The 52262-nt window shown below is 40.9% G+C and carries 55 protein-coding genes, 2 pseudogenes and 1 riboswitch (1 of these 58 only partly in view); of the genes and pseudogenes, 34 read left to right on the top strand and 23 right to left on the bottom strand.

The window, feature by feature from the left end; genetic code table 11:
- Positions 1 to 210: 210 nt before the first annotated feature.
- The 4 genes from BFU02S_RS01045 to BFU02S_RS01030 all read left to right on the top strand — a co-directional run bounded on the left by BFU02S_RS01045 (position 211) and on the right by BFU02S_RS01030 (position 4114).
- Entirely contained in the window at positions 211 to 987 is a 777-nt protein-coding gene (locus BFU02S_RS01045; protein WP_066365361.1) for an IclR family transcriptional regulator, read from the top strand.
- 23 nt (positions 988 to 1010) lie between these two features.
- Positions 1011 to 1898 carry an acetaldehyde dehydrogenase (acetylating) gene (locus BFU02S_RS01040; RefSeq protein ID WP_066365358.1) on the top strand — a complete coding sequence of 296 codons (888 nt, stop codon included), beginning with the start codon at positions 1011 to 1013 and terminating at the stop codon, positions 1896 to 1898.
- Between the two features lie 17 nt (positions 1899 to 1915).
- Positions 1916 to 2929: a 4-hydroxy-2-oxovalerate aldolase gene (dmpG, locus tag BFU02S_RS01035; RefSeq protein WP_066365356.1), complete on the top strand. Its 1014-nt coding sequence runs from the start codon at positions 1916 to 1918 to the stop codon at positions 2927 to 2929.
- Between the two features lie 180 nt (positions 2930 to 3109).
- Positions 3110 to 4114 carry a DUF3231 family protein gene (locus BFU02S_RS01030; RefSeq protein WP_066365355.1) on the top strand — a complete coding sequence of 335 codons (1005 nt, stop codon included), beginning with the start codon at positions 3110 to 3112 and terminating at the stop codon, positions 4112 to 4114.
- A gap of 238 nt (positions 4115 to 4352) precedes the next feature.
- Here BFU02S_RS01030 and BFU02S_RS01025 read toward each other — a convergent pair whose 3' ends face one another.
- Positions 4353 to 5171 (bottom strand): GDSL-type esterase/lipase family protein, encoded by an 819-nt coding sequence (locus tag BFU02S_RS01025; RefSeq protein WP_066365350.1) that lies wholly within the window; start codon positions 5169 to 5171, stop codon positions 4353 to 4355.
- A 192-nt stretch (positions 5172 to 5363) separates the two neighbouring features.
- On the opposite strand from BFU02S_RS01025, the gene BFU02S_RS01020 reads away from it, so the two are divergent.
- Positions 5364 to 6071 (top strand): MOSC domain-containing protein, encoded by a 708-nt coding sequence (locus BFU02S_RS01020; RefSeq protein WP_066365348.1) that lies wholly within the window; start codon positions 5364 to 5366, stop codon positions 6069 to 6071.
- 21 nt (positions 6072 to 6092) lie between these two features.
- Here BFU02S_RS01020 and BFU02S_RS17470 read toward each other — a convergent pair whose 3' ends face one another.
- Both BFU02S_RS17470 and BFU02S_RS01015 read right to left on the bottom strand, forming a co-directional pair.
- Entirely contained in the window at positions 6093 to 6227 is a 135-nt protein-coding gene (locus BFU02S_RS17470; RefSeq protein WP_268872882.1) for a hypothetical protein, read from the bottom strand.
- A 2-nt stretch (positions 6228 to 6229) separates the two neighbouring features.
- Complete coding sequence (locus BFU02S_RS01015) at positions 6230 to 6481, bottom strand: hypothetical protein (protein WP_066365345.1); 252 nt, start codon at positions 6479 to 6481, stop codon at positions 6230 to 6232.
- 414 nt (positions 6482 to 6895) lie between these two features.
- Here BFU02S_RS01015 and BFU02S_RS01010 point away from each other — a divergent pair, with 414 nt between their 5' ends.
- The 5 genes from BFU02S_RS01010 to BFU02S_RS00990 all read left to right on the top strand — a co-directional run bounded on the left by BFU02S_RS01010 (position 6896) and on the right by BFU02S_RS00990 (position 11163).
- Positions 6896 to 8140 (top strand): MFS transporter, encoded by a 1245-nt coding sequence (locus BFU02S_RS01010; protein WP_066365342.1) that lies wholly within the window; start codon positions 6896 to 6898, stop codon positions 8138 to 8140.
- Between the two features lie 126 nt (positions 8141 to 8266).
- On the top strand, positions 8267 to 8719 hold the full coding sequence (locus BFU02S_RS01005; protein ID WP_066365341.1) for a DUF2269 family protein: 453 nt from the start codon (positions 8267 to 8269) through the stop codon (positions 8717 to 8719).
- Between the two features lie 167 nt (positions 8720 to 8886).
- Entirely contained in the window at positions 8887 to 10134 is a 1248-nt protein-coding gene (locus BFU02S_RS01000; protein ID WP_066365340.1) for a cation:dicarboxylate symporter family transporter, read from the top strand.
- A 181-nt stretch (positions 10135 to 10315) separates the two neighbouring features.
- The gene (locus BFU02S_RS00995) at positions 10316 to 10726 is read left to right on the top strand and encodes a VWA-like domain-containing protein (RefSeq protein WP_066365337.1); all 411 of its coding nucleotides are present in this window, start codon (positions 10316 to 10318) and stop codon (positions 10724 to 10726) included.
- Between the two features lie 110 nt (positions 10727 to 10836).
- The gene (locus BFU02S_RS00990) at positions 10837 to 11163 is read left to right on the top strand and encodes a hypothetical protein (protein WP_066365333.1); all 327 of its coding nucleotides are present in this window, start codon (positions 10837 to 10839) and stop codon (positions 11161 to 11163) included.
- Positions 11164 to 11249: 86 nt separating this feature from the next.
- Here the strand turns inward: BFU02S_RS00990 and BFU02S_RS17605 are convergent, their stop codons facing one another.
- The 4 genes from BFU02S_RS17605 to BFU02S_RS17590 are packed head-to-tail and all read right to left on the bottom strand — an operon-like array spanning position 11250 to position 12244.
- Positions 11250 to 11516, bottom strand: a complete 267-nt coding sequence (locus BFU02S_RS17605) for a DinB family protein (RefSeq protein ID WP_369690635.1) — start codon at positions 11514 to 11516, stop codon at positions 11250 to 11252.
- A complete protein-coding gene (locus tag BFU02S_RS17600; RefSeq protein ID WP_369690634.1) occupies positions 11503 to 11763 on the bottom strand; it encodes a DinB family protein in 261 nt (86 codons plus the stop codon). Before BFU02S_RS17600 ends, BFU02S_RS17605 begins: the two co-directional genes overlap by 14 nt.
- Before the next feature lie 19 nt (positions 11764 to 11782).
- A complete protein-coding gene (locus BFU02S_RS17595; protein WP_235841960.1) occupies positions 11783 to 12022 on the bottom strand; it encodes a DinB family protein in 240 nt (79 codons plus the stop codon).
- A gap of 3 nt (positions 12023 to 12025) precedes the next feature.
- A complete protein-coding gene (locus BFU02S_RS17590; protein ID WP_235841959.1) occupies positions 12026 to 12244 on the bottom strand; it encodes a DinB family protein in 219 nt (72 codons plus the stop codon).
- Between the two features lie 244 nt (positions 12245 to 12488).
- Between BFU02S_RS17590 and BFU02S_RS00975 the strand changes: the two genes are divergently transcribed.
- Positions 12489 to 13103, top strand: a complete 615-nt coding sequence (locus BFU02S_RS00975; RefSeq protein ID WP_066365331.1) for an exonuclease domain-containing protein — start codon at positions 12489 to 12491, stop codon at positions 13101 to 13103.
- 76 nt (positions 13104 to 13179) lie between these two features.
- Here the strand turns inward: BFU02S_RS00975 and BFU02S_RS00970 are convergent, their stop codons facing one another.
- Positions 13180 to 14277: a citrate synthase/methylcitrate synthase gene (locus BFU02S_RS00970; RefSeq protein ID WP_066365328.1), complete on the bottom strand. Its 1098-nt coding sequence runs from the start codon at positions 14275 to 14277 to the stop codon at positions 13180 to 13182.
- Positions 14278 to 14385: 108 nt separating this feature from the next.
- Between BFU02S_RS00970 and BFU02S_RS00965 the strand changes: the two genes are divergently transcribed.
- Positions 14386 to 15264 carry a LysR family transcriptional regulator gene (locus BFU02S_RS00965; RefSeq protein WP_066365326.1) on the top strand — a complete coding sequence of 293 codons (879 nt, stop codon included), beginning with the start codon at positions 14386 to 14388 and terminating at the stop codon, positions 15262 to 15264.
- 146 nt (positions 15265 to 15410) lie between these two features.
- On the opposite strand, the gene kynB is transcribed toward BFU02S_RS00965, so the two are convergent.
- The 4 genes from kynB to kynU all read right to left on the bottom strand — a co-directional run bounded on the left by kynB (position 15411) and on the right by kynU (position 19672).
- Positions 15411 to 16034: an arylformamidase gene (gene kynB / locus BFU02S_RS00960; RefSeq protein ID WP_066365324.1), complete on the bottom strand. Its 624-nt coding sequence runs from the start codon at positions 16032 to 16034 to the stop codon at positions 15411 to 15413.
- 20 nt (positions 16035 to 16054) lie between these two features.
- Positions 16055 to 16897: a tryptophan 2,3-dioxygenase gene (kynA, locus tag BFU02S_RS00955; RefSeq protein ID WP_066365322.1), complete on the bottom strand. Its 843-nt coding sequence runs from the start codon at positions 16895 to 16897 to the stop codon at positions 16055 to 16057.
- A gap of 11 nt (positions 16898 to 16908) precedes the next feature.
- Entirely contained in the window at positions 16909 to 18321 is a 1413-nt protein-coding gene (locus tag BFU02S_RS00950) for an amino acid permease (RefSeq protein WP_066365320.1), read from the bottom strand.
- Between the two features lie 64 nt (positions 18322 to 18385).
- The gene (gene kynU / locus BFU02S_RS00945) at positions 18386 to 19672 is read right to left on the bottom strand and encodes a kynureninase (protein ID WP_066365319.1); all 1287 of its coding nucleotides are present in this window, start codon (positions 19670 to 19672) and stop codon (positions 18386 to 18388) included.
- A gap of 232 nt (positions 19673 to 19904) precedes the next feature.
- Here kynU and BFU02S_RS00940 point away from each other — a divergent pair, with 232 nt between their 5' ends.
- Complete coding sequence (locus BFU02S_RS00940) at positions 19905 to 20519, top strand: Crp/Fnr family transcriptional regulator (protein WP_066365385.1); 615 nt, start codon at positions 19905 to 19907, stop codon at positions 20517 to 20519.
- 22 nt (positions 20520 to 20541) lie between these two features.
- Here BFU02S_RS00940 and BFU02S_RS00935 read toward each other — a convergent pair whose 3' ends face one another.
- Positions 20542 to 21165, bottom strand: a complete 624-nt coding sequence (locus tag BFU02S_RS00935) for a Crp/Fnr family transcriptional regulator (protein ID WP_066365316.1) — start codon at positions 21163 to 21165, stop codon at positions 20542 to 20544.
- A gap of 205 nt (positions 21166 to 21370) precedes the next feature.
- Between BFU02S_RS00935 and BFU02S_RS00930 the strand changes: the two genes are divergently transcribed.
- From BFU02S_RS00930 to BFU02S_RS00890, 9 genes are read left to right on the top strand one after another with little or no spacing between them, the layout of a single operon-like run.
- Positions 21371 to 22849, top strand: a complete 1479-nt coding sequence (locus BFU02S_RS00930; RefSeq protein ID WP_066365314.1) for a 4-hydroxyphenylacetate 3-hydroxylase family protein — start codon at positions 21371 to 21373, stop codon at positions 22847 to 22849.
- Between the two features lie 27 nt (positions 22850 to 22876).
- Positions 22877 to 23434: an NADPH-dependent FMN reductase gene (locus tag BFU02S_RS00925; RefSeq protein WP_066365311.1), complete on the top strand. Its 558-nt coding sequence runs from the start codon at positions 22877 to 22879 to the stop codon at positions 23432 to 23434.
- A 20-nt stretch (positions 23435 to 23454) separates the two neighbouring features.
- Positions 23455 to 24003 carry a 3-hydroxyanthranilate 3,4-dioxygenase gene (locus BFU02S_RS00920; RefSeq protein ID WP_066365309.1) on the top strand — a complete coding sequence of 183 codons (549 nt, stop codon included), beginning with the start codon at positions 23455 to 23457 and terminating at the stop codon, positions 24001 to 24003.
- Positions 23988 to 25007 carry an amidohydrolase family protein gene (locus BFU02S_RS00915; protein WP_066365308.1) on the top strand — a complete coding sequence of 340 codons (1020 nt, stop codon included), beginning with the start codon at positions 23988 to 23990 and terminating at the stop codon, positions 25005 to 25007. The genes BFU02S_RS00920 and BFU02S_RS00915 overlap by 16 nt, the downstream gene beginning before the upstream one ends.
- The gene (locus BFU02S_RS00910; protein ID WP_066365306.1) at positions 25004 to 25465 is read left to right on the top strand and encodes a RidA family protein; all 462 of its coding nucleotides are present in this window, start codon (positions 25004 to 25006) and stop codon (positions 25463 to 25465) included. Before BFU02S_RS00915 ends, BFU02S_RS00910 begins: the two co-directional genes overlap by 4 nt.
- A gap of 12 nt (positions 25466 to 25477) precedes the next feature.
- Positions 25478 to 26938, top strand: coding sequence for an aldehyde dehydrogenase (locus BFU02S_RS00905; RefSeq protein WP_066365304.1), 1461 nt, complete (start codon positions 25478 to 25480; stop codon positions 26936 to 26938).
- Between the two features lie 55 nt (positions 26939 to 26993).
- Positions 26994 to 27773: a 2-keto-4-pentenoate hydratase gene (locus BFU02S_RS00900; RefSeq protein ID WP_066365303.1), complete on the top strand. Its 780-nt coding sequence runs from the start codon at positions 26994 to 26996 to the stop codon at positions 27771 to 27773.
- A 27-nt stretch (positions 27774 to 27800) separates the two neighbouring features.
- Entirely contained in the window at positions 27801 to 28601 is an 801-nt protein-coding gene (locus BFU02S_RS00895) for a 2-keto-4-pentenoate hydratase (protein ID WP_439950981.1), read from the top strand.
- 51 nt (positions 28602 to 28652) lie between these two features.
- Positions 28653 to 28832 carry a 2-hydroxymuconate tautomerase family protein gene (locus BFU02S_RS00890; protein ID WP_066365302.1) on the top strand — a complete coding sequence of 60 codons (180 nt, stop codon included), beginning with the start codon at positions 28653 to 28655 and terminating at the stop codon, positions 28830 to 28832.
- A 117-nt stretch (positions 28833 to 28949) separates the two neighbouring features.
- Here BFU02S_RS00890 and BFU02S_RS00885 read toward each other — a convergent pair whose 3' ends face one another.
- Together BFU02S_RS00885 and BFU02S_RS00880 are read right to left on the bottom strand one after the other, a co-directional pair.
- Positions 28950 to 29462, bottom strand: a complete 513-nt coding sequence (locus tag BFU02S_RS00885) for a DinB family protein (protein WP_066365300.1) — start codon at positions 29460 to 29462, stop codon at positions 28950 to 28952.
- 131 nt (positions 29463 to 29593) lie between these two features.
- On the bottom strand, positions 29594 to 30136 hold the full coding sequence (locus BFU02S_RS00880) for a QueT transporter family protein (protein WP_439950980.1): 543 nt from the start codon (positions 30134 to 30136) through the stop codon (positions 29594 to 29596).
- Positions 30137 to 30142: 6 nt separating this feature from the next.
- Positions 30143 to 30187, bottom strand: a riboswitch (PreQ1 riboswitch).
- A 340-nt stretch (positions 30188 to 30527) separates the two neighbouring features.
- Between BFU02S_RS00880 and BFU02S_RS00875 the strand changes: the two genes are divergently transcribed.
- Entirely contained in the window at positions 30528 to 30920 is a 393-nt protein-coding gene (locus BFU02S_RS00875; RefSeq protein WP_066365298.1) for a globin domain-containing protein, read from the top strand.
- Between the two features lie 54 nt (positions 30921 to 30974).
- On the opposite strand, the gene BFU02S_RS00870 is transcribed toward BFU02S_RS00875, so the two are convergent.
- Genes BFU02S_RS00870 through BFU02S_RS00860 form a run of 3 tightly spaced genes read right to left on the bottom strand, consistent with a single transcriptional unit; the run spans position 30975 to position 34886 of the window.
- Entirely contained in the window at positions 30975 to 32270 is a 1296-nt protein-coding gene (locus BFU02S_RS00870) for an ABC transporter substrate-binding protein (protein ID WP_066365296.1), read from the bottom strand.
- A 4-nt stretch (positions 32271 to 32274) separates the two neighbouring features.
- Positions 32275 to 33063 carry a response regulator transcription factor gene (locus tag BFU02S_RS00865; protein WP_066365295.1) on the bottom strand — a complete coding sequence of 263 codons (789 nt, stop codon included), beginning with the start codon at positions 33061 to 33063 and terminating at the stop codon, positions 32275 to 32277.
- A complete protein-coding gene (locus tag BFU02S_RS00860; protein ID WP_066365293.1) occupies positions 33060 to 34886 on the bottom strand; it encodes a sensor histidine kinase in 1827 nt (608 codons plus the stop codon). Before BFU02S_RS00860 ends, BFU02S_RS00865 begins: the two co-directional genes overlap by 4 nt.
- Positions 34887 to 35259: 373 nt before the next feature.
- On the opposite strand from BFU02S_RS00860, the gene BFU02S_RS00855 reads away from it, so the two are divergent.
- The 3 genes from BFU02S_RS00855 (at position 35260) to BFU02S_RS00845 (ending at position 38422) form a co-directional block, all read left to right on the top strand.
- The gene (locus BFU02S_RS00855) at positions 35260 to 36567 is read left to right on the top strand and encodes an ABC transporter substrate-binding protein (RefSeq protein WP_066365291.1); all 1308 of its coding nucleotides are present in this window, start codon (positions 35260 to 35262) and stop codon (positions 36565 to 36567) included.
- 80 nt (positions 36568 to 36647) lie between these two features.
- Complete coding sequence (locus BFU02S_RS00850) at positions 36648 to 37586, top strand: carbohydrate ABC transporter permease (protein ID WP_084360946.1); 939 nt, start codon at positions 36648 to 36650, stop codon at positions 37584 to 37586.
- Positions 37586 to 38422, top strand: a complete 837-nt coding sequence (locus BFU02S_RS00845) for a carbohydrate ABC transporter permease (RefSeq protein ID WP_066365288.1) — start codon at positions 37586 to 37588, stop codon at positions 38420 to 38422. The genes BFU02S_RS00850 and BFU02S_RS00845 overlap by 1 nt, the downstream gene beginning before the upstream one ends.
- 120 nt (positions 38423 to 38542) lie before the next feature.
- On the opposite strand, the gene argH is transcribed toward BFU02S_RS00845, so the two are convergent.
- Positions 38543 to 40063 (bottom strand): argininosuccinate lyase, encoded by a 1521-nt coding sequence (gene argH, locus BFU02S_RS00840; protein ID WP_066365375.1) that lies wholly within the window; start codon positions 40061 to 40063, stop codon positions 38543 to 38545.
- Between the two features lie 380 nt (positions 40064 to 40443).
- On the opposite strand from argH, the gene BFU02S_RS00835 reads away from it, so the two are divergent.
- The 5 genes from BFU02S_RS00835 to BFU02S_RS00815 all read left to right on the top strand — a co-directional run bounded on the left by BFU02S_RS00835 (position 40444) and on the right by BFU02S_RS00815 (position 46016).
- Positions 40444 to 41169 carry a ThuA domain-containing protein gene (locus BFU02S_RS00835; protein WP_066365284.1) on the top strand — a complete coding sequence of 242 codons (726 nt, stop codon included), beginning with the start codon at positions 40444 to 40446 and terminating at the stop codon, positions 41167 to 41169.
- Between the two features lie 2 nt (positions 41170 to 41171).
- Positions 41172 to 42203, top strand: a complete 1032-nt coding sequence (locus BFU02S_RS00830; RefSeq protein WP_066365282.1) for a Gfo/Idh/MocA family protein — start codon at positions 41172 to 41174, stop codon at positions 42201 to 42203.
- The gene (locus BFU02S_RS00825; RefSeq protein WP_066365279.1) at positions 42203 to 43222 is read left to right on the top strand and encodes a Gfo/Idh/MocA family protein; all 1020 of its coding nucleotides are present in this window, start codon (positions 42203 to 42205) and stop codon (positions 43220 to 43222) included. Before BFU02S_RS00830 ends, BFU02S_RS00825 begins: the two co-directional genes overlap by 1 nt.
- On the top strand, positions 43219 to 44187 hold the full coding sequence (locus BFU02S_RS00820) for a sugar phosphate isomerase/epimerase family protein (RefSeq protein ID WP_066365269.1): 969 nt from the start codon (positions 43219 to 43221) through the stop codon (positions 44185 to 44187). Before BFU02S_RS00825 ends, BFU02S_RS00820 begins: the two co-directional genes overlap by 4 nt.
- Before the next feature lie 161 nt (positions 44188 to 44348).
- Positions 44349 to 46016 (top strand): glycoside hydrolase family 13 protein, encoded by a 1668-nt coding sequence (locus tag BFU02S_RS00815; protein WP_066365267.1) that lies wholly within the window; start codon positions 44349 to 44351, stop codon positions 46014 to 46016.
- Positions 46017 to 46041: 25 nt separating this feature from the next.
- On the opposite strand, the gene BFU02S_RS00810 is transcribed toward BFU02S_RS00815, so the two are convergent.
- Positions 46042 to 47064, bottom strand: coding sequence for a LacI family DNA-binding transcriptional regulator (locus BFU02S_RS00810; RefSeq protein ID WP_066365266.1), 1023 nt, complete (start codon positions 47062 to 47064; stop codon positions 46042 to 46044).
- A gap of 208 nt (positions 47065 to 47272) precedes the next feature.
- On the opposite strand from BFU02S_RS00810, the pseudogene BFU02S_RS00805 reads away from it, so the two are divergent.
- A pseudogene (locus tag BFU02S_RS00805) lies at positions 47273 to 49054 on the top strand (alpha-glycosidase).
- Positions 49055 to 49210: 156 nt separating this feature from the next.
- Here the strand turns inward: BFU02S_RS00805 and BFU02S_RS00800 are convergent.
- Entirely contained in the window at positions 49211 to 49993 is a 783-nt protein-coding gene (locus BFU02S_RS00800; RefSeq protein WP_066365265.1) for a helix-turn-helix domain-containing protein, read from the bottom strand.
- A 186-nt stretch (positions 49994 to 50179) separates the two neighbouring features.
- Between BFU02S_RS00800 and BFU02S_RS00795 the strand changes: the two genes are divergently transcribed.
- Positions 50180 to 51541, top strand: a complete 1362-nt coding sequence (locus BFU02S_RS00795; RefSeq protein ID WP_066365373.1) for an MATE family efflux transporter — start codon at positions 50180 to 50182, stop codon at positions 51539 to 51541.
- Between the two features lie 65 nt (positions 51542 to 51606).
- On the opposite strand, the pseudogene BFU02S_RS17785 reads toward BFU02S_RS00795, so the two are convergent.
- A pseudogene (locus BFU02S_RS17785) lies at positions 51607 to 51681 on the bottom strand (YjcZ family sporulation protein); the annotation flags it as partial.
- 96 nt (positions 51682 to 51777) lie between these two features.
- Complete coding sequence (locus BFU02S_RS16195; RefSeq protein ID WP_084360945.1) at positions 51778 to 51885, bottom strand: YjcZ family sporulation protein; 108 nt, start codon at positions 51883 to 51885, stop codon at positions 51778 to 51780.
- 196 nt (positions 51886 to 52081) lie between these two features.
- On the opposite strand from BFU02S_RS16195, the gene BFU02S_RS00785 reads away from it, so the two are divergent.
- Positions 52082 to 52262, top strand: the beginning of a protein-coding gene (locus tag BFU02S_RS00785) for a purine/pyrimidine permease (RefSeq protein ID WP_066365262.1). Its footprint extends 1133 nt past the window's final position; only the first 181 of its 1314 coding nucleotides appear in the window; it begins with the start codon at positions 52082 to 52084; its stop codon lies beyond the right edge, outside the window.

Here is a 52262-nt window from a genome sequence, read left to right as displayed (position 1 = left end):
TTTATCTGGATATTCGTTTAAACAATCCATATATTCAAGAGGGAATAGGGATTTTAGTGTTATATAAAGCTTTTCCATTCAAGGAAGGATTTTATTTTTTAAAGATTCAGAAACTTATTGACAAATAAAGATGAAAGTGATTACATAAAATTATATTTTTATATTTTCGAATAACATTCGATAATATCGAACATCGAAAGGAACCCAAAAATGACGGAGCGTTTCATTCAATCTATTGTACGAGCTGCAGATGTTTTAGAGTTATTTTTATCAGCGCATCAGGAACTAAGTGTGAAAGAGATCAGTGAAAAGCTAGGTTTGTCTAAAAGCACGGTTCATGGCATTATCAAGACCCTTGAGTTTCGAGGATATTTGCAGCAAAATCCGGATGATTTGAAGTATAGGCTGGGAATGAAGCTATTTGAACTGGGAAATCGGGTCAGCCAGCAATTTGATATTGGGAAAATTGCCCGCCCTGTTATAAAAGAACTGGTTGAGAAACTGAAGGAAACTGTACACCTAGTGATGTTTGAACGAGGGGAAGTCATCTACATTGAAAAACTAGATGGGCCGCATGCTTTAAGAATTTATTCACAGGTTGGTAAAAGGGCTCCGATTCATTGTACCGGGGTGGGAAAAGCGATTCTTGCCTTTCAAGCAGAGAAAGAACAAGAACAGCTTTTAGCAGGGGAAATGGAAACGTTTACGGAGTACACCATGACCAATAAAGAGGAAATTAAAAAACAGCTAGAGTCGATTCGAAAACAAGGATATGCCATAGATGATGAGGAAATTGAGCTCGGGCTAAAATGTGTGGCTGCGCCGATTTTTGATCACAAAGGCAAGGTAATTGGTGCAATTAGCTGCGCAGCGCCGAAAATGAGAATCAACGAGCAAAGACTTAAGACAGTAATTAAAGGGGTCAAACAGGCTGCTAATCAGATATCCCAAAGCATGGGCTATAAAGATGTGCTTGTCCATATATAGGAAACAAGGAGGAGGAGAACACTGTGTCAAAAGTAAAAGTAGCCATTCTTGGTTCAGGAAATATCGGCACCGATCTAATGATGAAATTGGAACGGTCGGAAACTTTGGAACTTACCGCTGTCATAGGGATCGATCCGGAATCGGATGGTCTGAGGCGTGCCAGAGAGTTAGGATATTTAGCCATTGATACAGGGCTTCAGGGATTTCTTGAACATCACGCAGACAAGGCAGATATTGTCTTTGATGCCACATCCGCTAAGGCGCATATCCGCCATGCCAAAATGCTGAAGGAAGCTGGAATCAAAGCCATCGATATGACTCCTGCCGCAAGAGGGCCGTTTGTGGTACCTTCTGTTAATATGGGGGCAAATATCGAAGCGGACAATATCAACCTTATTACTTGCGGCGGACAGGCGACCATTCCGATGGTTCATGCAGTGAATCGGGTAAGTCCTGTCGAATATGCTGAAATAGTGGCTACGATCTCCAGTCGGAGTGCCGGACCGGGAACACGGGCAAATATCGATGAGTTTACCGAAACCACTTCGCTCGGAATTGTCGAAGTCGGGGGAGCGAAGAAAGGGAAAGCCATCATTATTCTAAATCCGGCAGAACCGCCGATTTTAATGCGTGATACCGTCTATTGCCTGGTTGAAGAAGGGGCGATGAATGAAGCAAAAATACTCGCATCCATTCGGGAAATGGAGAAAAACGTTCAATCGTATGTACCCGGCTATCGCCTTCGTACTGAGCCCATCTTCGACGGAAATAAAGTGACGATTTTTCTTGAAGTAGAAGGGGCCGGCGATTACTTGCCAACATACTCCGGCAACTTGGATATTATGACAGCAGCAGGGGTTAAGGTGGCCGAAGAGTTTGCAAAAAATCAATTAGCGAAACAGCTAGTTTAATAGAAAGGAGATTTAAAATGACGAATGTTCGGGATATTTTCATTACTGAGGTTGCATTGCGTGATGAAAGCCATGCCATTAGTCATCAATACACAGTTGAACAGGTCTTAAATGTAGCAAAAGCTCTAAATGACGCAGGTGTCCCATACATTGAGGTTTCACATGGTGACGGTCTTTCGGGGTCTTCCTTGCAATACGGCCTTTCTCGTACAAATGAAATGGAGTTAATTGAAGCGGCTGTTTCGGTTGCCAATCAATCAAAAATCGCCGTTCTTCTGCTACCGGGAATCGGCACTGTAAAGGAATTAAAAGAAGCGGCGAAACTGGGCGCGAAAATGGCTCGTATTGCGACCCATGTGACAGAAGCGGATGTTTCAGCACAGCATATTCAAGTAGCGAAAGAATTAGGGATGGAAACGGTTGGATTTTTGATGATGTCCCATATGGCACCCGCTGAAAAACTTGTGGAGCAGGCGAAACTAATGGAAAGCTATGGAGCGGATACGGTTTATGTGGTTGATTCCGCTGATGCTTTGCTTCCAAATGATGTGCGTGAACGGATCCGTGCTTTAAAACAAAGTGTTAGCATCAACATTGGCTTTCATGCGCACAACAATCTGTCCCTTGCGATGGCTAACTCTTTAGCAGCTATTGAAGAAGGGGCAACCCGTATTGATGGCAGCGTCCGCTGTCTAGGTGCCGGAGCAGGTAACACACAGACCGAAGTACTTGTGGCTGTTTTGGAGCGGATGGGTATTAAAACAGGAATCGACTTATATAAAATGATGGATTTAGCGGAGGAGATCGTCGCATCGATTTTGCAAACTCCGCAAGAAATTACAAGAGACAGCCTTGTACTCGGATATGCTGGCGTTTACTCCAGCTTTGCCCTTCATGCAAAACGAGCTGCCGCCAAATTTGGCATCGATTCACGAGATATTTTAGTCGAATTAGGCAAACGCAAAGTAGTTGGCGGCCAGGAGGATATGATTGTCGATGTGGCGGCGGAAATTGCTAGGGCAAAGGCATAGCGGTTTTGGGTTAATTAGGAAAATGTTTATCACCATTGAAGACACCTTATTTATTAATAGGTGTCTTTTTATATCCATACATAAAAGCACAGCACAAGGAAAAAATATTCTGAAGAATGGCAGGAAAAAACTCCCTCCATTACTTTATTTCTAAAGAAATTATAAAAAGGGTGGGTTGACATGAATCAAATCAGTGCATCAGACCGGCTGACATCTCCAGAGATTTCAAACTTATGGACACATTACAATCGTGAGACATTGGCTGTTTGTGTCACAAAATATATGATGAAGATCGTAAATGATCCTGAAATACATAAAATTTTACAAACTGCTCTGGAAATGTCTGAAAATCATATAAATATATTAAGGGATTTATTTAACAAAGAAAGTTTCCCGATTCCTAAAGCTTTTACAGATGAGGATCTGAACTTGGACGCCCCGCCGCTATTTACAGAAAATTTTTGCTTAAGCTATATGCACACGATGACAATGCATGGGGCACAGTCCTACAATATTGCATTCAATGTCTCGATTCGGCAAGATATTCGCAATTTTTATTACCAATGTAATATTGACACCATGAATTTATATAATCAGTCCCTTGATGTGCTTATGGCGAAAAACCTTTTGAATCGTCCCCCAGAATACAAAATGCCGGAAAAAGTTTATTTTCTAAGTGATCTTAGTTATCTAACAGATGTTTTTGGAAAACGAAGGCCTATGAACACAATTGAAAGTGGGAATATTTTTTTTAATTTAGAAAAAAGTATCCTTTCTAAAGCACTCTTCGTTGCTTTTAGGCAGGTCAGTAAGGATAAAGATGTTATAAAGTTTTTGGACAAAAGTATTGAAAAAAAGAATAAACATATTGGACTTTTTTCTAATTTGTTATTGAAAGAAGATTTGCATACAGTCCGTACATTAGACACAGAAATTACCACTTCTGTTATTTCGCCTTTTTCCGATAAGCTGATCATGTTCCATGCTGGTTTTTTAATTGCGGCTGCTATTTCGTATTACGGAACTGCGGCAGTGGCTAGCATGAGAGCTGATATTGCTGCCTATTGTGAAAGAGCAGTTATGGAAGATTTATTGGTATACTCAGCTTTTGGAAATTTAATCATTCAAAAAGGCTGGATGGAACAGCCGCCATTTGCCTGTGACCGTAAAATATTGCCTATATAATCTAAAAACCGTATGCATTATTCTATGCAAACGGTTTTATTGGTTTTTTTAAAGTAAAGAAAGAAAAATTTCTTCGAGAATTGTCCAGCTCCACAAGGAAAGCTTCGACAGCATAAGCATCGCCCGTCTAAAAGCGATAGCTTTTAGGCGGAGGCGCCAGTGGCTCGGGGTCACAAGGCGGACCGTCAAGAAGGCAAAGGTGCGCCATCTCGCCGGCTCGTCTTGTGCTTTTCTTATTTTACACGGATTGTTTCCGATATTGGTGCTTAAATTGATACATCATTTGCTCGGATATCGCTGTATAACCGGCTGAATTGGGATGAACGCCATCAGGGGCAAGATTTTGCCGCTGCTCTCCATTTATTACCTTTGTTGTTTCAATCACCATGGATAATGGATATTGATTGGCAACTTCATATATTTTTACATTCCATTTCGGCAGTAACTGATCAGCTAATTGATAAACTTGATCCTTAGGCGATAATGGATTATATAGTTCCAAAAAGACGATCGTGGCATTCGGGTTGATCTTTTTAATTCTCGCGGCAATATCCGACAAATTATCCGAAAATGTCGACTGCAATTGATGAAAGGCTTGGAAAACATTTTGGAAGCTTTGTTTTTTCGCCATTCGGAGAATATCATTGCCGCCTACATTAATCGTAACGATATCCGCCTTTTTAATTTCGTTATCGAACCGGCCGGATTGAACAAGTGTTTTTAATTCACTGCTCGTAATCCCGTTAATTCCTTCATTTTGGAATTGAATCTTTTTATGAATTTGTTCCGCCAATTTGTTGGAGAACTGTGAGACGAAATTTTGATTCTGCTCGGCTCCGACACCGCGAATGACTGAATCGCCAATTGCCAGATGATAAATTGCCGCCTTTTTGGTGCTACGGAAATAATTGAGATAGGAAACATGAGAAGTATCATGACTGACTTCTGCGGCATGCTTCTTCATTTGTTCCATTTCGTATATTGGATAATAAAACCAGGAAGATATCCCGAGACCGATGATGAATAAACAGATCAACAGATATTTTATCAATTTCATTTATTTCACTCCTTGATTCTCCTTAATTATAGCAAGGAAAATAGGAGAAATGATGAGGTGGTGATTTCCAATTGATTGTTATGTCTTTTTCATTATTTCCCGTTTGTATTTTATTTCATAACTTAAATATTATACTTCGTTAGCAAAAAATGTATAATATTAGCATGAACCAAATAGGGGGAGGCGGGAAAGTTGGCGATTTTATTAAAAAATATTTTTGCTGGTTTGCCAAAAACTGTAGGTGATCGAAACGCGTCGAATTCGATGGATCGCGAGTGGACAAGTGCCATTTTTAAAGAGCCAGTTGAAGGTCCAGTTTGGGTCGGAAAAACAGGTATTACAGGGGACGGCCAAGCAGACCGCAAACATCATGGCGGACCGGAAAAAGCTGTATTTGCTTATCCATATTGCCATTATACATACTGGAATAACGAACTCGGATTTTCTCAAATTACTCCAGGAGGCATGGGAGAGAACTTCCTGATCGAACCGATATGGGAGGATACAGTTTCTATTGGTGACATGTTTCAAATTGGCGGGGCGGTTGTCCAAGTTTCCCAGCCAAGACAGCCCTGCTGGAAACCTGCTCGAAGGTTTAAAATTAAAAACCTGGCATTATTGTTGCAAAATACAGGCAGAACAGGCTGGTATTTTCGAGTTTTACAAGAAGGATTTGTTGAAGTGGGCCAAACCCTGTCATTAGTAGACCGGCCATGCCCGGAATGGACCATAGTAAAATGTAATCAAATCATTCATGGTGTACAACTTGATTTAGAGGCGATGCGCAGCCTTGCCGAATGTCAGCTGTTGTCGCCCGGTCTCAGGGAGACATTGGAAAAAAGAATTGCCAAACGCGAAGTTCCTGATATCCGGAACAGGGTATTTGGTCCAAATGAATAAATAGAAAAAGGGAGATGTCCGCTAGAGACGGTCATCTTCCCATGCCCTTTCTTTGTCTTCGTTATGTTTTTTTCCTTTTAATATTTTTTCTGCCTGGCTCTGATTCCGGCTATGCTGCATCAAGTCCATTTGCTGATCTTTATCTATTTGTTTCAATGTCATCGCCTCCCGATTTGATTATTGAAAAAACCTAACGCATATTTCACGCCTTCATGGATATCATCTGTTTCATATGCGGCCAGATCATCAAAGCTTATTTTCATCCGTACTCCTTTTAATTCATACCCGCTGTCCAAATCAATATTCAGAAGTACTTCATATCCTTCAGCATTTACACTCGTATCAATAATATTGAAGGTTTGGATCGTTGTTCCTGTTTCGTATTCAAAGGGTTCTAACATATCGGACATATTAACACCACCATGTATTTTTCTCCAGCTAACTGTCCCATAGTTTTACCATCCGGGTCTTAGATATTCGTTTGCATTTTGTAGGACAAAAAACTTCTATAAAATTACAAATTTTCCTTGAATCGAAAAGATATATCGAGTAAGATAGAATTACAATAATACGGAAGGGTGACCTTAAAGCCAATGATTAACTAATCCTATTTTTAGAAACAATTCGTATTAAAACGAACAACTTTCTGGATAGGATTAGTGCGGGCTTTTTTTAAGGTTACAGTGTACGCGTAATGGTCTTTTTGCGTGCTTTTGCCCTCCTATCCAGACTGTCGGATAAGGAGGTTTATTTATGGGAAAAACAAATTCAGATGTGACTATCCCAGCTCAAAGAAGCCGACTCGAAGCATACGAGGTTTATTTATGGGAAAAACAAATTCAGATGTGACCATCGGGGCCTTATTACGAAACCGTGTCATTCAAACGATTCTGCTCTCAACGTTGTTCTTGCAAATCGGAATTTGGGTCAGGAATTACTCGATTTTACTCTTTGTTGTTGAAAAGACAAATGAAAATCCCGTTGCGGTGTCACTCATTTCGGTGGCAGAATTTGCGCCGATTTTTCTATTTTCTTTTATCGGCGGAACGTTTGCCGATCGATGGAAGCCGAAGCGGACGATGATTTGGTGTGATTTTCTTAGTGCAGTCTCCGTTTTTGTAGTGTTGCTGACGCTTATCTTTGGAACATGGAAGGTCATTTTCTTTGCTACACTTGTTTCATCCATTCTGTCACAATTTTCACAGCCCTCAGGAATGAAACTGTTCAAGCTTCATGTGAAAGAGGAGCTAATCCAGATGGGCATGTCGATTTATCAAACTATATTTGCCTTGTTCATGATTCTCGGTCCGGTTCTTGGCACGTTTGTTTATCAGCATTACAGTATTAATGCTGCTATTGGAGTTATGGGTGTAGCTTTTCTGCTTTCAGCTGGAATTCTATTCAGACTGCCGGCAGATTACGAGATGGAAGAAAGAGGGGAAAACACAAGTATCCTTCAAGAAATGAAAGCAGGTTTCAGCTATGTGTGGCATAGCCGTGCATTGGTATTACTTGGATGCTGTTTTGCTGCTGCAGGTCTGGCAATTGGTTTAACGCAGCCGCTCGGTGTTTTTCTTGTGACGGAAAGGCTAGGCTTGCCGAAGGAGCAGTTGCAGTGGCTGATGGCTGCATTCGGGATTGGTATGATTTTAGGAGGGGGCCTTACAGTAGGCGTATCGAAAAAGACACCGCCCCAAATCCTGCTAGCGCTTGGGATGACGGTTAGCGCCATTGGATTTTTTGTATTGGGAATTTCTGAATGGTTTTGGCTGACATTAACGGCGCAATTTTTCAGTGGTTTGTTCATGCCTGGCATTCAAATCGGCATCAACACGATGATCTTAAAAAATACCGAGGCCGCTTTTATCGGCCGCGTCAATGGGATCTTAAATCCACTGTTCATGGGTACAATGGTCATCACCATGACGGCAAGCGGTTGGCTGAAACAAACTTTTTCACTCCTTGCTATGTACGAAACATCCGCGCTGCTATTTATCATCGGTGTCCTGTTCCTTGTCCCGCTGTTTAAGGGCCGAACTGTTGGATTGAAAAAAAGCAAAGAGGTTTAAAGGGAAAAGGTGCTTGGGAGTAAGTCCCAGGTTCCTTTTTATTTGAAGCACGCCTTCATAAAAGAACAAAAAAGGAATCGCTTTATGCTAAAATGGGTTTTGTAGAGGATGGAGGGTGCATGCGTGATGACTTTCTACGGAACCGTTGTGCTTATTCATATTTTCTCTGCCATTATTGGGATGGGCCCGGGGTTTATTTTAACCATTGTAGCAAAAACGGGGAACACGATGACGGAATTAAGACACTCTTATAAAATAAGAAAGAAATTACATATGTTTGTGATGATCGGTGGATTGCTTTTATTGATAACAGGGCTGACGATGGGTTTCCTAAATACGATCTTGTTCCATATGGGGTGGTATGTCACAAGTCTTGTTCTCTTTTTGATCGCGCTCGCGATGGGGCCGGTTGTCCTTGGACCAGCTTCCAAGCCGATTAAGGCACTATTGGAATCCCATAAAGGCGAAGAAATTCCCGAAGAATATTATCGGTTATCAAAGATTCTTTTCCGTTGCGAACACTTTGAAAATGGTATCTTTATTGTGATTATTGCACTTATGATTTTAAAACCGTTTTAACGAAAGAGTGACTAAAATATTGAAAAAATATAAGTATATTTTCATAAAAATATATCTTTTTTGTCCTTTGGATTAAATTCACTATTGTGTAAACGGTTAATTCGCATTAGAATTATATTAGAAAACATAATATACTTTTTTAATAAAATAACAAAGGAGAGGTGTAGATGAAGAAAATTAGCTTAGCATGGCAAATTTTCATCGGATTGGCACTTGGTATAATTGTCGGTGCGATTTTTTACGGAAATCCTCATGTGGCAACATACCTGCAGCCAATTGGAAATGTCTTTATCCGCTTAATTAAAATGATTGTTGTTCCTATTGTTGTTTCATGTATCATTGTTGGGGTAGCCGGTGTTGGCGACATGAAATCGCTGGGGAAGATCGGTGGGAAAACGATTATTTATTTTGAAATCATTACGACGATTGCGATTGTTGTCGGTTTAATCGCCGCAAACATTTTCCACCCAGGTACAGGCATAGACCGCTCCCATCTAACCAAAACCGATATTCATTCCTATGTGGAAACCACTAAGACGACAGAATCTCATTCCAAGATTGATACCTTTGTCAATATTGTTCCTACAAATATAATTCAGTCATTAGCAAATGGTGATATGTTAGCCATTATTTTCTTCTCCGTTATGTTTGGACTTGGCGTAGCTGCAATTGGGGAAAAAGGGACCCCGATTATCAAATTCTTCAAGGGAACATCGGAAGCGATGTTTTATGTGACGAACCAAGTGATGAAAGTAGCGCCAATTGGTGTTTTTGCCCTAATCGGTGTAACTGTTTCTACATTTGGTTTATCTTCCTTAATTCCGCTTGGCAAACTGGTGCTTGTAGTTTACGGGGCAATGGTGTTCTTTATTCTTGTTGTTCTTGGTTTGGTCGCAAAGCTTGCCGGTTTTAATATTTTCAAGTTTTTGAAGTACCTTAAAGACGAACTATTATTAGGTTATTCGACCGCTAGTTCGGAGACCGTACTTCCAAAAATCATGGAGAAAATGGAGAACCTTGGCTGTCCAAGAGCGATTACTTCTTTCGTAATTCCTACAGGTTATTCTTTTAATCTTGATGGTTCAACATTGTATCAAGCCATCGCTGCTTTATTCATTGCCCAGATGTACGGTATTCATCTGAGTATTTGGCATCAAATTACTTTAGTGCTTGTGTTGATGGTCACTTCAAAAGGAATTGCAGGAGTTCCAGGGGTATCGTTTGTTGTGCTATTAGCGACACTGGGAAGCGTCGGAATTCCAGTAGAAGGACTTGCATTTATCGCTGGTATTGACCGGATCCTTGATATGGCACGTACATGTGTCAACATCGTCGGAAACTCCTTGGCTGCTATCGTCATCACCAAATTGGAAGGCCATAAATTAGACGAAAATGCTATGAAAAAAGCAGCATAATGATATTGAAAAAATGCCTGGCACCATTTCGGTGTCGGGTGTTTTTGGTGTAAAAAAGTACTCTTATACATAATAGTATATTTTTTTGTATGCAAGAAATTCCGTTTTTAACCAATTATAATCGAATTCGTTCTAACGGAAAATAAGGTTGCCGTTGTTCAATACAAAGGGGGAAACACTATTGAAATGGCATAAACGGCTTCTCACGATGATCCAAGAGCGTCAAGACAAAAAAATTGCTTTAGCGGTAGACACTTCCACCACTGAAGCACCAACTATACTTATTAATAACATCGTTACACTTTTTGAGAAAGTTAAGCCAGATACGATCTTAGTTCAGGCGGATTTTAAAATAAGAAGTATCACCCCTGTGAAAAGTAACACTATTAAATATCATACACATGGAAAATCTTCTTATACATTGGTACTGGAGTGGGCAAAGGAAGAGAAGATTGACACACTCTTCTATATTACGGATGTAACTGGTTTTTTGCCGGAAGAAATGGAAACCGTCGATTTTGAATTGTTCTGGCTGGTGTCCGGCTCTTTTATACCACGGGTGCCATTTGGAAAAACAATTAAGGTGGCGTAAAACGAAAGGAACTCCTTACTTTTGGTTTAATTAGGAAGGGGCTCATAACCTGCAAACCTGGTGAATACAATTACGATGATACTTTTCATCGAAAGAGGGTAACCAGGGGGATGAAGAGCAAAATATATCGTTGCAACTGTCGGAAAGCGTGGTCGATCCAAAATCGAAAACTAAAAACCACAGCACGTACCATTCTGCTTCATGGCGAATGGGCTGCCGAATTAAAACCAGACAGAAAAACAGATCCAAAGGGCTTTATTGCAACAAACCAAACCATCATTATGAACCCGGAAGAAGAAGTGATGGTGCAATTTGAAAAAGTAGCAAAACTCCTGTATGACAAAGAAAGGGTAGATTTTAATATCCCAAGTGGCAAGGATTTATATTTTGCCGAGGATGGTGCCTGCTATATAATTAGAAAGAGAAAGAATAGCTGAAAACAGGCTGCTCATTGAGGCGGCCTGTTTTTTAAAGTTAAAAACATTACATTTTATTATGGAAGTTTTATATCAGGTAATAAATGCTATATGTTTCCTTGTTGCTCATATAAATACAAAATATAGTCGGTTGGAGGGCCTGAATACCCTAATTGCCGCAGCATGGCCGTTATATTACCACGATGATACGTACCGTGATTTACGACATGCTGAATTAATTCGGAAATACGGGTATTTAATCGTCCGAATTTAGGGTGCTCAGGGGAAATCGATTCATCCAGATTTTCTTTTTCCTCCAAATAAGTTTTATACTTTTCTGCCAATTCTGAGTAAGCTTTCTCAATTTCCTCCATACTTTTTCCTTTCTTCCTCTGTTGAAAGGCCCGCAGCAGTGCTAATTTCTTCAAATGTATCGCCGCGTATAACACCGAGCCATACGTTATCAGCGACATACCTATGAACGAGCACTTCAGCAATGGAAGGAAATACACTTTGGATTTCCTTAACATAGACGTCCTTTGGCAATTCATTTAAACGGTTAAACACTTTACGATTCGCCCACACATGATAATCATGTAATTGTAAGGCATGATGTTTCATTTTCATCTCCTCCTTATCTTTATTTAAAGTCTCGAAAAAACGGCAACACTTTCACACCAGCCATACGGGCATAAACGAAAAGCTGACCTTTATGGTGGATTTCATGGTCGTACATCATCGTTAGAAATGTTTTACCTTTAGCTTTAAAGTTAGAAAGTGCAAAGACTCGTTCGATTTCGAGATCTTCATCGGTTATTTTTGCATAGTTTGCTTTTGACTTTTCGGTAAACTGACGAACAACTTTATGAATTTCTTCCATTGTTTAGCATTTCATTTCGACTGGTGTAGTAAACTCTCCTGTTTTTACAAGGGTTACAAATACGTCATTCCATTGAACGACATGCAGTACAATCTCTCCTAACGTAAAAGCCCCGTCCCATGGTTTAAAAGAAAGGTGTTCATCATCAATCAACTTTAACAATTCTTCCAACACGTTTCGATGTCTTAACCAATTGTCCATTAACTGTTTGACTTGCGCCATTTTACTAGCTCCTTTACCATCTTTAAATGTTTCCTCACTAGCCCTCAGACCTTGTACTGTGGTTTAAAAGCAGGAGGATTTATCTTTCATAATTCAAAAATATTCTGAATTCATAACCAATTGTCCCATTAATTATTCGACTTGTACTGTTTCAATTCCTTTATCGTTTTAAAATTTTCCAACATGTCTGGTTTTTTAAGATTTTTGATATAATAGAAGAAATTTATAAAAAAGGGTGATTAGCGTGAGGAAACAGGAGAAATTAGGGCTGCTTTTGGACGTGGAGACTACTGGTTTAGGGCCGACAACGGATGAAATCATTGAGCTCGCTTTAAAGCTTTTTTCTTATCACCCGGAAACAGGAGAAATTCTGGATGTGCTTGAAGAAGATTCATTTTTGCGTGAACCTGTATCCGACTCCGCACGAAAGAATTATAATAGAGCTTTTCGTGTGCACGGGATTCCTTATGAGGCCGTAAGGGGGAAAAACTTTTACGATGTGAAAATTAAAACTTTTTTTTATCGGGCTGACGCTGTTTTTGCTCACAATGCTTCCTTTGACCGAAGTTTTCTCGTTCGGATGTATCCGGAAGTCAATGAATTGAATTGGTATTGTACAGCGAAAAATGTTCCTTGGAAGCAATATGGTTTTCCCAATGGCAAATTGCTTACCCTAATCGAAGCCCATGGTATCTCTAATTTTCAAACACATAGAGCGATGGATGACATTACATACTTATTGGAACTGCTCAAAAAAAGAAGTCCGAAAGGAAACCTTTATCTTCAGGAAGTTTTGGACTATGGTCCAATGAGAAAATATCAACCGGCTGCATCACGTTCACGTTCAAAAATGGGATGAAATAGAACGTATAAGCTGGAAATTAGGGGAAGTCTAATTTCCAGCTTATATGTTTTGTGAAATAGTGGATCCAATACTACTTCCTCGTATGGGTTGTTCCAATATATTTGGACTGCGGTCTAAAAATGGTGTTGTTTTCGGCCTGCTCGAAGATGTGGGCGGTCCAGCCGACCATTCTGCTGGCGGTGAAAGTAGGTGTAAAGAGCTCTGAATCCATATTGATCGCTTTCATAATGGCAGTAGCATAAAATTCTACATTTGTGTATAACGAGCGGCCTGGTTTTAGTTCTTCTAATAGCTTCACAGCCGTTTCTTCCACTTTTACTGCCAAATCAAGCCATTGATCCTGTCCAACCAGCTCCAAGAATGTAGCCTTTAGCGACATAGATCTTGGATCATGGGTTTTATAAACTCGGTGGCCAAACCCCATTAACTTTTCTCCCTTTGCTAGTTTTTCACGAATCACTTTTTCCGCATCACCTACAAAGGCAATTCTATTGAGCAGTTCTATGACTCCCGATGGAGCTCCTCCATGAAGCGGACCTTTCATCGTACCAATGGCCGATGTAACGGCAGACACTAAATCTGATTCGGTAGATGCCGTTACTCTGGCAGCAAAGGTAGAAGCATTCATCCCATGCTCAAGGGTAAGAATCATGTATGTTTCAAGTGCCTTTACATGGGCTGGATTCGGGAGTTCTCCGGTAAGCATATATAGGTAATTTTCAACATGATCCAGATCATAAAGTGGAGAAATAAATTCTTTTTTCTCCAATCGTCTTTTTCTATATGCGATAATCGTGGGCGTGATCGCAGTTAATCGTATAGCCTGTGATATGGTCGGCTTCCAACCATATTCGGAATAACCGCCTTCTGCAGATATCGCCGTTCTAATAACCCCCATTAAATCCAATTCCGGGGGGAGAAGATCGATAATTTTCTTCATATAAATTGGGAGATTGCGATTTTGTTTCAATTGTTCTTTTAAAGAATGCAACTGATCTGGATCGGGTAAATGACCGAACCAAAGAAGATAGGCCACTTCCTCAAATGAATAGCTTTCGGTAAGGGCTCCAATTTCATGTCCCCGATAGATTAATCGACCATTTTCCCCATCAATATGACTGATAAACGTTTCGACAGCTTCAACTCCTTTTAATCCTTTTTGTAACATAAAAAATCTCTCCTTTCTTTTCTTAATCTTATTTTATAAAATAAATGTAATTAAGAATATTGAATATATTTAAAGTGATTGATTACTATTTTTAATAATGGAGGAACTATGGAATTTCAGTGGCTTACTACCTTTATTACGGCTGCAGAGTGCGGGAATTTCCGACGAGCTGCGGAGATTTTATTTATTTCACAACCTTCAGTAACGGTTCATATTAAACAATTAGAAGCCGAACTTGGGGTTCAATTATTTGAGCGTGAAGGGAAAAAAGTTAAACTATCTGAGGCGGGGCAGAGGTATTTAGTTCATGCTAAAAAATTGATTGAGATTTATCAGAGGGGCATGGAGGATTTAAATTCCTTTAGTCAGGGCTATACAAGCAAATTAACGTTGGCGATTTCACCTCTTATTGCTGATACCATCCTGCCTTTCGTATTAAAAAGCTATACAAAGCAGCATCCTGAGGTAGAGATCACGGTTAAAATTATCGATTCAATCGAAATTGAAGGGGCAATTTTACGAGAAGAAGTAGATTTAGGATTGTCCTGCTTAAACAGCCATCATCCAGATTTGCTATGTGACCTGTTATATAAGGATTCTGTTATTCTGGTAGCGCCGCATGACGGCAGAGACGCAGAATCAGCACCGCCATTGGATGAGGAGGAGGTACTGACCTCCAATTATTTGTTAACCCATAATCATCCCGGCTATTGGGATGTGCTATGCAAGTCTGTAAAAAATAAGTATCCAAGTGTACGAATGTTGAAAGTATCACAGATTCATATAACGAAAAGATTTATTGTAGAGGGCTTAGGTGTTTCCTTTCTACCGACATCAACGGTCAGGAGGGAGCTGTTGGAGGGCAGGTTGTTAGAAGTAAATTGCCAATCCATTCATTTGCCGGAAGCAAACACCTACGCCATTATGAAATATAATCATTCTAAACAAAAGGAGTTCCTAAAATTCATCTCCAACTACCGACTATAGGAAATGGCTAAAACATAGTTTTGCTTTGATCTCAATTAATGAAAAGAAAACGGCCCAAACAAAATGAAAAAATCGGGCCGTTTGTTATTATTGGAGTAGTGTCCACCCCAGATGGACAAGTGTCCACGAGCGGTGCCTGACACCAATTAAATTTTCCGCAAAACAGCACGTACTGGGCTGCCGTCAGCTTCGACTAGTGGGAGCGGCAGGGCTGCCAATTCATAATCCCCAGGTGGCACCTCATCCAACACTAATCCCTCCAATATATGGATTCCGTAGTTTGTTAGTTGATGGTGTGCCGGGAGTTCTTTACTTTCAAGTGGGTCAACCGAAGGTAAATCCAGGCCAATCAGTCGAATGCCAAGTTCCGAAAGATAGGATGCTAATTCAGGTTCAATGGCAGGAATCTCTGCAGGAAACACCCTCCGGTCCTTCCAGACATCCGTCCGAATTAATAACCGGGTAACATCTTTTAAATCTAAATTTTCCAATTCCTTCATCCCGATACAAGAAGGGTTTGGCAGATGAACTACCTTTGCCTTACCGATATATAAATCGAGGTCCAAATCGATTACTTTTTTTCCATCATTATCAAAGTGAAAAGGCGCATCGATATGTGTACCGGTATGGGTGCTCATCGTAATTTGTCCGACATTAACAGAACCGCTCTCCTCTTTGCTCCAATTCACTTTATAAGAAAATGGGGTATCGCCGGGCCAAACCGCAATATTCTGGTCCAGCCTTTGTGAAATGTCTATCCAAGTTTTCATAAGAGCTTTGGCCTCCACTATTAAAGTTTGGTTCGCAAACTAAACAATTCTGGAAAGAATTGCTGGTCAAGAACTCGCTTTAAATAGGAAACACCGGAAGAACCGCCCGTTCCCTTCTTATGACCAATAATTCTTTCTACCGTGGTCATATGATTAAAGCGCCATAATTGCTGTTGGTTGCCAATATCGACAAGTTTTTCAGCCAGCTCATATAAATCCCAGTATTGATTAGGGTTCCGATAGACAGTCAGCCAAGCTGCTTCCACACTGGCATTTGGCTCATAGTTTTGCGACCAATCCCGGTTTAGGGCATTTTCGTCAACCGATAAACCATGGGTCGCGAGAGCGGCGATTGCGGCATCATAAATACTTGGTTTATGAAGTGCATCCTGAAGCTCTGCATATAATTCGGGCTGATGCTGATAGACTGCCAGTGTATGAGCGTTTTTGTTTCCAAGAGCAAATTCAATCAGCCGGTTCTGGTAGGATTGGAATCCGGATGAATGGCCAAGCTTATCACGGAACTGCATATACTCTGACGGCGTCAAGGTAGAAAGAACGCTCCACGATTGGATCAATTGCTGTTGAATACGAGAAACCCGCGACAACATTTTAAACGAAGGTTCTAAATCGTTGCAGCGGATGCACTGAATGGCTGCGTTTAATTCATGTATAATCAGTTTCATCCATAACTCGCTCGTCTGGTGAATAATAATAAATAGCATTTCATCATGGTGGTCGGAAAGCCTGTGCTGGCTTGACAATATTTTATCAAGGTGAAGATAATCTCCATATGACATTTCCTTGTGAAAGTCTGTTTGAATTTCTTGTTCAAGCGGCATTGTTTGATTTTTTACATCCATTGTTATACCCCCTAATTTTTTACATGTTCATCAATTATCGAAATCGACTCCTGTTGGGCGGCATTTCGTTTTCTAAAAAGAAAATACGCCACACATAAAAATAAGAGCCACGGAATTCCAAACTGAAGCATAATCTTGAAATCGGTCAACCAAGTAGTTAACATCAAACTAAGAAGAAGAATCATTCCAATAATTGTTAAATAGGGAAAGCCAATCATTCTGACCGGCAGTTTGCGGCCGCCCGACTTTTCCCATGTTTTTCGGAAAAATAAATGAGATATAAATACCATGAGCCATGTAAATAATACCCCGAACATTGAAATTCCCATCATAAAGGCATAGGAGGAATTAGGGAATACAGCGCTGGCAATTGCAGCTAGAACAATCCCAATTGTAGAAACGGCAAGCGCTGGCCCCGGAACACCTCGTTTATTTAATTTGCCAAAAACAGCTGGGGCAAATTGACTGCGCGATAACGAAAAAACCATTCTGGTAGAGGCGTATAGCTGGCTGTTCATAGCCGATAGTGCAGCTGTTAGAATGATAAAATTCATGATACCGGAAGCACCAGGGATGTTTAGAATTTCCATAACTTTTACAAATGGGCTTTTGTCCACTCCTGCCATTTTCCAAGGTACAATCATTAACATGATGGCGAGAGTCAAGACATAGAAAGTAGACAATCGAAAGACAGTGGCTTTTAATGCTTTTGAGACAGCAACATCTGGATCTTTCGCCTCACCAGCCGTAACGGCAACAAGCTCGGTTCCGATAAAGCTAAAGAGGGAAACGAAGATGGCAATCCACACCCCCTTAAAGCCAAACGGCATAAATCCATGATTGTTGACATAATTCTGTGCCCCCATATGTGGGTGGCCCGATGTTCCAACTAACACGTATAATCCAAGAATAATGAAACCAATAATGGCACTTATTTTGATCATGGAGAACCAATATTCAAAAGTAGCAAAGGTGTTGACGCTCATAGCGTTCACATAAATCAGCAAGGCACCGAAAAGCAATATCCAAACAATACCCGGAACATTGGGAAACCAATATTTCATATAGACGGCAATCGCACTTACTTCCACCCCTACTGCCAGAACATTGGCAATCCAGTAGGAATAGCGGACAAGAAAGCCTGCCATCGGGTGAAGGTATTTGTCAGCGATGATACCAAATGAGCCTGATGCCGGGTGTGCAACCGTCATCTCCGCCAAACAGCCCATTAACAAGAGGACAATAAAGGCACCGATGGCATAACTGATTAAAACACCTGGACCTGCTGTTTGAATGGCAAGGCCGCTCCCCAAGAAAAGTCCTGTCCCAATGGCGCAGCCCATTGCAATCATCGTTAGCTGCCCCGTTTTCAACTCCCGATTTAATCCCTTTTCAGATCTATTTACCGTTTGATTGTTCCCCATACATTCATTCCTTTCCTATGCCGATAAAGGCTTGATTTTTTGGAACGTCGGGCCTTATTTGACGTTAAGCCACTACTTCGCGTTCATTCGCAAATTTCTCATATTGCTTTTCGGTCATAATTGTTTTCAATGTTTGCACTACATGCCAAACTTCTTCATAGGAGGTGTAGAGGGCAACGGGTGCCAGGCGGATTATATTCGGCGCCCGGAAGTCGGGAATGATGCCGTTTTCCTTTAAAGACTTACAAATGCGGGCTGCCTCTTGATGTTCAAGACTGACATGGCCGCCGCGGCGGTGGTCTTCTCTCGGATTTCCAATGACAAAGCCCATACCATCCAGTTCATGTTCAATAAGGTCCATAAGGTACTGATTAATGTGAAGGGACTTTTTCCGGATATTTTCAATACCGGCTTCATTAAAAATTTCTAACGAGCCGATTAACGGTGCCAGGCTTAACACATGCGGGGTCCCCATTTGATAAGCTCCCGCTGTATCTGCCGGTGTGAAGATATGTTCCAAATCGAATTGTTTGTCTTTTCGCGAACCGAACCAGCCGGCAAGCCCAGGTTTAGTTCCAAAATGTTTACGATTGACATATAAGCCGCCGACACTACCAGGGCCGCCATTTAAGTATTTGTAGTTGCACCAATAGGCAAAGTCAACGTCCCATTCGCTGAATGAATGGGGAATTGCCCCAATGGAATGACAACCGTCAAATCCGATTAGAATGCCGCGTTTATGAGCTTCGGCCGTTAATCGTTTCATATCAAGAATTTGTCCGCTGCGATACTGTACCGTTGGCAAAATAATCAATGCGATCTCATCCGTCATCGCGGCGATAATATCCTCCTCCTCTATAAACCTTCCGTCCCTGCTTTTCACCCTGATTAGATGAGTATCGGGATCAAACCCTTGGATCATCAGCTGGCTTTGGATGGCATAAATGTCGGTTGGGAAATTAAGTTCATCTGCAAGTATTTTGCAGCGGTTTCCTTCGGGCTGATAAAAAGTGGCGATAAGTTGGTGAAGATTGACAGTTGTGGAACCGCTTACAATCACTTCATTCGCAGCTGCTCCCACTAATGGCGCCATTAAAGCTCCCAATTTCTCCGACAGATCAAACCATGGGTACTTTCCTTTGGTCCAGCCGTCAATTCCATATTCCTTCCAGCCTTCCAATACTTCTAGAAGAGTCCATTCTGCCCTCTTTGAGAGAAGCCCGAGAGAGTTTCCGTCCATGTAGATGGAATTGGATTTTAAGTAAAATACCTCACGAAATGACCGGAGAGTATCTAGTCTGTCCAATTGCTGTGCATATTCCAATGTTGGTTGAAAGCTTTTTAAACTCATCTTGATCCTCCTTTTTTCACCGTTTTATAAATCAAGGAAAATCATATCAGGGAATTTGAGAGGGTGTCAACAACACAATTCAGAAAATTAATAATCTTATATCGTCATCTAGCTTGGAATGAGCAAAAAATTAATGCTATATTCGTAGTAAGAATAACTATTGCCAAGCATATTTCCCACCTCAGGTTGTTTCAACTTGGATGTTAAAAAATTTTTTCAGAAGGGTGATCGTATGAAAGACCTTCGCTACAGGTGGAAATCTTTTTTACAATACGGCATACGGAGTGAAGTAGAAAAAAATAAGCTGATCTACCGCCAGGGAGAACAGGGGAAAGGGTTTTATTATTTAGGGTCTGGTGAAGTCAATATTATACTTCTCTCCGATAAAGGCCATGAACGGATTATTAATGTCGTACCGGCAGGGATGCTTTTTGGCGAACATGGTGTTGATGGACAACCATATTTAACTAGCGCAACAGCGGCTTGCCCATCAGTTATTTATTTCTTTTCGGATGAGATGGCTTTTGCCCTTTATCAAGAGCATCCGGAGGCGGCAGCAATCTTTACGGACTCGCTAATCTATAAATTTAGGATTATAGCGGAAATGATCTCGCTTATGGAAAGCCCGATAGAGCAGCAAATGGCCTATTTTTTATTAAAACTTGTTGAAGAAAACAGAAACGCTTCCATGAATCAAACCTTATTTGCGAAATATTTAGGTGCCAACCGGATTACAGTCCATAAAGTCATTCAGAAATGGAAGCAACAACAATACATTGCAGTAAAAAACCGCCAAATTGTGATTCTTAATTTTGAAAAAATCAAAGCAATTGCCCATAACGTTTAACCAGCATGAGATAAAGAAGGTTTTATTTGACCAGGTTTCTAAGGAAATCTGGTTTTTTAATAAAGTATTTTTTGTTCATAATTTCAACAATGCCATTCTCCTGCCATTGTTTAAGCACCTTATACACAGTGATTCGTGTTAAACCTGTACAGCTAGCGATATCATGCTGGTTGATGGGAACTTCAAAGTTTTTAAATTCATAACAAACATTGTAAAGGAGAAATGCTATTTTTTGTTCAGATGTAAGCGTATCCAAATTGATCCGGTCCAAAAGAATGCGCATTTTATGAATAACGGTTCGCGAAAATAGTTTTAGCAATTCCGGATGTGCTTTGATCAGTTCTTTAAATTTATCACAGGGAAAATGATAGACAATCGAATCTGTGACGGCGATGGCTGTGGTAAAATGCTGCTTTTTGTCCATAGATTGAACCCCTAGCAGTTGGTTTGGAATGACAATGTTTAACATTCGTTCCTTTCCGGCTGCGTTTGTACTCACAATTCTCACCAGCCCTTGATGAAGAAAATAAAATCCGTCCCCTATGGTCCCTTGGGCATATATACATTGTTTTCGTTTGAAAAATTGCCTTGACCCAAATCCCAAATAAGCATCCCAATTAAAGACATGTTCATAAAGGGTTACCAAACGATAAACCTCCCTTAAAGAATTTAGGCAGTATTAAACTGTGAATCACTATTTATCATAGTGGAAATTACAATAAATTTCTACGATTAATTTGATTCTTTGGACTTATCTGAATTTTATGCGGAAATATGTTAACTAGACTACAGTTCTTTCTGAAACAACGTAATACAATTCAGTTATAAGATTGATAAAAGGAGGCAGCACAATGGGGATTAGAACAGGCGCGCAGTACATTCAAGGATTAAAATCACGAAAACCTGAAGTATGGCTGCAAGGTAGAAAAGTAACCAATTTATTTGATGAACCAGTTTTCAAGCAACCCATTTTGGAAATTGCCAAGCTATATGATATGCAGCACGATCCCAAGTATCAGGAGCGGATTACACATATATGTGAAGAAACAGGCGAAAGAGTCAATAATGCCTTTTTGGTACCAAAAAGCTATGACGATTTAATGAAACGCCGGGAAGTCTTTGAAGTATTTGCCAGAGCAACATTTGGCCTGATGGGCAGAACACCGGACTTTTTAAATGTCGTTGTGACTTCAATGTACTATAATTCCTGGTTTTTTGAAAAGTATAACAAAGATTGGGCTGTAAATATCCGGAACTATTATAAATATCTTCGTGGTAATGACTTATTTTTAACCCATGCCATTATCAATCCGCAAAATGACCGCAGTAAGTCATCTCATGAGCAAAAAGATATATATACTCATCTTGGGGCTGTGAAGGAAACTCCAGAGGGCTTAGTCGTAAGAGGGGCCAAAATGCTGGCAACGCTGGCACCGATTACAGATGAAGTGATTATTTATTCTTTCCCTGGCTTTAAACCTGGCGATGAGCGTTATGCTCTGGCATTTGCACTGCCAATCGACACACCAGGGCTAAGGATCATTTGCCGCGAACAAATGCAGGATGGAACTCGTTCTCTCTTTGATCATCCGCTTGCCTCCCGATTTGAGGAAATGGATGCATTACTCGTTTTTGATGATGTGGTGGTTCCATGGGATCGTGTCTTTTTATATAACAATGTTGAAGCGGCAAATCAATTGTATCCAATGACAGGTGCGGGGCAGCAGCCGGCTCATCAATCCGGGGTAAGAGGTTTGATCAAATTGCAATTTGCCGTGGAAGTGGCTATGAAATTGGCGGATTCTATCGGTGTAGATGTTTATTTAAACGTTCAGGATCAACTTGGCGAGCTTATTCAGTCACTTGAATCGATCAGGGCATTGCTCAGGACAGCGGAGATTGAATATACAATCACGGAGCACGGGGAAGCGCTTCCAGCCTATATTCCGCTTGAAACGATTCGGGGCTTGCTGCCGACAATGTATCCAAGGGCGATTGAAGTCATGCAAATTGTGGGTGCCGGCGGTCTGTTAATGTCACCAACCGGGGCAGATTTTGTAAATGAGGAATTACGGGAAGCCATTGATCATTATTATGTTGGCAGAGAAGGAGTATCATCCTTCGATCGTGTCAGTATCTTTAAGCTTGCATGGGATTTATGCGGTGAAGCCTTCGGACAGCGATTGCTGCAATATGAGCGTTATTATACAGGGGATCCAATCCGCAAACGGGCGATTTTTTATAACAATTACAAGCGCCAGCATTCCCTTGATTTAGTCGACGAAGCATTGAAAGTCAGTGTACTGGAGAAAGAATTGTTAACAAAATAGAATTTAAGTGTCAAAGGAGTGAAATCTTTGAAACTGTTGGGGATTTCCGGGACAATCATCGGAGCGAAAACGGGGATTCTTGTAAGAAAAGTACTGGATGAAGTAAAAAAAATTCATCCGGAAATCGAAGTGGAATATCTAGATATGATGGATTATGATGTGCAATTTTGTGACGGACGTCATCCATCTACTTATTCCGAAGATACTAGGACGGTAATTGAAAATGTTTCTGCTGCTGATTTTTATATTATTGGCACTCCTATTTTCCAAGGATCCATCCCTGGAGTGTTAAAAAACTTATTTGATTTAATCAACCCTGCCGATTTTAGAAATAAGGTGATGGGATTTGTCGCAAATGGCGGCACTTATCAGCATTATTTAGTAGTTGAAAATCAATTAAAACCGATTGCCGGTTTCTTCCGTGCATTTGTCGCCCCGAGCTATGTTTATGCGAATAGTGAACATTTTAACCAGGAAAATGAAATCGTTTCCAAGGAGTTGCTTGAGAGAATCTCACGCTTGGCAGAGGAAGTTGTGCTAATGCAAACATCGTTTAAAGCTGAATTTGAGAAAATTAGTAAGTAATAATGAAGGGAGAAGTAGTGATGGAGAAGACAAAGACTCAATTCTTGCCAATTAATCTAATGAAATTTATTGAGGAAAATAAGGATCAGTTAAAACCGCCAGTGAACAATAAAGTCATCTGGAAAGATGCCGAGTTGATGGTGATGCTATTGGGGGGACCAAATAAGCGTCGTGATTTCCATGTGGATCCTTCCGAAGAGATTTTCTACCAAATTAAAGGAAGCTGCTATGTTGAAGTAATCAATCAAGAAGGCAAGCGTGAAGTGGTAGAAGTAAAGGAAGGAGAAATGTTTCATCTCCCGGCTAATGTCCCGCATTCACCGCATCGTGTGGCAGATACGATCGGCCTCGTCATCGAACGTAATCGTGCCAAAGGCGAGTTAGAGGATTTCGTTTGGTTCTGCGACAATTGTGACCATGAGCTGCACCGGGTTACCATTCAATTAACGAATATTGAAGTACAGGTAAAAGAAGCAATCGCTGAATTTAATGGCAGTTTGGATTTAAGAACATGTGAGCAGTGCGGACATGTGATGGCGCCGGAAGCGAGTGAATGGAAATGCGAGTAGATTTCCATACGCACATCATTCCGGAAGATTTCACGGAACTGACTAAGCACTTAACCGGTGAAAAATTGCCTAAGCTCGAACGTACTTGTGCCTGCGGTGCTAATATTATGGTGGCCGGAAAGGTATTCCGGGAAGTAACGGAACAGGTGTGGAGCCCCGAGAAACGGATTCAGGATATGGAGCGGGAAGCGGTCGATATGCAGGTACTATCCCCCATTCCGGTTACCTTCTCCTATTGGGCACCTGCAGAACAGGCAGAAATGCTCGCCCGGATTCAGAATGATTTTATTGCTGATACGGTCAGGCAATATCCAGATAAATTTATTGGTTTAGGAACGGTACCGCTCCAGGATACCGAAACCGTGATTCGTGAAATGGACCGCTGCATGCATGAACTCGGATTAAGCGGAATTGAGATTGGTACGAATGTAAACGATAACAATCTGGATGATCCATCGTTAATTGAGTTTTTTGCCATGGCAGAAAAGTGGGAAGTGCCACTGTTTATTCATCCATGGGAAACCCTTGGGAAAGAGCGGATGCCACGGCACAATTTGATGTACACGGTTGGAATGCCGAGTGAAACAGCACTGGCTGGGGCGAGCCTTATTTTAGGCGGTGTCATTGAAAAATTCCCAAGATTAAAAATTTGCTTTGCCCATGGCGGCGGCTCATTGCCCTATTTACTGCCGCGTCTTGATAAAGGATGGAAGGTATGGCCGCATTTACGCCTGCTCGACCAGCCTCCAAGTTATTATGCGAAGAATTTCTATTTCGATTCTTTGGTGAATGATTCTATTAACCTTAAATACTTATTGGAGGTTTTTGGGCACGAACGTATATTAATGGGATCGGATTATCCGTTTCTATTAAGGGAAGTACCGCCTGGAAAGGTGATCGATGAAACGCTTGGGCTCTCGAAAGACGAGACAGATGCGATGCTCGGCATGAATGCACTAAGATTTTTAAACATTCCAGTAAAAGCCGGGGTAGGGAAATCATGAAAAATACCATTCAAACGCCAGAAGAAAGATTGGCGGAGCTGGGGCTAACATTGCCCCCGCTTCGACCGGCAGCAGGAAATTATGTAAGCTGTGTTCGAACGGGAAATTTAATTTTCACATCCGGGCAGGGAACAGATGAATATCGCGGCACACTTGGGAAGGATGTATCCGTTGAAACCGGATATCTTGCGGCAAGGCAATGTATGTTAAACCTGTTGAGTGTAATCAAACATGAAATTGGCGACCTTAGCAAGGTGAAACGGATCGTGAAGATACTGGGTTTTGTCAACAGTGCGCCCGATTTTACCGAACAGCCGAAAGTGATGAACGGCGCCTCAGATTTACTCGTTCAGGTTTTTGGCGAGATCGGCAGACATGGGCGGTCTGCAGTAGGAATGGCGCAGCTCCCAAACAATAATGCAGTGGAAGTAGAAATGATCGTAGAAATAGAAGAATAGGAGGCTTTTTCGATGAATCTGACACAGCAGCAAGTCATTAAAGACGCCAAGCTGTTTATTAATGGAGAATATAAAGATGCTTTATCAGGGGAGACTTTTGATACCATTGATCCTGCGACAAACCGAAAGCTCGCATCAGTTGCCAAAGCAAGTGCACAGGATGTGAACGAGGCCATTGAAGCGGCACAGCGAACATTTGAAAGCGGTATATGGAGTGAAATGCCTGTTGAGGAGCGTTCCAAGATCTTATGTAAAATGTCTGACCTGGTGATGGAACGACTAGAGGAATTGGCCTTTGTTGAAACACTAGATGTTGGCAAACCGATTAAAGAAAGCCGAGGCTTCGATATTCCAAGGGCTGCGGCAAACTTCAGGTTTTTTGCTGAAATGGCAAATTATCTTCATCATGAGCACTATGATCAGGCCAAATATATGTCATACTCCAAGTACGCACCAGCGGGAGTGACCAGCTTAATTATTCCGTGGAACCTTCCGTTCATGCAGATGACTTGGAAAGCATCAGCAGCATTGGCTGCCGGCAACACGGTAGTGGTTAAGCCTGCCTCCTATACTCCTCTTAGTGCAGTCATGCTTGGTGAAATTGCCAATGAAGCAGGGTTGCCGCCTGGTGTGTTAAATATTATTACCGGGCCGGGGGGAACAGCCGGTACCGCAATGACTAAGCATCCTTCTGTAAGGAGGATTTCTTTTGTCGGTGACAGTATGACGGGTCGGACAGTCATGCAAAATGCCGCTTCACAGCTTATACCTGTTTCGCTTGAACTAGGTGGCAAGTCTGCCAATATTGTCTTTGCGGATGCCGATTTAGATGAAGCGGTAGCTGGATCGATTGATGCGATTTTTAGAAACCAAGGTGAAATTTGCCTGGCAGGCTCGCGTTTGCTTGTGGAAGAAAGCATTTATGATTTGTTCCTTGAAAAATTTGTTGACGCCGTTCGAAAGATAAAAGTTGGTGATCCTTTAAGTGAAGATACAGATATGGGTGCATTGGTTTCAAAAAGCCATTTGGAAACAGTTGATCAATATGTAAAAATCGGCATTGCCGAAGGTGCAAAACTCGCTATCGGCGGAAATAGAATGACTGAACTTGGAGACGGAAATTTCTATGAACCAACAGTTCTTTATGATGTGGATAATAAAATGAAGGTAGCACAGGAAGAAATATTCGGTCCTGTATTAGTCGTTATTCCTTTTAAAACGGAAGAAGAGGCAGTGCGAATTGCAAATGATTCGGTTTACGGGCTTGCAGGAGTTGTTTGGACAAATGACTTGCGCCGTGCGCATCGTGTGGCATCTCGTGTCAATTCCGGATTATTCTGGATTAACTGCTGGTATTACCGGGATTTGAGAACTCCTTTTGGTGGAGCCAAAGCGAGCGGTATCGGACGTGAGGGAGGCCGTCACAGCTTTGAGTTTTACACGGAGGCAAAAACAATTACGATGAAATTATAATAGAAGAAACACGGTGCTTCGGTACGAGAATAACAGTTCCAAAGGAAGTGAGTATATGAATCGATTAATTGAAACACTGGCAAGAGACCTTTTTGAAGCGGAGCGCACAAAACGGCCTATTGCCCCTTTCACACAGCAATATCCGGAATTAACTGTAGAGGATGCGTATGCTGTTCAGCTGCAAGTGAAGGATCAAAAGCTGAGTGAAGGGCGTAAAGTAATTGGCAAGAAGGTTGGACTGACCAGTATTGCCATGCAGAAAATGCTTGGTGTAAGTGAACCCGATTATGGGCATCTGCTTGATGACATGAAGATTGCCGATGATAGTATTGTCCATATCAACGAGTTTATTAGTCCGAAAATCGAAGCTGAAATTGGTTTTATCCTTGGCGAAGATTTAAAGGGGCCGAATGTGACCTATTTGGATGTTTTGATGGCAACCAAATATGTAACACCCGTGCTTGAAATTATTGACAGCCGTATTGCTGATTGGCAGATTCAATTAGCCGATACGGTAGCGGACAACGGCTCTTCTGCCAAAGTGGTAGTCGGCACTCAAGTAACAGAAATTGCTGGAGTCGATCTTCGGACGGCTGGAATGGTGCTTTATAGAAATGGAGAAATCACCGCAACAGGTTCAGGAGCTGCCGCGTTAGGACATCCAGCCCAAGCTGTCGCTTGGCTAGCCAATAAATTAGCTGAATTTGATATTTCCCTAAAAGCTGGGGAGTTAATTCTTCCCGGTGCATTGTCAGCGGCTGTGCCTGTGAAGAAAGGGGATCATATTCAAGCACAATTTGGCACTCTTGGATCGGTTTCCGTTACTTTTGTTTAAATTTTTATAGAATATTTGGGGGTGTGAATGGTGCCAATAGCTAGTGGTGCAGATTTGGAAATTGTTGAATATTTGTTTGCTGCTGAAAAAGATCGGCGTGAAGTGGTAAAGGTAACGGAACGGTATCCGAATTTGAGTTTGAAAGAGGCATATGCGATTCAGGAAAAATTGATTCAAAAGAGGGAGAAAGGTGGAGCACGTCGGATTGGTTTGAAGCTTGGCCTCACAAGTAAGGCCAAACAGGAGATGATGGGGGTCCACGAAGCAATTTATGGCTATTTAACCGATGATATGCTTGCTTTGGAATGGGAGCCTTTAGACTTTGCACAGTTTATCCATCCAAAAGCGGAACCGGAGATTGCTTTCATGATTGGCGAAGATTTACAGGGAACGAACATCACTGTTGAGGATGTTTTAAGTGTGACCAGATATGTAGCGCCGGCTATCGAAATTATTGACAGCCGTTATGTAAACTTTAAGTTCACCTTGGCTGATGTGGTCGCCGATAATTGCTCCTCTTCGCGTTTTTTAATAGGAAGTAAGTGGATATGTGCGAAAACACTGAACCTGGCAGAAATCGGGATGGTTATGTCAAAGAATGGGGAAGTTGCACAAACAGGTTCTGGTGCAGCGGTCATGGGACATCCGGCAGCGTCAGTAGCCTGGGCAGTCAACAAGCTAGGGGAAATTGGCAAAGGAATTAAAAAAGGAGATATTATCCTTAGTGGAGCCATTTCAGAAGCGATTCCTTTTGAGCCACATGACACAATTGTTGCTCAATTTGCTGAATTAGGCAGCGTTTCTTTTTCCTGCAAAGCCCGCACATAGCTATAGGCTATGTGTTATTTTACATATTAAAAAGTAATTTTGGAGAAAAATATGCCAATCATTCAAGTACAAATATTAGAAGGAAGAACAGATGAACAAATAAGAAACTTAATCGCAGAGTTAACCAAATCGACTGTGCACTGCCTTCAGGTAAAACCAGAACAAGTCCGTGTAATTGTCCAGACGGTTCCCAAAAACTACTGGGGAACCGGTGGGGTTACAAAGGGATAGGCATTTAATAATAGAAAAACGGCCCTGTTGCATTCAAAAACCGGGCCGTTTCCTATTACTAAGCAGATGATTGTCCACCCCAGATGGACAAATGTCCACGAGTGGTGCCTGACACCATTAAAGGTATCTTTCTGTAATGATGTTGCGGTGGTGCATTTCGTGGCCTGTGAGGATGTAGGCGATGGCTCTGGTGGTGATTTCTGTGTTGTTGGCAATGCCTTTGTTTTCCCAGGCTGTATCTGGCATGTTTTCTATTAGGGTGATGGAAGCTTTACGTGTTGCTATGAAGTCGGCTAGGATTTGTTTCAATGGGAGTTTTTCTGCTTGTGAGCCCTTTACAAATAGGTTCTCGTCAAATCCGGCTAATGGTGTTTGGTCACCGCGGCCAATGCGAAGCAGGCGGTAGCTCATTACTCTTTCTGTGTCTGTTATATGGGCAAGTACTTCTTTAATACTCCATTTCCCCGGTTCATAACGGAAACTTCCATCAGCTTCAGAAATGCTTTCAAAAAGGGTAATTACCTTTTCTAGATTTTCCTTTAAAATCGTTAACAAATCTCCATCTGGGACTAATGAAACATACGGAACATAGTATTCAGGATACTCATTTTGCATAGGACGTTGAAGCATCGTATTCCTTCCTTTCTATTAAAAAATAAAGAGCTAGTGTGTCACAACCATCCTATCACATTAGCCAAAATATTTACATTAATCAGACGTGAAAAAGAGCCGCCCCTTTACACTTGGAGCGGCTCATTCGTTTACTTCATTAATTTATCAAATTTAACGCTTTTGTTGATTATATACATAATCGGCATACCAACAGCCATAACTACAAATTCACCAGCTGCGGTTGTCAGCCATGTGAAAAGAAATGGCAGGTGAAAGGCAAGGTGTAGTTCAAGGGCAATAAAGAACATGGTGAAGGTAAACACAACCGTATTGATGACCATTCTCGTCCATATTTCTTTTATAAAACGAGAGCACAATATCGTGATCAGAAGGGCGATCAAAGACTGCCCAACGCCGAAAATTAGATCGTATGCTCTCATTGGAGAAAAGAACAAATTCGTTAAAAACACACCTAATATAATGCCGTAAAGATACTTTTTATTAAATACAATCAAATGATTAAACAGCTCTGAAACCCGGAATTGTACTTGGGTAAAGCCGAATGGCTGAATGATCGCCGAAACAGCAATATAAAGGGCTGCGACAATTCCGTTGACAACAAGTTCCCGCACGCCAATTCTTGGCTTAGCAGGTACACGGTCTACGCTTAGTGAGTTATTTATTTTTTCCATTTTAACTTCTCCTTAGTTTTTTTTAGTGGGAGGCTCTCGAACCACTATACAAAGTTATATGCTAAAATAAACCAAAACATCAGTCAAATGTATTTTTATGGAATAAGAAAAGCGCAAGCGCCTTGGTCAGCCCCGACGGGCAAATGTTCTGCACTAAAAGTCTGCCTTTGGACTTTTAGTGCAGAAGGTTATTTGTCCCGAGGGGCTAGGCGCTGGAGCTAGACAATTCTCGAAGTCAAAAAAACTCATTCCAGGTTCTTGAAAACTGAAAACAATGTTAAAATAATATTCATATGACCGGAGAGTCGTGTGATGAACATCACAAGGCAGAAGTCAAATAACCATTATAATTCAAAACAGGGGGAAATATAAAAAAGGATGGTGAAAAAAGATGGAATACAGCTTCAAAACACTTTATGAAGAAATCGGCGGACAGGAAACTATTGATAAGCTTGTCGATGCCTTTTACCCAAGAGTATATGCTGATCAAGATTTAATTCCGATATTTCAAGGGGATATAGAAGAAATAAAAAGAAAACAGCGCATGTTTCTGTCGCAATTTTTAGGGGGACCGCCGCTATACAGCATGGAATTCGGACCACCTGCCATGAGGGCACGTCATATGCCGCACGAAGTGACACCGAAAAGAGCAAAGGCCTGGCTGCGCTGCATGAAGGAAGCCTTTCAGGAAATCGGTCTGGATCAAATTCCTGCCGGCCAAGCTTTTTATGACCGTTTAACCCAAGTTGCCGGGATTATGGTAAATACTCCAGATAAAGAGTAATAAAAAACGAGGATATAAACTAAATGTTCTTATCCTCGTTTTTTGGCAAGCTCTTTACTTTTTTAACTTGACCCATATTGCATCTAAGGCTTTTTCTGTTTCATCCTTTGATTTTTGCCCTGCAATATAGGCTTGCAGGGCGGCGCCGAATGCCTGGCCTGCACCATCAGGGTATTTCATAAACTGCCAGGAATACGTTTTTCCTGCTTTTATATATTGCTCTAGATCAGCACCTAAAGGTCCAATGTCTTCTGGTTTTGCCTCAATGTTTTGAAAGGCTGGAATATATTTAAAGTCTTTTGTTAATGCGGTTTGGCCTTCTTTTGATGAAACCATCCAATTTAAGAAATCCTTTGCGTACTTTTTATGTGATTCAGGTGCTTTATTATAGATCACCCAGTTGCTCGGGACACCTACCATTAATTGATCGGTTTGGTTAGTGTTACTGTTGAGCGGCATTGGAATAAAGCCAACATCCATATTGGGGTTGAGCTTATCAAGAATGGGTTGAACCCAGTTTCCTTGTTGTATCATCGCTGTTTGGCCTTTGGCAAACTGGTTTAACTCGGTATTGTAGTCAGTTGTTAATGGATTTTGATTTCCATATTTTATCGTTAAATCCAATAGTTTAAAATAATCATCAAAATATTGGTTGCCCGTTATTTTAGTCGCTCCGGAATTTAAGCCTGGAATGAAGTTTGGATTTTCCGTTTGCGCATAGGAGAATGGAACATTCAGACCATGGTTCCCTAATACCCACCATTCTGCATATGCTATTGAGAATGGTGTGATTCCCGCGGATTTCAGCTTTTTCGCTGTGGCCTCAAGCTCAGTAAATGTTTTTGGAAGCTTCGTAATATGTGCTTTTTTAAATAATGCTTTATTATAAATAAATCCATAACCTTCCAAATTAATCGGCTGTCCTAAAACTTTACCGTCAATCGTCATTGGTTGTAATGCTTCTGGATAGGCATCTTTTACCCATGGCTGGTCCGATAAATCTTCTAATTGATCCTTCCATATATAAGCATTTTGATAACCTTCACTAGTAAAAATATCGGGCGGCTTACCTGAAGCAAATTCAGCTTTTAATGCTCCCTCGCTGTCTGCGCCAAAACCTACCGTTTCAATTTTAAAGATAACATTTGGATGTTCTCTTGTATATTGGTCCGTTAATGCTTTTAATTGGTCCGCAATTTCCAATTTACCTTGTAAAATATGGATGATAATTTTATTATTACTTTGATGATTTTCCGGTGAGCCGGTATTACTGTCTTTGGCACAAGCCGTAGTGAAAAGCAGCAATAGGGAAATAGCAAAGGCGGTGAATGAATAGTTTTTCATCGGCATGTTGTTATTCCCCTCGAGCCCGGTATTCATTTGGAGTGATTCCTTCAACCTTTTTAAATACCTTACGAAAATATTTGTCATCTTGATAGCCAATAATATTAGCAATTTCATAAACTTTCAACTGGCTGTTTTTTAACAAGGATTTTGCCTTTTCAAGCCGGATTTTTACAATGTAGTCAGAGATATTCACATTAAATTCCTGTTTAAACTTCCTGGAAATATATTCTCTGCTAAGGTAAAAATGCTCCGATATTTCCTGGAGTTTGACTTCATGGTCAAAGTTTTCTTGTAAATATTTTTCGATTTCATAAATGATATTTGGATGCGACTGTACTTCAACAGTGCCGGAAGTCCTGATGTTCTGCTTTTCCAAAGTGGCATGCTTCATTATGCTTTCTGTACGTTTCCGATCAGCTTCTTCCCTCTTCCATTCAGAAACTGCTTTTTCTAGTGTTTGATTTAACATTTCCGGATCAATGGGCTTTAATAGATAGTCGAAGCTGCCGAAATGAATAGCCTTGCGCATATAATGATAATCATCGTATCCGGTAACTACGATCGTTTTGCGGTTTGGTTGATGTTCTTTCATCCACTCCAAGAGCCCGGTTCCATCCATTTTGGGCATTTTCATATCGGAAAAAATAATCTCCGGCTCATAGGATTGAATTAGGGCAATGGCCTCTTCTCCGTTCTCTGCCTCATAGATATCGGTAATCCCATTCTCTATCCATTCTCCAAGCAGCTTAATTCCTTCGCGAACATGCTGTTCATCATCAACAATTAATACCTTCATTTATGCTCTACCTCCAAATCAATAGCGTTTGGAATTTCGATATTAACAGTAAAACCCAATCCTTCAACGCTTTCAACAGACATTTTTGCCTGATGACGATAATAGATTTGCAAGCGGTCATAAATATTTTTTAAGCCGATCGCTTCACTTTTCTGTGCCTCAACACTTGCGCCATGGAATAATTGACGGCGGATTTGTTCGAGCTTTTCTTCATTGGCACCTATTCCGTTATCCATAACACAGATGCTTAAATTGCCGTTTTCTTTTCGCTTTGCCATAAGTTTAATCATGGCTTGATCAATAGGTTGATCAAGCCCATGTTTAAAGCAATTCTCAATGATCGGCTGCAAAATCATTTTTGGCACAAGAATGTGTTCCACTTCTTTTTCAATGTCCAGTTCATACGCAAATTGTTCTGAGAAGCGCTGTTTTTGCAATAATAGATAAGATTTGACATGCTTGATCTCTGCCGCAAAAGTGACGATATCTTCCTTCACGTTCATGCTGTATCTCATCATAACGGCTAAAGATGTCAGCAACGTATAGACCTGGGTAGCATTGGACTTTAGGGCCAATGTTCCGATTGACTGAAGAGCATTATATAAAAAATGCGGATTAATTTGTGAGCGCAGCATTTTTAGCTGTGATGCCTTGTTTTCAATCTCAAGGACATATTCCCGCTCAATTAATTCGTTGATTTTGGCAATCATCGACTTAAAGGTTCTTCCCAGCATGCCGATTTCATCGTTTCCCAGCGAATCAAAGTCGGCTGCAAAATCGCCTTTTTCCACCCGTTTCATATTGGTATTTAATACTTTTATAGGGGCGGTGATCTTTACCGATACGGCTAATGTGGCGATTAAGACGATGATCAAGGTGGTCATACCAATCACAATATTGATTAGAGCGGTTTCTCTAGCACTCTGATAAAGGACATTGTAAGGTATTCGTTTTACTATATACCAGCCTTTATAGGGGGCAGGGAACTTATCATAGACGATCACACCATTAAAATGCGGATCCTTCCATGCCAGACTTTTCGATGTATGTGGTTCATGCTTTATTCGTTCAAACCACTGATAATTATTTTGTTCTCCAATTTCCTTCTGATCCGAAGAGTAGATCACCGTCCCGTTTTGATCCATTATATAGAGATCTTCTTCACCTTTTGTATATAAACGGTCAGCAATCGCACTGATCTTGGATAGATTAATATCAATGGAAAGGAAACCGAGTAATCTGTCCGATGGAACGTCTCTTAAGATATTGTGGAAACTTAATACTTTCTTTTTTTCTGAATTAGGAATGAAAGACATATTGTTATAACTATATATTTCATGCGGCGGTTCAATGATGGAAAAGCTGTTTGACTTGATTAATTTGGCATAGTAGCTTTGTGATAAAATATTTTCATATTTGCCCCTGCCGCTGATGGTAGAATGGTAGATCGTATAAGAATCTTTTCCGTTATGAATGTAAAGATGCATTTGTTCAATTTCGGGACGGGTGTTGAACAGGTAGGCAAGGGCCTGGCGGACATCGTCCTGATTCGTATCCAAGTCTTCAGAGATCCCATCCCTCATGACGTTCATAAAGGGAGTATATCGGTAGAGAACCGATGAAATTTGTGCAACATCGTCCAAATAAACGGACAGTTCTTCTTCCCCTTTATCAATTAAATCATGATTGGTAGAAACAAAGCGGTTATTGAGCGACTTTGTTGTTTGAAAATAGGTAATCGCAATTGAACTTCCAAATGGGAGCACAGTTGCAACGAATAGTAAAATGATCAGCTTTTTACGAATACTCCATCCCGTTCTCATCGTTGCTTTGTTTTGATAGCCGGGTCCAAATAACCCGAAACTAACTTGCCTCCTTTTAAATTATCAATATTGTAACATAACTCGATTTCTTTCTCATTCGATATTTGTCTTAAAATTTCGACTTCGAAAATTGTCCAGCTCCAGCGCCTAGCCCCTCGGGACAAAAGCCAGAATCAGTAAAATTCCAAAAACCAGACTTTTACTGCTAAAGAACATTTGCCTGTCGGGGCTGCCCAAGGGACCACGTGCTTTTCTAATAAGTTCAATATTTTCCACCCTTTTGGTCAATGTAAGCTGTTTCATAATTACTCAAAACAACTAAAATTTTAGATATAAGAGAGAAAGTACAAAAAAACGAAAAGGAGATGATGAAATGGTAAATTTTAAAGCTTTGCTTAAAAAATCAACACTTGTTGGTGCGGCCGCCGCTTTAACCATGTCACTTGCTGCGTGTAGCGGGAAAACATCGGGAAATGCAGCAAGCTCTGATTCACCGGTTAATATCATCGTTACAAACGGCAAAGGTGAAATTGATGCTCAGTTTAAGCAAGCAGCAAAGGATTTTATGAAAGCGAACCCAAATATTCACGTTGACGTCAAATCGAGCGCTGTTGGAGATACATTGAATATGTATGATAAACTCACCGCTTCTGGGAAAACGGTTACAATTGCTATGTTTGATCCCTATAGTGCTGTGCATAAATACAAAGATGTCGGAATGGATTTGTCAAACGAAAAATGGAATGCTGAGACCACTTATGCACTGAAAGACGCAAACGGCAAAGTGATCGGGTTTCCATTTGCAGTAGAAGGGATGGGGTTGGTATATAACCAAAAGGTAGTGGAGAAAGCAACAGGAGGAAAATTTGATCCGTTCTCTGTTAATACGCAAGATAAATTGAAAGCCCTTTTAGACAAGATAAAGGCATCCGGTGTTCAGTATCCTGTTTCCTATCAGACAGAATTCTGGTCGGTCGGGAACCATTACAGTTCTCTCTTCCTGGATCAGGACAGTGACCCTAACGTCATTTTGGATAAACTCAAAGCCGGCAAGATGGATCTTACGAAAAATGCAGTGTGGAACGGATATTACGATACATTGAATCTTTTAACCTCTAAAACATACAACAAATACGGCGATCGTCCGCTTGGCCAATACTACGATGCAGCCCATGTGGCAGTTGGTAAAGGGGATTCTGCGATCCTGTTCAATGGTGACTGGGCCTTTGACTCATTGAAAGCCGTTGCGGGCGATAACTTTGGATTTATGCCAGTTCCTGTTGACAATAATCCGGATAATCCGCTTAACAATAAAATTGCCGTTGGACCAACACAAGTTTTAGTGATCAATAAAAAGGCTACCAAAGCGCAGCAGGATGCCGCCAAGAAATTCTTAAATTGGCTTGTATACAATCAAGCCGGTCAAGACTTTATTGTCAATAAAGCACAAATTATTTCCGCTTTCAAAAATAATCCGAACAAAGTAACGAACCCGCTTGGTGTTGCAATCAGTAATGCAATTGCCCAAAATAAGACAATGCCATTCAGTACGAACTATATCAACCCGTCAGATTGGTCTACCATCATCGGCCCTGAAGTACAAAAATATATCGGAAAACAAGAATCCAGAAAGGACTTGGCAAAATTCTTAGAGTCTTATTATAAAAGCCATCAAGAATAATGTGAAATCGAATCAAACATGAGAATAAGTGGGCGGGTGAATCAATCTCGCCCATTTGTTTTAGATAGGATGTGAGATAAATGCTTGCAAAAAAGGTTGATGAGGTTAGCTATCATACTGAAATCAGTCAGAAGGTAATACGAAGAAAAAGGAACCTTACCAGTTTAGGAAATTCGATGCTATTTTTAGGTCCTTCTACCATTTTTTTTGCCATAACTGTTGTCATTCCTTTTATTTACGGAATATATCTTACTCTTAATAAAATGGACTCCCCAATAGACGCCATGGTGTTTTCGGGAATGCTGAATTATGTAAATGCCTTTAAGGATGCCGAGTTTTGGAGTTCTCTTTGGCTTACGATTAAGTTTGTTGTGGCAACTGTCTTTTTTGTGAATCTTGTTGGATTTGGATTGGCTTATCTGGTAACTTCCGGAATGAAGATTCAAAACTCTTTGCGGACAGCTTATTTTACCCCTAATTTAATTGGTGGTTTAGTTCTCGGATATATTTGGCAATTTGTGTTTGTTCAATCACTGCCTGCATTAGGGGAAAAGCTGGGAATTTCCTGGCTGAAGCTTGGCTGGCTTGGAGACCCGCATATGGCATTTTGGGCTCTTGTGATCGTCACGATCTGGCAGACATCCGGTTATATGATGATCATTTTCATTGCAGGATTGATCAGTATTCCAAAGGATCTGATCGAAGCTGCCAAAATTGACGGGGCGGGGGCTTTTAGAAGACTTATCAATATAACGCTGCCCTTAATGGTACCTTCATTTGTTGTTACGATCTTCTTGTCTCTAAAAAATGCCTTTATGGTGTATGATTTGAATTTCTCACTGACAAAAGGCGGGCCTTTCAACAGTACCCTGATGGTGTCTATGCATGTGGTAAATAAAGCTTTTGTGGAAGCAAATTACGGTACAGGGCAGGCAGAAGCCATTATTTTGTTCCTCATTGTCGCCATTGTTACCGGGATTCAAGTTTATTTCAGCAAGAAAATGGAGGTTGAAGCGTAATGACTGCGAAGAAAATCGTGGCTTCCACTTTCGTATATTTAATTGCATTCATTGCCTTGGCTTGTTTTATCTTTCCGTTTATTTTGCTCATGATCAATTCATTCAAAAGCAATGGGGAAATTATAACGAATCCCTTTTCGCTTCCTAGTCATTGGGATTTCGCTCATTTTAGTGATGTCATTGCCAAAATGAATTTTTTAGTAACATTTAAAAACTCTCTGTTGATTACGCTTATCAGTACACTTCTTATTGTATTTTTCTCAGCGATGGCTGCCTATCACATGGTCAGAAAACCGACCAAGTATAATAAAATATTTTTCACGATTCTGGTAGCTTCCATGGTGATTCCGTTTCAATCTTTGATGATTCCGCTGATTTATATTTATGGGGCAAAACTCCAATTGATTGATTTGATTCCGATTCCATTACTAATCTGTTTTTACATCGGCTTTGGAAGCGCCCTTTCCATCTTTATGTTTCATGGATTTATGAAATCCATTCCGATTGAGGTAGAAGAAGCGGCAAGAATAGATGGTTGCAATACGTTGCAAACTTTCTTCTTGATTGTTTTTCCAATGCTTAAACCAATCACCGTCACCATTGCCATTCTAAACGTGTTATGGATCTGGAATGACTACCTGCTTCCTTCGCTGGTGCTAAATAACGAAACGGTCTATACAATGCCAGTTCAAATGAAAGTTTTCAATGGCACATATATGAACAACTGGGAACTGCTGATCCCAGCCATTCTCCTGACCGTCCTTCCAATTCTCATTATGTACATGATTGGACAGAAATCGATTATAAATGGTGTCATGCAGGGATCGATTAAATAAAAAAAGGGGCTGTCCAAAATCAAACCCAAGAATGCCGTTAAAATCAGCATTCTTGGGTTTTTAATTTTGGTATATTTAACTCCAAAATGGGCTTTTTAAACAGCCTTTTGTAAAATAGAATTAGCAATTTCTGTGAATTTTACACCACTCCGCCAATACAGCATCTAAATACCGAAGTGCCTTTTTGGATTTTTCTTTCGCTTCTTTCAGCCAGGATTCATGTCTAGCATACAGGTGTTGCCGATCTGTTATCATTCTTCTTACTTCGTCTGGATTCGGGCCTCCAGGCAGTGACCGAATCTTTACGAAGTTATCGGGATCAAGTGATTCTTGCAGCTTTGCCTCATCCAGCTTGAGCGGTTTGCCGATCACATCATTAGCCGCTTCATTGACAAGTGAAAGGGAAACTTCATGTACTCCGATTCCTTGCGTTAGGGCTATTTTTACTACCTCGCTTGCAATATGATGAGCCGTACGGAAGGAAAGTCCATCCGTTCTGACTAACGTATCCGCAAGTTCCGTAACGGTTGCAAAGCTGGCTTTTGCGCGATCTCGTAATACTTTTTTATTTACCTCAGTAGTTCCAATCACACAGGCCAGCAGTCTGCATAATTTATCTAATAAATCTAAACTTCTCCAGGCATAGGGCTGCATATCATCTTCTGTGTCCACAATATCGCCAAATGGCGTGTTGTGAAGCATTGTGAGAACAGTCTGGGTATTGCCTACACAACTGGATAACAGTGATCGGATATGTTCAAGAGATACCGGGTTCCGCTTTTGCGGCATGATGGAGCTCGTTTGTACATAAGGATCGGAAACACGCAGTACAGAAAATTCCTGAGTGCTCCATAACAACAAATCTTGGACAAATCTACCGAGGCTGATTGCTGTTATTTGAACGGCAGTCATGACTTCAGCAATATAATCCGCCCCGGCAATGGCATCATAAGAATTTTCAATGTATCCCTCAAAGCCAAGGAGCTCCATCATTCTTTTTCTATTTATGTTAAATCCGGAAGTCGTAAAAGCCGCTGCCCCCATCGGACTTTGATTGCATTGTTTGTAGGCATGGATGAACCGCTGTATATCTCGGTTTAAGGAATCAACAACAGCAAGGATATAATGAGCAAGAGTAGTGGGCTGGGCTTGCTGTGTGTGGGTATAGCCAATCATGAGTGTATCCACATGTTCGCTGGCAAAATGTAATAATTGATCCTGTAATAGTAATAGGGAAGAAAATGTCGTCTGTATTTTTTCCAGCAGTGCCAGTCGAAACATAGTAATTCCCATATCATTACGGCTCCGGCCGATATGCAGATTTCCGGCAATATCCCCTGCTTTATGGAGCAGTTCGGTTTCAATTTGAAAAAACAAATCTTCCACTTGCCCTGAATAGTTTGATGTACGAATGGACTGCAGATCCAGACTGCTAATCGCCTCTGCCATTTTCTTTCCCTGCTCACAAGAAATTAAGCCTTGTTCAACCAGCATGATCAGTTGCGCTTTATGAATCGCCATCATAGGTTCCAGCAAATGCAGTTTGGCTTCATCATATGCAGGTTTTAAAACGACCTCCGTATAGGTCTTGCCCGGAAATGTACAGCCTTCCTGCTCAAAGATCCTATCCCGTTGGGTCATGCCTTTTGGATCATTTTCATTTAAAGTTCCCATTACATCTTCCTCCATTATCAGGATGGAACAATCCTAATTTTAAATTACTAAAGCTTATTCAAATCCAGTGCCAACAGTACTGGAAAATCATCTGTATTTTTAGTGAATCACTTTTTCGCTTGTTAGTCATCATAAACGATCAGCTTTATAAAATAGCAAAATAATAGATGTTTTAGTGATATCATGTATGTTTATTGAAAGATTTGTAGTTTAAGATGTAATCAAATAAGGGATGTCTAAAGGAGTAAGAGGCGGTAAATAGGATCAATATTTTCCACCTTACGTGTCAATGTAAGCAGTTTCAATGAATCTCGTATTCTTTAAAATAAATATAAAGGAGTGAGTTTATGGTAAAGGTAACAGTATGGAACGTAAACCGTCATGAACAAAAAAATCCGGTTGTTAGAGATATCTATCCTAACGGGATTCACGGAGCGATTGCGGAATTCCTTCAATCAGCCGGATTTGAAACAACAACCGCCACGCTCGATGAGCTGGAGCATGGCTTAACAGATGATGTTTTAACTAAAACCGATGTATTGGTATGGTGGGGCCATCTGGCACATGGAGAAGTAAAGGATGCGATCGTTGAAAAAGTAAAGCAGCGTGTCCTTGATGGTATGGGTTTGATCGTTCTTCATTCCGGTCATTTCTCGAAAATTTTTAAAAGCTTAATGGGCACCAGCTGTGACCTGAAATGGCGTGAAGCCGATGAAAAAGAACGGCTTTGGGTTGTAACCCCTGGTCACCCGATTACGGAAGGAATCTCTGAATATATTGAATTGGACCAAGAAGAAATGTATGGGGAACATTTTGATATTCCGCAGCCGGACGAGGTTATTTTTATCAGCTGGTTTGAAGGCGGGGAAGTATTTCGCAGCGGCTGTACATACAAACGTGGAAATGGAAAGGTGTTTTACTTCAGACCCGGACACGAAACATATCCAACCTATCATAACAAGCAAATTCAACGTGTCATCATCAATGCAGTAAAATGGGCTGAGCCCGTTAGGCGGGAACGTCCGGTTTATGGAAACGCGAAACCGCTTGAAAACATTAGGGGAGGAAAGTAGTCATGGGAAAATTAAGAGTTGGTGTTATCGGATGCGGCAGTATTGCCCAGCATCGTCATTTACCGGAATACGCAGTCAATAAACATGTAGAGCTAGTGGCTGTTTGCGATATTCATGAGGAACGGGCAATAGAAGTGGCTGAAAAATACGGGGTTCGTGCTTTTACCAATTATGAAACATTATTAAATAGTGGTGAGGTGGATGCAGTCAGCGTGTGTACCCCTAACTGCCTTCATGCCACCATTTCGATTGCTGCGTTGGAAGCAGGCATTCATGTTTTATGTGAAAAGCCAATGGCGACATCGAAGCAAGAAGCGGAAGCTATGATTAGAGCGGCAACGTTAAACGGGAAAAAATTGATGATTGGTCATAATCAGCGCTTCGTACCGTCCCATCAAAAAGCGCGCCAGCTTATTCAAAACGGGGAAATCGGCAAAATATACAGCTTCAGGACCGCTTTTGGCCATAGCGGACCGGAAGGCTGGAGTGTAGATGGGAAAGAGAGCTGGTTTTTCCAGAAAGAAAAAGCATTTGTTGGGGCAATGGGCGATTTGGGGGTGCATAAAGCGGATTTAATACGATATCTGTTAGGCGAAGAAATCGTTGAAGTAGGTTCGTTTGTTGAAACGAATGCAAAAGATTTCGCTGATGTGGATGATAACGCCGTTTGCGTATTAAAAACCGAAAGCGGCATCATCGGAACGCTTGCAGCAAGCTGGGCATATACGAGTAAGGAAGATAATTCTACTATTATATATGGAGAAAAAGCGATCCTTCGTTTAGAGGACGATCCTGTTCATTCACTTGTTGTTCAATATGCAAACGGCGAGGTCGTCAAGTATGAGCTTGGAAAAATCCAATCGAATGAAGACGGCGGTCAAAATAATTCACATGTGATTGAGCATTTTGTCCATTCTATTATCCATGACCAGGAGCCTCCGGTACCAGGCGAAGAAGGGATGAAATCATTGGAAGTTATTTTGGCGGCACTTGAGTCCAATGAAACAAAACAAATTGTCAGAGTGAGAGTATAATGAAAAAATTACGGATTGGAATCATTGGGGCAGGCGGCATCGCACAGGGCCGCCATATCCCTGCTTTTCTTTCATTAAGCAATATTTGCGAAATAACAGCATTAAGCGATGTCCATATCGAACGGGCGAAAGAAGTAGCTGGAAAATATACTATTCCAGGTGTATTTGAGGATTATCGGGATCTGTTACCTAAAGTGGATGCAGTCTGTATTTGCACCCCAAATAAATTTCATGCGGAAATTTCTATCGCTGCTCTTAAAGCTGGTGTTCATGTGCTATGTGAGAAGCCAATGGCCCTAAATGCAGAGGAATGCCAAGCAATGATTGCCGCTTCAGAAAAAGCCGGTAAAGTACTGGCAATTGCCTATCATTACCGATTTATGAAGGAAGCACAAGCTGCTAAGAAGGCAATGAATGAAGTGGGCAAGCCGCTAGTTGCAAGAGTCCATGCCTTAAGGCGGCGCAAAGTGCCCGGGTGGGGCGTTTTTACCAATAGAAGCCTTCAAGGCGGAGGCAGCCTCATCGATTTTGGTTGTCATCTTCTCGACTTGGCCCTTTGGCTGATGGGAAATCCGAAAGAAATTGCAGTGTCAGGCACCACTTATCATGCAGTAAGCAAGATCCCGAATCAAGTGAATCAGTGGGGGACGTTTGATCATGAAACCTTTGATGTTGATGATCATGTCACTGCGTATATGAAATTCGAGAATGGGGCATCGATGCTGTTTGAAAGCTCCTGGGCGGCGAATATTAAAGACGATTATGCGAATGTTAGCATTTCTGGTGTAGATGGAGGGCTAAGCGTTTTTCCATTTGAGCTTTATACAACCAAGAACGGCATGTTAGTAAACAGCCAGGCGGCATGGATTCCTGGTGAAGAAAGTCCAGACGTTCCGCAGGCGAAGAATTTCATCGATGCCTGCTTGGGGCTTGCTGATCTCGTAGTAAATCCTGAACAAGCACTTCAAGTATCGCGGATTATTGATCAAATTTATGAGAGTGGAGGGAATCACTTATGAAACTAGGTGTTTTTACCGTCTTATTTGCTGAAAAATCATTTGAAGAAATGCTCGATACCGTGAAAGAAGCCGGGCTTCATGCCGTTGAGATCGGAACTGGATGCTATCCAGGGAACAGCCATTGTGATTTGAACGGACTTTTGGAAAATGAAACGGCACGCCGGGGGTATCTTCAAAAGGTGGAGGAACGCGGGCTAATGATTAGTGCTTTCAGCTGTCATGGAAACCCGATTTCACCTGATAAAGAATTTGCTGCCAAATCACACGAAACGCTTTTAAAAACCATTAAGCTAGCTTCGCTTCTGGGAGTCCCTGTCGTGAATTGTTTTTCCGGAACAGCGGGTGATCAGGAAGGAGCAAAGTATCCAAACTGGCCTGTAACCCCATGGCCAAATGAATATGGGGACGTTCTGAAGTGGCAATGGGAGGAGAAATTGATTCCGTACTGGAAGGAAGTTGGCTCGTTTGCCAAGGAGCATAATGTCAAAATCGGACTTGAGCTTCATGGCGGATTTTTGGTTCACACACCTTACACGCTTTTAAAATTGCGTGAGGAAACATGTGATGCAATTGGCGCTAATTTGGACCCGAGCCACTTATGGTGGCAGGGAATCGATCCGGTTGCGGCGATTAAAATTTTGGCAAAAGAAAATGCGATTCATCATTTCCATGCGAAAGACACATACATTGACCAGGAAAATGTGAATATGTATGGATTAATGGATATGCAGCCATATGGCGAAGTGCGTACACGTGCCTGGACGTTCCGTTCTGTCGGCTGCGGCCATAGTTTAAAAGAATGGTCCGATATGATGAGTGCCTTAAGAACCTATGGTTACGATTATGTCGTCAGCATTGAACACGAAGACCCAATTATGTCGATCGACGAAGGATTTAAACGGGCAGTATGCAATTTAAAATCAATCCTTATCGAAGATCCTGTTTCCGAGATGTGGTGGGTTTAATAGCAAAGCGATTCAGGGCACAAGGAAGGGTTCAGTCAAAGGATAATGAACCGGTTAGAAACATCCATTTACACTGAGAGTGGTGTGAATGGATCTTTTGCTTTTAACAGGATATGTGAAGGTATGAACGAATAATCTTTTGTTCGAGAGAGGAATAACAAATGAAGAAAACATGGTGGAAAGAAAGTGTTGTTTATCAAGTGTATCCAAGAAGTTTCATGGATTCCAATGGTGATGGGATCGGGGATTTAAAAGGGGTAACTTCCAAACTGGATTATCTTAAGGATTTAGGTATTGATGTGATTTGGATATGCCCGATGTACAAATCGCCGAATGATGATAATGGTTATGATATATCAGATTATCAGGATATTATGGACGAATTTGGAACGATGGAGGATTTCGATGAACTGCTTGAGGAAGTTCATAAGCGAGAGATGAAATTGATCTTAGACTTGGTGATCAACCATACAAGTGATGAACATCCATGGTTTATTGAATCCAGGTCCTCGAAGGATAATCCAAAACGAGATTGGTATATTTGGCGAGATGGGAAAAATGGCAAGGAGCCAAACAATTGGGAGTCGATTTTTAACGGTTCCGCTTGGAAATATGACGCGGAAACGGATCAATATTACTTGCATATTTTCTCAAGCCGTCAGCCGGATTTGAATTGGGAAAACCCCGAGGTGCGAGAAGCTCTGCAAGCAATGGTCAATTGGTGGCTGGAGAAAGGAATTGACGGCTTCCGAGTTGATGCCATTTCTCATATTAAAAAAGAACCCGGATTACCGGATATGCCCAATCCTAAAAATTCAGATTACGTTCCTTGCTTTGGCTATATGATGAATGTGGAAGGTATTGATGAATTCCTTGCCGAATTTACGGAGAACACTTTTAAACATTATGACATTATGACCGTCGGAGAGGCAAATGGTGTAGGTCTTGAGGACGCCGACAAGTGGGTAGGCGAAGAGAACGGCTATTTTCATATGATTTTTCAATTTGAATTTTTGAGCCTTTGGGATAAAGAGTCAAAAAACGTTGATGTACGTGCCTTAAAAAAGGTGCTGAGCAAATGGCAAACCGGATTAGAAGGCAGGGGCTGGAACGCATTGTTTATTGAAAACCATGACCAGCCGCGCCGGGTGTCAACTTGGGGAAATGACCGTAAATATTGGAAAGAAAGTGCAAAAATGCTCGGTGCATTATATTTCCTTATGAAAGGGACGCCGTTTATCTATCAGGGACAGGAAATCGGCATGACAAATGTGAAATTTCCATCTATTCTTGATTATAATGATGTAGGCATGATTAATTACTATCATATTGAAACAGCAAAAGGTCGTTCGCACGAGGAGATTATGGAAGTCATATGGAATCAAGGCCGTGACAATTCCCGTACACCGATGCAATGGGATTCAACGAACATGGCAGGTTTTACAACCGCAGGCCAAACATGGATGGGTGTAAACCCGAATTATAAACATATCAACGTAGAGGCCCAATTAAATGACCCTGATTCTATTTATTATTTTTATAAAAAATTAATTCGCTTAAGAAAAGAAAATCCTGTTTTTATTTATGGAGAATATCAATTATTAAAGCCCAATCATCCTAAACTATTTGTTTATTTGCGCAGATTGGGCAGGCAAAAGGCGATTGTCATTAATAATTTCAGTGAAAATCATACAAGATTCAAAGTTCCAGGAAGTATATCCTATTCTTCTTCAAAACTTGTATTGAACAATTATGATCTAACCGATCAGAAATTACGAAAGAGCTTCACGCTAAAACCTTATGAAACAAGAGTATATTTACTGAAATAGAAGTAGGGGCACTGCCCCTTTTGCTCTATTTAGGTGTTTTGCATGATTGCCGCTCAACGATTTTGTATGGAACGATGATATTTTTAGGTAAAAGATTAGGGGATTTAATTTTTTCCACCAAACTTTGGGCAGATTCATATCCCAATTGAAAGATCCGTACATCTACTGATGTTAACGGAGGATTGGAGATTTCTGAAAAAATAACATTGTTAAAGCTAATAACAGATAAATCATCTGGTACGTTGTATCCTTTTTCCGACAACGTACTTAACACCCCAAGGGCCATTAGGTCATCTGTTACAACAATTGCCGTAGGCGGCTGCTTCAGTAAAATGAGTTGTTCTACTGCTTCCTTTCCCCCTTCCTGCAAAAATTCCATATGACAGATATATTCTTCGGGGATCTCTAGCCCGGCATTTTTAAGGGCTTCTTTAAAACCGGATAATCGTTCTTTTGTCACCATTAAATCAGGATTTCCTCCGATAAAAGCAATATGTCTATGTCCCAGATTGATCAGATAATCTGCTGCATCTTTTCCCGCTGAATAATTGTCATTATCGATATAAGTAATTTCTTGGGCAAAGTTTTGTGGTTTTCCAATTAACACGAAAGGGAAATCCTGCTCAATTAAATAGTGCATGATTTTGTCGTCGATCCGGGAGTATAGCAGGACTATGCCATCTACTCGTCTTCCTTGAACCATTTTAACAACACCATTATAAATTTCTTCTTGAGTTTCTCCTGTCAGCATGTACAAAGAATATTCCTTTGTATGGATAAACGAACTAATGCCCCGGATCACTTCTGGAAAAAAAGGATTCTGGAATGTCTTGCTTGCGGAGTCAGGCATGACTATTCCAATGGCATTTGTCGTCTGATTGATTAAACTTCTTGCATTTAGATTGGGATGATATCCTAATTCTTCAATTGCTTTTTGGACACGTTTTTTTGTTTTTTCACTAATTACGGAATTATTGGCCAGAACACGAGATACAGTGGATGGTGCGACATTCGCCAGCTTGGCAATATCTTTAATTGTAACTGCCATATGATACATCCTTTCATGGAATTTGCAAACGATTGCATTATATTTCCAAGTTTTTGATTTAAGTCAGATAAAAAATATGTTTTATTATAACATTTACAAAGAGTATTTTAAAATTTCTTTCAATAGATTGACTTTAAGAGATTAACATAATACGATAAATATGAATGCAAACGTTTGCTTAAATAATGACAAAGGAGTCATGCCAATCATGTTGAAGGAAGCAATTTTTCATAGACCTAAAAATAATTTTGCTTACGCATATGATCATCAAACAGTTCATTTACGTTTACGGACCAAACGGAATGATGTTGAAAAAGTGAATGTAATAGCCGGCGACCCGTATTCCTGGGAGAAAACAAAAGAAGGCATTTCATGTTGGAAACCGTGGGAAAAGAAAGAGATGACCAAAAAAGGAAGTACCGATCTATTTGATTATTGGGAAACTGAGATCCGGACAACATTTAGACGTTTAAAATATGGGTTCGAATTATGGTCCGGTGAAGAAAAGCTTATTTATACAGAAAAAGGATTTTTTGAAGAAGCACCTCTTGAAGATAACTCCAGCTACTTTACATTTCCATTTCTCAATGAAGAGGATGTCTTCTAAATTCCTGCATGGGTAAAGGATACTGTATGGTACCAAATTTTTCCGGATCGATTTGCAAATGGTAATAAACTTCATGATCCAGAAGGAACATTACCATGGGGGAGTACAGACCCCACACCAACTAACTTCTTTGGAGGGGATTTTGAGGGAGTCATCCAACACATTGATTATTTAGTTGAACTAGGGATTACCGGAATCTATTTTACCCCCATCTTTAAAGCATATTCCAATCATAAATATGACACCATTGATTACATGGAGATTGATCCGCAGTTTGGTGATAAAGAAACATTTAGACGACTTGTTCAGGTTTGCCATGAAAATGGCATAAAGGTCATGCTTGATGCTGTTTTTAATCATAGTGGGTTTTACTTCCCGCCATTTCAGGATGTTCTTAAGAACGGGGAAAATTCCAAGTATAAAGATTGGTTTTATATTCATGATGATCCTGTTCAAACAGAGCCCACCCCTAACTATGATACATTTGCTTTCACATATGCGATGCCAAAGTTAAATACTGGACATCCGGATGTTAGATCCTATTTATTGGAAGTGGGACGTTACTGGGTAAAGGAATTTGATATAGACGGCTGGCGATTGGACGTGGCAAATGAGGTATCCCATGATTTTTGGCGGGAATTTAGGAAACAAGTGAAAGCGATCAAACCGGATCTTTATATAGTAGGTGAAATTTGGCATGATGCTATGCCTTGGCTGCAAGGGGATCAATTCGATGCGGTGATGAATTACCCATATACAAGTGCTGCTATTCAATTTTTTGCGAAAGAGGAAATCCGCGCCGAAGAATTTGTGAATAAAACAACCGAAGCACTCTTCATGTATCCGCAGAATGTTACAGATGCTGCTTTTAATTTTCTTGGGAGTCATGATACGCCAAGAATTCTCACGGTATGTAATGAAAATCCAATGAAAGTAAGGCAGCTGTTTACCTTTTTGCTTTCTTCACCTGGATCTCCTTGTATTTATTATGGCGATGAAATTGGCATGACAGGCGAAATGGACCCGGGATGCCGCAAGTGTATGATTTGGAACGAGGACGAACAAGATCAGGAATTACGCAGATTTGTTTCGCAGTTAATTACATTACGTAAAGAGAACACGGCATTTGGAAACAAAGGATCACTTCAATTTCTCTCGGCGGATAATAAGACAAATCATATCGTATATATGAAAACTTATCAGGAGGAAACCCTTGTATTTGTTTACAATAATTCTGATAAAAGGATCACAGTAGATATACCGCTTAATCTAAACGGGAAAAAAGTAACTAATTTATTGTCGGGAGATGTTTTGATTGTAAAAAAGGAAAAGTTAGACGTTGTTCTTCCTTCATATGGGATGACAATCTTGTCATGTAATTAGAGATATGACAATAATTTTCCTGATTAAATAAAGTGCTTTCTAAAAAAGTGGTATTTCGAACTGAAATTTAGAAAAAGCAAACCCAAGAGTGTCATTAAATCACATTCTTGGGTTTTAATATCGATACATTTTACGCTAAAATAGCTTTTTAGCCTTCTAAAAAATTTTTTCATTCCGCCTGTACATACCCGGTGCAATGCCAAATTTCTTTTTAAATACCCGGTGAAAATAAGGATAGCTGCCAAAACCACAGTCGATTGCAATTTGTTCGAGGGTTAGTGCCGTATATTTCATTCGCTCAATGGCTGCGGACAAGCGGATTTCCTGTGCGTATTCCATCATTGTTTTTCCAACGGAGCTTTTAAACAGATGAATAGATCGGGAGACGCTGAGACCGGCATGTTGTGCCACTTCCTCCACTTTAAAGGGAAGCGTAGCGTGTTCTTCAATGTATCGCATCATTCGTGTGACCGGATAGGGGTGACTGATGGAGCTATCTGTTTCGCCTATCGCACGTTCCAGCGACAAACAGAGAGCCCGCAATAAATAATCATTAAGCTCATCATTTTGGCTGGCTTGCGGCCGGCGCTTTTCAATGATAATTTGATGCCATAATGATAACAGTTTTTCATCTGGATCGATCCGGGAAACAGCTGGCTTTTCAGAACGGTTCCACCATTCATCAATCCAAGTTCCTTCACAGCCCACATGATAGTCCCCGCTGTTTTGCCCTGCCTGGACATGTAGTTCGTAATGATCTCCAGGCTTGATTAGCAAAAGATCGCCTTTTTCAATCGCCATTTTTCTTCCCTTAACGACTACTTCACAGACACCTTCTGTCTGAAGACGAAAAAGATATATGGGGTAGCCGGATATATATTGGGAATGATAACCATTTGTGTGATAAGAATAACCGCAAAAAAGTATGTTTGTGTTCATACGGTCCCTCTTTCTGAAAACCTAGCAAAATCGTTCATGTTTTCATTATATCATCTATGTTTATTTGTAAGAATAAGAGATAAGATGGCCTTAGTCATTATGGTGAAGTGGATTTTACAGAGGGAAAATTCGGTACAAAATGGGATTTTGGTTTTACTTATTTTAAAGGCGAAAGGAGCAAGAGCGTTGGAAGTAAATACAAACACGTATCGCGAACAAACGCTTTTCAACATTTCCTGGCCGCTGTTTATTGAGCTTACGTTGCATATGGGCATGGGCATCATCGCGACGTTGATGTTAAGCCATTACGCAGATGATGCTGCGGCAGGTGTCGGCGTGGCAAATCAGCTCTTAAACATTTTCATTCTTGTCTTTAATGTGACTTCCATCGGTGCTACAGTTTTAATCAGTCAAAACTTGGGAGCGGGCCGTTTCCAAAAAGCCAGACAGTTGTCACATTCTGTATGTGGTTTGAATTTTTGGTTTGGAATTGCTGTCGGGATTGTTGTGTTTTGTTTTGGCGAACATTTGCTGCGACTATTTGATATTCATGGCAAGGTCTTGGAATACGGGCTTATTTTTACAAGGATTTGCGGCATTTCTCTATTCTTTGAATCTCTTTCACAAGCCTTAAGTGCTGTCCTGAGGAGTCACGGATATGTAAAGGAAGCAATGGCTGTTACTGTAATGATGGACTTGATTAGTGTTGGAGGCAATATCATCGCTACAACGGATATTTTCGGACTGCCGGTAACCGGGGTTACCGGTGTTTCATGGGCGATATTGGCCGCACGTGCTTTTGCCGTTATGGCCTTATTGTACTTCGTTTATAATCGTCTGTCATTAAAATTGGGGTTCAATGATATTTTGACTACTAAGAAAGACGATATCAAAGGGCTGCTTTCGATTGGGATTCCGTCTGCGGGTGAAAATTTGTCGTATCAACTGTCACAATTAGTGATTACAAGTATTGTTGTTTCCATCGGAGCCGCATCCCTTGCTACCCGTGTTTATATTTTAAATATGAATATGGTTTGTTATTTGTTTACACTGGCAATTGCGCAGGGGACACAGTTGCTTGTCGCCCGCTATATTGGCGGCAGAAAATTTGATCAGGCATTAAGACGAGGCCTTCGTACTTTAAAAATTGCGATGGCTGCATCAACGCTCACTTCGTTAGTCATAGCTCTAGTCGGCTCTCCACTCCTAGAAACATTTACAAAGAACCCTGAGATCATTGCAGTTGGTTTGCCTGTTCTGTGGGCAATTGTTTTTGTGGAGCCGGGAAGAGCAATGAATATCGTATTGATGAGCTCGCTTAAATCAGCCGGTGATGTCCGGTTTCCAGTCATAATTGGCATTATTTCAATGTGGGGTGTCGCTGTAACACTAAGTTACTTTCTAGGTGTTTACTTGAACTTAGGGCTGTTAGGAGTCTGGATGGCCCAAGGGACAGACGAATGGCTGCGGGGGATCTTTGCCCTAAAACGCTGGCTGGCTAAACCGTGGGAGAGTAAAATGACTGTTGAAAAGACTACTAGTATTTGAGATAAGAAAAAACAGGGGGCTTCCCGCAAAATGGAAGTCCCCTGTTTTGAAAGTTTCCTAACGGATTAATACCAGCAAGCTGCTCCAACAATAATTAACAGGATAAACAATACAACGATTAAGGCAAAACCGCCATAACCGAATCCAAAACCTCCACCGTAACCAAATCCGCAACCGCCATAGCCAAATCCACCATAACCCCACATAGTAATTGCTCCTTTCAATTTTTAAATGTATTAATAATAAAAACCGCCAAATCCGGCAACAAAGCCAGCTCCTACAATAATTAGGAGGATGAACAATACAACAATGAGAGCGAACCCTCCTGCGTATCCATCAGCCATTTCATGCACCTCCTATTTTTTTAGGTATTATAAAGTATGTAACGGTACGCAAATATGGTAGGGCTTTAACCTAAACTGTTAGAAAGAGCCCGAAAAAAGCTGATATCAGCTGTTGAGACGGAAAGTTTTTTCGTTTTAAGAAATATTTAAATCCGTGATATGATATTTATTATAAAAATAAATGAGGAGTCCGCATATGAATGATTTAATAAAAAAAGACAGCGGCTTCCTTGTCGGAGTTCAGGGGATCCAATGGGCAATCTTTATGTTAACGAATATTATTGCGGTGCCTGTTGTAGTGGGGGCAGCCTTTCATATGTCAGCGGCTGATATTTCTACTTTCATGCAGCGCATGCTGTTTGTCAGCGGGGCCGCCA

It is taken from the genome of Neobacillus fumarioli NBRC 102428, from assembly GCF_001591485.1.
Classification (GTDB): Bacteria; Bacillota; Bacilli; order Bacillales; family Cytobacillaceae; genus Neobacillus; species Neobacillus fumarioli.
The sequence above is the reverse complement of the archived record's forward strand: the minus strand, read 5'-3'. Positions and strand labels throughout refer to the sequence as shown.

What these genes read in the sequence shown, in the direction of transcription:
- BFU02S_RS01045 (WP_066365361.1), top strand. Translation starts at nt 211, where the DNA reads ATGACGGAGCGTTTCATTCAATCTATTGTACGAGCTGCAGATGTTTTA.
- dmpG (WP_066365356.1), top strand. Translation starts at nt 1,916, where the DNA reads ATGACGAATGTTCGGGATATTTTCATTACTGAGGTTGCATTGCGTGAT.
- BFU02S_RS01030 (WP_066365355.1), top strand. Translation starts at nt 3,110, where the DNA reads ATGAATCAAATCAGTGCATCAGACCGGCTGACATCTCCAGAGATTTCA.
- BFU02S_RS01025 (WP_066365350.1), bottom strand. Translation starts at nt 5,171, where the DNA reads ATGAAATTGATAAAATATCTGTTGATCTGTTTATTCATCATCGGTCTC.
- BFU02S_RS01015 (WP_066365345.1), bottom strand. Translation starts at nt 6,481, where the DNA reads ATGTCCGATATGTTAGAACCCTTTGAATACGAAACAGGAACAACGATC.
- BFU02S_RS01010 (WP_066365342.1), top strand. Translation starts at nt 6,896, where the DNA reads ATGGGAAAAACAAATTCAGATGTGACCATCGGGGCCTTATTACGAAAC.
- BFU02S_RS01005 (WP_066365341.1), top strand. Translation starts at nt 8,267, where the DNA reads ATGACTTTCTACGGAACCGTTGTGCTTATTCATATTTTCTCTGCCATT.
- BFU02S_RS01000 (WP_066365340.1), top strand. Translation starts at nt 8,887, where the DNA reads ATGAAGAAAATTAGCTTAGCATGGCAAATTTTCATCGGATTGGCACTT.
- BFU02S_RS00990 (WP_066365333.1), top strand. Translation starts at nt 10,837, where the DNA reads ATGAAGAGCAAAATATATCGTTGCAACTGTCGGAAAGCGTGGTCGATC.
- BFU02S_RS17605 (WP_369690635.1), bottom strand. Translation starts at nt 11,516, where the DNA reads ATGGAGGAAATTGAGAAAGCTTACTCAGAATTGGCAGAAAAGTATAAA.
- BFU02S_RS17600 (WP_369690634.1), bottom strand. Translation starts at nt 11,763, where the DNA reads ATGAAACATCATGCCTTACAATTACATGATTATCATGTGTGGGCGAAT.
- BFU02S_RS17595 (WP_235841960.1), bottom strand. Translation starts at nt 12,022, where the DNA reads ATGGAAGAAATTCATAAAGTTGTTCGTCAGTTTACCGAAAAGTCAAAA.
- BFU02S_RS17590 (WP_235841959.1), bottom strand. Translation starts at nt 12,244, where the DNA reads ATGGCGCAAGTCAAACAGTTAATGGACAATTGGTTAAGACATCGAAAC.
- BFU02S_RS00970 (WP_066365328.1), bottom strand. Translation starts at nt 14,277, where the DNA reads ATGTTACAAAAAGGATTAAAAGGAGTTGAAGCTGTCGAAACGTTTATC.
- BFU02S_RS00965 (WP_066365326.1), top strand. Translation starts at nt 14,386, where the DNA reads ATGGAATTTCAGTGGCTTACTACCTTTATTACGGCTGCAGAGTGCGGG.
- kynB (WP_066365324.1), bottom strand. Translation starts at nt 16,034, where the DNA reads ATGAAAACTTGGATAGACATTTCACAAAGGCTGGACCAGAATATTGCG.
- kynA (WP_066365322.1), bottom strand. Translation starts at nt 16,897, where the DNA reads ATGGATGTAAAAAATCAAACAATGCCGCTTGAACAAGAAATTCAAACA.
- BFU02S_RS00950 (WP_066365320.1), bottom strand. Translation starts at nt 18,321, where the DNA reads ATGGGGAACAATCAAACGGTAAATAGATCTGAAAAGGGATTAAATCGG.
- kynU (WP_066365319.1), bottom strand. Translation starts at nt 19,672, where the DNA reads ATGAGTTTAAAAAGCTTTCAACCAACATTGGAATATGCACAGCAATTG.
- BFU02S_RS00940 (WP_066365385.1), top strand. Translation starts at nt 19,905, where the DNA reads ATGAAAGACCTTCGCTACAGGTGGAAATCTTTTTTACAATACGGCATA.
- BFU02S_RS00930 (WP_066365314.1), top strand. Translation starts at nt 21,371, where the DNA reads ATGGGGATTAGAACAGGCGCGCAGTACATTCAAGGATTAAAATCACGA.
- BFU02S_RS00920 (WP_066365309.1), top strand. Translation starts at nt 23,455, where the DNA reads ATGGAGAAGACAAAGACTCAATTCTTGCCAATTAATCTAATGAAATTT.
- BFU02S_RS00915 (WP_066365308.1), top strand. Translation starts at nt 23,988, where the DNA reads ATGGAAATGCGAGTAGATTTCCATACGCACATCATTCCGGAAGATTTC.
- BFU02S_RS00910 (WP_066365306.1), top strand. Translation starts at nt 25,004, where the DNA reads ATGAAAAATACCATTCAAACGCCAGAAGAAAGATTGGCGGAGCTGGGG.
- BFU02S_RS00905 (WP_066365304.1), top strand. Translation starts at nt 25,478, where the DNA reads ATGAATCTGACACAGCAGCAAGTCATTAAAGACGCCAAGCTGTTTATT.
- BFU02S_RS00900 (WP_066365303.1), top strand. Translation starts at nt 26,994, where the DNA reads ATGAATCGATTAATTGAAACACTGGCAAGAGACCTTTTTGAAGCGGAG.
- BFU02S_RS00895 (WP_439950981.1), top strand. Translation starts at nt 27,801, where the DNA reads ATGGTGCCAATAGCTAGTGGTGCAGATTTGGAAATTGTTGAATATTTG.
- BFU02S_RS00890 (WP_066365302.1), top strand. Translation starts at nt 28,653, where the DNA reads ATGCCAATCATTCAAGTACAAATATTAGAAGGAAGAACAGATGAACAA.
- BFU02S_RS00885 (WP_066365300.1), bottom strand. Translation starts at nt 29,462, where the DNA reads ATGCTTCAACGTCCTATGCAAAATGAGTATCCTGAATACTATGTTCCG.
- BFU02S_RS00880 (WP_439950980.1), bottom strand. Translation starts at nt 30,136, where the DNA reads ATGGAAAAAATAAATAACTCACTAAGCGTAGACCGTGTACCTGCTAAG.
- BFU02S_RS00875 (WP_066365298.1), top strand. Translation starts at nt 30,528, where the DNA reads ATGGAATACAGCTTCAAAACACTTTATGAAGAAATCGGCGGACAGGAA.
- BFU02S_RS00870 (WP_066365296.1), bottom strand. Translation starts at nt 32,270, where the DNA reads ATGCCGATGAAAAACTATTCATTCACCGCCTTTGCTATTTCCCTATTG.
- BFU02S_RS00865 (WP_066365295.1), bottom strand. Translation starts at nt 33,063, where the DNA reads ATGAAGGTATTAATTGTTGATGATGAACAGCATGTTCGCGAAGGAATT.
- BFU02S_RS00860 (WP_066365293.1), bottom strand. Translation starts at nt 34,886, where the DNA reads ATGAGAACGGGATGGAGTATTCGTAAAAAGCTGATCATTTTACTATTC.
- BFU02S_RS00855 (WP_066365291.1), top strand. Translation starts at nt 35,260, where the DNA reads ATGGTAAATTTTAAAGCTTTGCTTAAAAAATCAACACTTGTTGGTGCG.
- BFU02S_RS00850 (WP_084360946.1), top strand. Translation starts at nt 36,648, where the DNA reads ATGCTTGCAAAAAAGGTTGATGAGGTTAGCTATCATACTGAAATCAGT.
- BFU02S_RS00845 (WP_066365288.1), top strand. Translation starts at nt 37,586, where the DNA reads ATGACTGCGAAGAAAATCGTGGCTTCCACTTTCGTATATTTAATTGCA.
- argH (WP_066365375.1), bottom strand. Translation starts at nt 40,063, where the DNA reads ATGACCCAACGGGATAGGATCTTTGAGCAGGAAGGCTGTACATTTCCG.
- BFU02S_RS00835 (WP_066365284.1), top strand. Translation starts at nt 40,444, where the DNA reads ATGGTAAAGGTAACAGTATGGAACGTAAACCGTCATGAACAAAAAAAT.
- BFU02S_RS00830 (WP_066365282.1), top strand. Translation starts at nt 41,172, where the DNA reads ATGGGAAAATTAAGAGTTGGTGTTATCGGATGCGGCAGTATTGCCCAG.
- BFU02S_RS00825 (WP_066365279.1), top strand. Translation starts at nt 42,203, where the DNA reads ATGAAAAAATTACGGATTGGAATCATTGGGGCAGGCGGCATCGCACAG.
- BFU02S_RS00820 (WP_066365269.1), top strand. Translation starts at nt 43,219, where the DNA reads ATGAAACTAGGTGTTTTTACCGTCTTATTTGCTGAAAAATCATTTGAA.
- BFU02S_RS00815 (WP_066365267.1), top strand. Translation starts at nt 44,349, where the DNA reads ATGAAGAAAACATGGTGGAAAGAAAGTGTTGTTTATCAAGTGTATCCA.
- BFU02S_RS00810 (WP_066365266.1), bottom strand. Translation starts at nt 47,064, where the DNA reads ATGGCAGTTACAATTAAAGATATTGCCAAGCTGGCGAATGTCGCACCA.
- BFU02S_RS00800 (WP_066365265.1), bottom strand. Translation starts at nt 49,993, where the DNA reads ATGAACACAAACATACTTTTTTGCGGTTATTCTTATCACACAAATGGT.
- BFU02S_RS16195 (WP_084360945.1), bottom strand. Translation starts at nt 51,885, where the DNA reads ATGGCTGATGGATACGCAGGAGGGTTCGCTCTCATTGTTGTATTGTTC.